This is a genomic window from Providencia sp. (genome assembly GCF_052096715.1).
Lineage (GTDB): Bacteria > Pseudomonadota > Gammaproteobacteria > Enterobacterales > Enterobacteriaceae > Providencia.
In genome coordinates, this window is the sequence record NZ_JBQDNB010000023.1 from 1 (window position 1) to 57,671 (window position 57,671).

Sequence of the window (57,671 nt, forward strand, 5' to 3'; positions counted from 1 at the left end):
AAAGTATGTGACCCGAGTAACCGAGTGAAGCCAACAACGCCACAGCTCGAAATATGAAGAATATTATTGGGAATGGCGTTTCGCTTCAATAACATCTGGCAACTGATTCAGCTTAGTAAGAACCCGCGCCAATACCTGTAAATTATGGATTTCAATCGTCATATCGATAGTTGCTAGCTGCTGTTTTACATCACTGCGGCTGCTTACTCCCAATACATTCACTTTTTCATTAGCTAAAATAGTCGTGATATCACGCAATAACCCACTGCGGTCATTTGCGACGACCCTGACAACTAGAGAATAGCCACTTGAATAGTTCTCCCCCCAGACAGCGTCTATAACACGTTCAGGAGCATGACTTTGTAAGTCAGCTAATTGTTCACAATTAATACTATGAATAGAAATTCCACGCCCTTTCGTGATAAATCCTGCGATTTCATCACCGGGTATTGGTTGGCAGCAGCGAGCGATATGGTGCATCAAGTTACCGACACCCTCGACGACGACACGGCCGCTATCATGAGAAGGTGCACGTGGTACCGTTGATTTGCTTTCCAAGGTTTTCATTGCTGCACGGTCAGCTTCTTCAGCAGTCGTTTTATTAAACTTACCTTGTAAGAAATTCACCAGTTGATTAATACGAATATCACCGCCGCCAATACCTGCTAACACTTCATCCAATGAATGAACGTTATAACGAGCTATCAGCAATTTCTCTGCATCTTTAATGCTAATTTCAAGCTGTGCTAATTCCCCATCTAAAATCTGGCGTCCTGCGAGGATGTTTTTATCTTTGTCTTGCTTACGGAACCAATTTTGAATTTTTGCTCGCCCACGACTGGTCGTGACATATCCAAGATTAGGATTAAGCCAATCACGACTAGGATTAGGATGTTTTTGGGTAATAATTTCTATCTGGTCACCCATCTGCAATTGATAGCTAAATGGAACAATACGCCCACCTATTTTTGCACCAATACAACGGTGTCCAACATCACTATGAATATGGTAAGCAAAATCTAGTGGCGTTGAGCCTGTTGGCAAATCAACCACATCACCTTTTGGCGTAAAGACATACACTCTATCATCAAATACTTGGCTGCGAACTTCATCCAACATTTCGCCAGAATCTGACATTTCTTCCTGCCACGCAATTAACTTACGCAACCATGCAATACGGTGTTCATAGCCACTATCTTTTCCAAGACCGGTTGCACCTTCTTTATATTTCCAGTGCGCCGCGACGCCCAGCTCTGCATCTTCATGCATCTGCCTAGTGCGTATTTGTATTTCAAGGGTTTTACCATTAGGGCCAAGAACCACGGTATGAATAGATTGATAACCATTTGGCTTTGGATTTGCGACATAATCATCAAATTCATCAGGAAGATGACGAAAATGAGTATGCACAATCCCTAAAGCGGCGTAGCAATCCTGTAGACGCTCAACCACAATACGCACGGCTCTAACATCGAATAATTCATCAAATGCCAATGCCTTTTTCTTCATTTTTCGCCAAATACTGTAAATATGCTTAGGACGGCCATAAATATCAGCCTGAATCTGCTCTTTAAGCATATATTTACGCAATGTACTGACAAAATTATCGATGTAATCTTCGCGGTCTATACGGCGTTCATGCAACAATTTAGCGATTTTTTTGTATTCATCAGGATGTAGATAACGGAAACAGAAATCTTCTAACTCCCATTTTAATTGGCCAATACCCAAACGATTTGCTAATGGTGCATAAATATTAGAACACTCTTTCGCTGCCAGTACGCGCTCTTCTTCGCTAGCATCTTTAACTTCACGTAAATGGGCAATTCGCTCAGCTAATTTGATAACAACGCAACGAAAATCTTCCACCATCGACAACAACATACGACGGATGTTATCAACTTGAACGGAGCTAGTTTCACTCGATTGAGTCGCTTTAAGTTGGCGAATGGCGTCCATCTCCAGTACGCCTTTCACTAACTCATAAATGGATGACCCAAACTCATCAATAACGGCTTGATCATCTAGTTTTTTTTCATCAACTAAAGGAAATAGTAAGGCCGCTTGCAGACTTCCGATATCCATACTCAATGTGGATAAAATTTCGGTCATCTCGATGCCGCGCCATAGCAATAGAGGGCCTATTTCTTGTCCTGATAATTTATCATGACAATACTGCCAGGTATGGATGAGCTTTTCTTCTGATTGTTTATTATTTAATCCCAGACCGCTAACCCACTTTTCTGGGGCGAACTCACCTGCTGGGGTAAGATGTGCACTTCTTACTGCAACCATATTTTTTCCCTACCTGTTAACCCTCTGGGCTAAGAATAAATAGCGCCATTGACTCCAGATGGCTGGTGTGCGGAAACATGTCCAACATCCGCAAATGTAGCAACCGATACCCTGCCTCAAGCAATTGCTTGCTGTCTCTGGCTAATGTTGTTGGGTTACAAGAAACATAGACAATTTTTTCTGGCATCAGTTTAATTAAATGTTCCATTACGCCAGCAGCGCCTGCTCTGGCGGGATCAAGCAATACTTTATTAAACCCTTCGACAGCCCAAGGTTGCGTATGAATTTGTGCTTCCAAGTTTTCATTATAGAACGCTGTATTATAAATAGAATTGCGCTTAGCGTTATTTGTTGCTTGTTCGACTAAATTTTCAACACCTTCAACGCCAACGACAAATTTAGCCAAGCGAGCCATCGGCAACGTAAAGTTACCCATTCCACAAAAAAGGTCTAATATTCTATCGTCACATTTTATATCTAACCACTCTATCGCTTGCTTCACCATATGCTGATTTATTTCAGCATTGACTTGGATAAAGTTAAGGGGATTAAACTGTAATACCTCGCCTGCGACTTGATATTCAGGTATCAACGTTGATGGTGTCAGCGACTGTAGTTTATCTTCATCACCCGCGAGCCAAATTGACACGTTATTCTGTTGTTCAAAATCCGCTAATAATTTTCTATCTGATATCTTAAAGGGAGCCAAATGTCTGATAAGTACTATTTTACTATTATCAGCATTAATGAGCTCTACATGCCCTAATTTAGGTGCAATGCTAAGTTGATTTAGACATTCAGATAAAGGTTGAATGAGCGCATCAAGCGCAGGATGTAAAACTGGGCAAGTTTTTATATCAACTAAGGTATTCGATTGTGTTTGACGGAATCCCATCACCAAATGTTTATTTTTTAGTTGATATTGTAATCCAAGACGAGCTCTGCGGCGGTAACCATATGCTTCACCACTGATAACAGGGATTGCTTCTAGGTTACTTCCTGTTTCTCTTGCCATTAAATGCTGTAGCGCTTTGGCTTTGCTTTCTCGCTGTAATGAGATATCTACATGTTGCTGCTGACAACCACCACACTGGTTAAAATAACGGCAGTGAGGTTTAACTCTTTGCAAACTATGATTAAAACGTTTGATAACTTTTGCTTTAGCAAAATGACGTTTATCCTCGGTCAGTTCTACTTGAGCTTCTTCTCCAGGCAATAGTCCTGTTACAAAGATAGCTTTGCCTTCAACGCGGGCAACACCTTGCCCCGCGGCATCAAGACTATCAGCAATTACCGTTAATTGACGGCGCTGGGTGGTACGGCGATTCGGCGAGTAAAATTGGGCCATAATAGTCACTACGAGGTAATAAGTTGCAAAAAATAATATTATATTTTCTCAATTCTAAATTACAGCTAATTTATGCTGTCGCATTCGAATTAAGAATACAGCTGATCATAATAGCAGCTTTTTAAGCAAAATTATTTACCACTGATAAGTTTTTCTCGCTTAATGCTCTTTCAAAAATCAATTATGTCTAATTACTCACCATAAATTTACGATATTCTTCATAGGCATAGTGATCTGTCATGCCGCTAATATAATCTTGAATTAATCTTGCTCGATAATAAAATTCTAGGATGGATTTATCTGATTCATTCGTTGCCGACACTTTTTCTAAAGCTTCAGCATAGGATAAACGATGTTTGTTTGACAATTTATGAAATAAACGTGTTTCAATAAAAAAATGTTTATGGAAATTATGTTCTACCAGCGAAGAAAATTCCGCTCTATCCATCATTAATAACGGGCTATAAACATCTAATAAGCCACTAATAATGCGATAACCTTGTAACTCCAGCTCTTCAACTTCATGATGGTTAAATACGTGTTTAAAAGCGACCGTTTTCAATACTTTTAATAACCGATGCTCAGGGCTTTTATCTTCCAATAATGCGCTATTAAAACGCCCATGATAAATTTCAGGGAGGTTTTGAATAAAACGCTGCGCACTGTAATAAGCTAATTTTCCTGTAATATTGACACGTAGATACATAAAAAATTGATCTTGCTGAATGCGCCTAGTATGGTTTTCACTAATATTATTATAAGCCCGCATGATGGTTTGCTCGAACAAATCACCTTGTTTGACCTCCCCCCACTCGGCTTTCAAATGATCAATTAACTGCTCTACAGTAAAAATACCTTTCTCAGCAGCATCATCCAAATCAGCGATACAATAAGAAATATCGTCAGCCGCTTCCATAATATAGGTCAAAGGAAAACGGCAATATCTCTCCATATCTAATTTTTTAGTCAGTTCACTCACAAAATCAGCTTCAGACCAGTAATAACCTGGCTTTTTCATCAAATAATCAAATTCGGCAGGGATAGGCTCAAGATCGTAGGCGCCTCGGGTATATTTCAAAATAGAACCAACCTGAGCATAGGTTAAATTCAATTTCAATAGTCGATGAGCCATTCTCAGCCCTTGTGCATTTCCCTCAAATGAACAGAGATCTTGCTTTAATTGCCTACGAAACAAATCTTGTTTTTTGTTTCCGGTTAATTGAAGCGCTTTGATTCGACAAGGGTCTGGTGTTTCTTCGGTAAAAATATAACTTGGTGCAAGTAAGGCGCTAAACCAACGTTGAATTGCCGCTTCGCCAAAATGTCCAAAAGGGGGATTACCAATATCATGCATCAGACATGACATTTCTACGAGGCTTTCAAAGGCATCACAACGTTCAGTTAATCCATACTCTTCGAGTAATTTTTTCTTTTTTAAATCACTCAGTACAGTTTTACTAATGTACCGCCCTACTTGCTGAACCTCCAATGAATGGGTCAGTCGACTGCGCACAGCGGCATTTTGTTCTAGAGGAAAAACTTGGGTTTTTTGTTGTAAACGACGAATAGCAGCAGAATTAATAATTCGTCCGCGATCACTTTCAAATAAACGATTTACAGCGTCTTCATCATCAGCAGAAACTTTTTGACTGATAGCACTTTTATAGTTGCGCTGAAAACTCAGTTTTTTTAAAAAGTTAATATCGTCCACATCTGCCCCTTATCTTTTTATTTATTAGTCTTCAAGCATTGGAAAAACAGCCCAAAATTTACGTTTCAATGTTACACTTTGTGTATCTTTTTAATATATATTCGCAAGCTCAATTCGTAGTAAAAATCTACAATACAAAGCATCGCGGATATTTTATCTCGTTCGTGTTATAGCACGATGGCGAACATTTACCCTAAATAATTTAAATTGCTGCCAAGCAAGGTAGATAGGGAAAGGAGAAATAATGAAAATCGGTATAATCGGTGCAATGGAGCAAGAAATAGCTATTCTTCGCTCTCAAATTGAAGATTGTCAAACACTCAGCCGTGCAGGTTGTGAAATTTATACGGGTAAAATTAATGGTGCAGATATTGCTTTACTAAAATCAGGTATTGGTAAAGTTGCAGCCGCGATTGGAACGACACTATTAATAGAACATTTTCAACCCGATGTAATTATTAATACGGGCTCTGCCGGCGGATTAGACTCACGTTTAAATGTAGGAGATATCGTTGTCTCGACTGAAGTACGCTACCACGATGCTGATGTCACCGCTTTTGGTTATGAACCTGGCCAAATGGCACAATGTCCTCCTGCCTTTGTTGCTGACCAAAAACTCATTGAAGTTGCTGAAAAATGTATTTCACAACTGTCGATGAATGCAGTTCGTGGTTTAGTCTGTAGTGGTGATGCTTTCATCAATGGCGCAGAACCTTTAGCTCGCATCAAAGCCACTTTCCCACAAGTTGCAGCCGTTGAAATGGAAGCGACTGCTATCGGGCAAGTTTGCTATCAGTTTGCCGTACCTTTTGTCGTCGTTCGCGCAATTTCTGATGTTGCAGATAAAGAATCCCATACAAGTTTCGATGAATTTCTTCCTGTTGCTGCACGTCAGTCATCATTAATGATTAATGCCATACTGGCTGAACTCGCTTAATATATTCAGTATTAGCTTAATAGACTTAGTGAATAGATAGCTAAGTCTATTAATTCAATATCATAATTAAACAAGATGATAGCGATGAAAAAAATCAACTTTATCCTACCAGCAGTAACTGCCTTATTATTTGTATTTTTGATATCACCCGCACTTTGTGCGCCAAAACAACGCGTTATTAGCCTATCACCCGCGAATACTGAGCTAGCCTATGCCGCAGGCCTCGGTGATAGCTTAATCGCCGTTAGCGCTTATTCAGATTACCCAGAACAAGCTAAACAATTAGAACAAGTTTCTGATTGGCAAGGTTTAAACGTCGAACGCATTATTACACTCAAGCCTGATTTACTGCTAGCTTGGCGAGGTGGTAACCCACAGCGGCCACTGGATCAGCTCGCCGCATTAGGTATTCCTATTGTCTATTTAGATCCACAAAGTATTGATCACGTGATTCTCGCTATCGATGAATTAGCACAATACAGCCCTAATCCTGAGCTAGCACAACAAAATATCACGAAAATGAAAGCTAATTTAGCTCAACTAAAACAGCAAAATACATCCAATAAGCAAGCTAAACGCGTGTTTATTCAGCTAGGAACACAACCACTTTTTAGTGCAGGCGATCACACCATTCAAAATGATGTCGTGACGTTTTGTGGCGGTGAAAATATTTTTGCAAATAGTGCAGTACAGTGGCCACAAGTAAGCAGAGAGCAAGTACTCACTCGTAAACCTGATGTGATTGTCATGACTGGAAATAAAACACAAGAAGATGCTGTCAAAGCATTTTGGCATTCACAATTAGATATACCGATTATTCGTTTAAATGAAGATTGGTTTCATCGCGCAGGACCACGCATTATCAATGCCACACAAGCATTATGTGAACAACTGAATCACCAAAAATAAATATTATTAGTTAGTTGATGTGTTGATGTGTCGAAAAATTATCTAAATATAGCTTATTTTATAGTAGGTTATAATCCAAAATAGTCCGAGTTGTGGCTAGGCGACAAGCGAGGATATCTTGGGGAGCGTACATAAGTACGTGACCCGAATATCCGAGAGAAGCCAACAACGCCACAGCTCGAAATGTGCCAAATTAAACGCTAAAGGAAGAACCGCATCCACAAGTCGATTTAGCATTTGGATTTGTGATAATAAAGCGCGAACCTTCTAAACCCTCGGTATAATCGACACTTCCGCCGACCAAATATTGTAGGCTCATCGGGTCAACAACAAGTGCCACACCTTGTTTTTCTATAGTCATATCACCGTCGTTAATTTGATCGTCGAAAGTGAAACCATATTGGAAACCACTGCAACCGCCACCGGTGATATAAACACGTAGGCGCAGATTCGGGTTGTTTTCATCAGACACAAGATCTTTAACTTTAATTGCTGCCGCGTCAGTAAACTGCAATGGTAAAGCTGCATCATTACTCATTTCTTACTCCAGACCGGTGACCGGTAAATACATGTGTAAGCTATATTCATTATACATCAAACCACAGCATTGTTGATTACACTTAACTGCGGCTGAATGTTTTAAAGCAGATAACCTACTCAGATCAATTAACCTAATTATCCTTCACATGATTAAATCGTTCAAGTGTTGTTATCGAATTCGCACATTCTACATAACTTGGGTTCAGTATTTGGTTTAATTGGTTCAGTGCTTTAGAATATGGAAAATATTTTTGTTTAGCTTTTTTAGGAGCCCTGCAATGCGCCATTCTGTCGAATTATATGAAGAAGCACAACGCTCTATCCCTGGTGGTGTTAACTCTCCAGTGCGCGCTTTTAACGGTGTTGGTGGTACCCCGGTATTTGTTGATCGCGCTGATGGCGCCTATATTTATGATGTCGATGGTAAAGCCTACGTCGATTACGTGGGTTCTTGGGGACCTATGGTGCTTGGTCATAACCATCCGGCTATACGCGATGCAGTGATTAAAGCTGTCCATAAAGGCTTGAGCTTTGGCGCACCCACAGCTGCCGAAGTCGAAATGGCTGAATTAGTCTGTAACTTAGTTCCCTCAATGGACATGGTTCGCATGGTGAACTCAGGTACAGAAGCCACCATGAGTGCTATCCGTCTTGCTCGCGGCTATACAGGGCGCGACAAAATTATCAAGTTTGAAGGCTGTTATCACGGTCATGCAGATTGCTTATTAGTAAAAGCGGGTTCTGGCGCACTGACGATGGGTGAACCAAACTCTCCAGGTGTTCCTGAGGATTTCGTTAAACATACATTAACCTGCACCTATAACGACCTTTCTACTGTTCGTCAGGCTTTTGAAAATTATCCAGAAGAAATCGCTTGTGTCATTGTAGAACCTGTCGCTGGTAATATGAACTGTGTACCACCAAATGCAGAGTTTTTACCCGGCCTTCGTGCCTTATGTGATGAATTCAATGCACTCTTAATCATTGATGAAGTTATGACGGGTTTCCGTGTCGCATTAGGCGGTGCACAGGACTATTACGATGTTCAACCTGATCTTACCTGCTTAGGTAAAATCATTGGTGGTGGAATGCCTGTTGGCGCATTTGGTGGTCGTCTTGACGTTATGGAAAAACTGGCACCTATTGGCCCGGTTTATCAAGCTGGTACATTATCAGGTAACCCTGTCGCGATGGCCGCAGGCCTTGCGTGCTTGAAGGAAGTATCTCAAGTTGGTGTTCATTCACGCCTCACCGAATTAACTGAAAAACTAGCTCGCGGGCTAATTCGCGTATCACAAGAGCAAGGCATTCCAATGGTGATCAACCATGTGGGTGGTATGTTTGGAATTTTCTTCACCGATGCAAAAAGCGTAACTTGCTATCAAGACGTGATGAAATGCGATGTTGAGCGCTTTAAAAAGTTCTTCCACTCAATGTTAGAACAAGGCATTTATTTAGCACCATCCGCATTTGAAGCTGGTTTTATGTCAATTGCTCACAGTGATGCAGATATTGAAAAAACCATTAAAGCCGCAGAAGTCGCGTTAGCAAAAATCAAAGCCGAATAGTTTTTTGCCCTTAAATGAAATAGGCGCTATCAAACTCATGATAGCGCCTATTTTTTTATTTAAAAATTCCAGTTGCAGCTAGCCAACATACCTAATGCTACAACTTAAAATATGTCAAAAACTACTGGCTAGGCGTGTCACCAAACATATCTTTAACCCAATCTGGCGCATCCTCTTCCTTCGGTTTTTCATTTGAACCATTCAAATCCCAAACAGGATCTTGCGCTGTAGATGTTTGGCACAAGCTTTGAGGATCATCAGTCCAAACCGGTAATATTCTACCACCACCTAAATCTGAGCAGCTAAATTGCCCGTCCATCATGACACGCATATCCACAATACCTTCTGGCGCTCGATTGAACAGAGCCAAAGGTGCTTGGTTATCAAGGTAGCGCTGATAAACTTTCAATGCGCCTGTGGAACCCGTCAGTTGAGTCGGCGCATTGTTGTCTCGCCCAACCCAAACAATAGCAACCTCTTTACCGTCAATTCCGGCATACCAGCTATCGCGTAAATCGTTGGTGGTTCCGGTTTTACCCGCTAAATTGTATTTACTGTATTTGGTTAATAAAACACGCCCTGTACCTTGCTGAACCACTTGTTGCATACCATATAACGCAAGATATGCGGCTTGTGATGGAACTGCACGCTCCGCAGAAGGGTAGCTTTGGTAGATTTCCTTACCATCACCATCGATAACAGAACGCAGTGCTGATAATTTAGCACGGTTGCCGTCGCCACCAATCGTTTGATAAACCTGCGCCACTTCAGCAGGAGTTAAATTTATGGCGCCTAACAGCATTGCAGGTACTTTTTCCATCGCTGCCGATGGTGCGCCTAGACGCACAAACGTATTCACTATCTGATCAAGGCCGATATCTAGCCCTAAATTTACGGTTGGAATATTTTGTGATTTAGCCAAAGCATCCACCAGCATCATTCGGCCATTAAAGTTACGGCTATAGTTTCTTGGGCTCCACGTTTGATTTCCCACTTTTACTGTCAATGGTTCATCTTTGAGCCAAGTATTTAAACGATAGCGATCTGGTTCACTCAATGCCGCTAAATAAACAGGCGGTTTTGCTAACGATCCAATACTGCGACGCGCATTTAGTGCACGATTAAATCCAGAAAATTGAGGTTGAGATCCCCCTACCATGGCTCTCACTTCGCCATTGATACGATCAACAACAACCATTGCACCTTCAAGATCATCTAATTTCCGAGTTTTACGTAAATCAGCAACACCCGCCTCTACTGCATTTTCTGCGGCAGTTTGTGCGACAGGATCAAGAGTCGTGAAAATTTTCGCCCCTGAGAGCTCTTTAATTTGATCGCCTAACTTTTCATTTAGCTCTAAGCGTACCATTTGCATAAATGCAGGCTGAGAAGCAACAAGCCCTTCTCTCGATTTAACCCCTAATGGCCTCGCACTGAGCAATTCATACATGTCTTTATCGATAACATTACGTGTTTCAAGTATTTTCAACACAATATTACGACGTTTAATCGCATTTTGAGGTTTAGTCCAAGGATTATAAGTTGATGCACCTTGAACCATACCTACTAATAAAGCTTGTTGGTCAAAACTTAATTCGTTAATCGGACGACCAAAGTAATACAAACTCGCTAAAGGGAAACCGCGAATTTCGTCATTACCATTTTGCCCTAAAAATACTTCGTTAAGATAAAGCTCAAGAATACGTTCTTTGCTGTAATTATAATCCAACAACACAGCCATATAGGCTTCAGTCGCTTTACGTTTCAAGGTACGCTCATTGGTTAAAAATAGGTTTTTAACCAACTGCTGAGTTAAGGTACTTCCCCCTTGAACAGAGCGCCCTGCGGTCAAGTTTGCCACGACTGCACGACCGATAGAATATAAGCTAACACCATCATGCTCATAAAAATTTCTATCTTCAGTTTCAAGCAGAACTTTAACCAATGACTCCGGGAAATCAGCTAATGGCAAAACCAAACGTTGCTCATTATTCGCTGATTGCATCATCGTAATCAGTTTAGGATCTAAGCGGAAAAAGCCAAATGAGCGGCCATTTTCCATGTTCTCAATTTTACTGAGAGCATCATTTTCAAACACTAAGCGCGCCAGTATTTGCCCTTCTTTTTGGTCAGGGAAATTAAACGGGCGGCGTAAGATTTCAATACTATTTCCACGCACTACAAATTCGCCAGAGGTGGTTATTTTACTGACTTTTCGATATTGCATACCTTCAAGCAAGCGTGCCATCTCAGCCTGGCTATAATCCATGCCTGGTTCAAGGTTCACCATGCGCCCATAAACGGCAGCGGGGAGATCCCACACTTTGCCATCAAGGCGTTCTTTAATTTGTTGATTCAAATAAAAACCATAAGCCGCCAGTAAAACAGCAGCGACGACCATTAGTTTGACTAATAGCCAAAACCAACGCCATTTGCTTTTCACTTTACGTGGTTTTTTATTGTTTGAACCTTTTTTAGCCATTTGCTCTTCTTCATCTTCATCATCGAGATATTGCTCATCAATATCATCATCGTCTTCGAATAAATCTTCATCATCATAATCATCACGATTTCTACGACCGCGTGATGCGGATGTTTTTTTCTCAGCAGACTTTTTTTTGCGTCTACCGATTGGTTCATAATCTTTACCGGACATGGTTACTCCATATCACTTATTGCTTAACGACTAATAGGCAGCTCTAGGCACATAGTGATGAATTTTGGCTCATAATGTAAGAGGTTTCACTGGGGAAAGCTCTTAATTACATTTCCTTACTCAATGACAACCTATTGCGACCTTTCATTTATGGGCTGCTATTAGAGCATAAAAAAAGGCTATTTCGCACCCATCATTGCTTTTTTTGTTTGTCTTGTTGGCTCTGTGTTGACCGGATCATCAGGCCACAAATGTTTTGGATAACGGCCTTTCATCTCTTTTTGCACTTCTTTATAACTACCTAGCCAAAAAGCGCCCAGATCTTGCGTAATTTGTAATGGCCGCATTGCAGGTGACAATAATGATAATGTCACCACCACTTTACCTTCGGCTACAGTTGGATTTTTGGCTTGTCCATACATCTCTTGCATCCGAATCTCAATGACAGGTGGCTTTTCAAGTGAATAGTAAATACTTACATTTCGTTGAGATGGCGCATGGTAATGAGTCGGAAAGGTACTATCAAGCCATTGCTTTTGCTGCCAATCTAATCGATTTAACAATAATTGCGTTAAATTAATATCCTGTAATTTCTGCTTGTTTGTCACCCCATTAAGATAAGGTTCCAGCCACTCTTCAAGTGTCGCCAGCAGCGTTTCATCATCAACGGCGGGTAGGTTTAAATCAGGAAAATAATGTTTCGCTAATTGACTGCGAATACGTAATTGCAAATCAGATTCTTGCCAATTAAGCTGTGCTAAACCGTTTTGTCTTACCCAATGAATTAATGCCTTTTTAATTTCAGCTTTATCCGGATTATGTAATCGTTCTGATTTAATCACCAATTGACCACATTGAAGTCGCTTCCACGCTATTAATGAGCCTCTTTGTTCATCCCATTCAACTGTTTCCTGCTGAGAAAACAAGCGTGGGCAATCACGTTGTAGCTTTTCAATTTCAATAGGATAAGCCAATGTAATACGCGCGTCAGCAGATGATTCCGGCAGCCAAACAGCCGCGACTATTACCCATGGTTTACCAATTAATGCATCCATTTCATTAAAAGAAGCACCTAAACCACTTGCGAGTTGATAGCGAGCATGATTATCTCGTGCTTTAGCGATACGGTCTGGATAACCCGCAGCAAGCAATGTTGGTAACCACTCACTTATCAGAGTAAAGTCTCTGCCAACAATCGCTGTCACTTTTTGCCCACTTAATATCGATGCTCTTTTGCACCAATTTTCAGTAGGCCTTTCTAAGTAAGTCCTAATATCACTCTCAGTAGCACGCGGTGGCTCTTCAATTATTGCCACTAATAAGCAGGCAAGTTTAATCACTTCTTTATTATTGCTTTTTTGTGCTTCATATAGCATCGCAGCAGTGCGACTAGCACTGCCAGACTCAGCCATTTTTTGCCCCATCAAAGCAAGTTTACCTTGTTTATCCGTTGCACCGAGTTTAAACAGTAAATCCTTTGCCGCTGAAATTGCAGTATCAGGAGGAGTATCTAGCCAACGTAATTGAGCGGTATCTGAGCAGCCCCATTGCAATAAAGATAGCCACAAGTCACTCAAATCACTTTGATTAATTTCCGCTTCACTAAACTGCGCCGCTCTTTGGGCTTGTTCTTGACTAAAAAGATGCCAACAAACGCCCGCTTCTAATCGGCCTGCACGTCCTGCTCTTTGAGTCATTGACGCTTGGCTAATGCGCTGTTTGACTAACTTTGTCAATCCTGTTCGAGGATTAAACTGCCCAACACGTTCCAATCCGCTATCAACCACCAATCTAATTCCTTCAATGGTTAGACTCGTTTCCGCTATATTGGTTGCTAAAACGACCTTTCGCTTACCTTGAGGTGCAATTTGAATGGCTTGTTGCTGAGCTTGAATAGAAAGTGCGCCATACATCGGACACAAAAGTATGTCCTCACTAACCATAAGCGCTAGTTCTGTTCGTGTTTTTTCAATTTCACCTGCGCCTGGTAAAAAAAGTAATAATGAGCCTTTTTCTTTTTGTAATAGTTTCCAGACAGCACTCGCAACTTCTTTATGAAATAATTTATTGGAATTGATTGGGTGAAATTGTCGATCAACTGAAAACATACGCCCTTGAGAGGTAATAATAGGTGCATCTGGAAATAGTTCAGTTAATCCCTGATTATCTAACGTCGCAGACATTAATAGAATTTTAATATCTTCCCTAATAGCTTGCTGTGAATCTAATAACAAGGCCAACCCAAGATCTGCCTGTAAATTACGTTCATGGAATTCATCTAAAATAACCAATCCCACACCTTCAAGCATCGGGTCATTTTGTAGTTGTCGCGTTAATACTCCCTCAGTAACCACTTCAAGACGAGTATGTTGGCTGACCTTTGTTTCAGAGCGCATACGCAACCCAATAGTATTACCGATTTCCTCACCAAGTTGCTCAGCTAAACGAGCAGCAACCGTTCGCGCGGCAATTCGACGAGGTTCTAACATAATTATTCGCCCTTGAATAACACCACTATTCAAAATGATCAACGGCAATACAGTCGATTTACCTGCACCCGTTGGTGCATGCAATAACACTTGAGGGGAATTTTTTAAGGCCGTGAGTAAGTCATCACTCACATCTAATATCGGTAACACTTAGGTTATGACTCCATGGGATTTAACTTTTGCTATCAGACACTGTAGCATTAGCGCCACTATTCGCGTTAGTAAACGTTTTGGAAGTCTACTTTGGAGCTGATATGGAATTTATTCCCCCATTAAAACCTGCCACCTTAATTAAGCGCTATAAACGTTTCTTAGCCGATGTCACGACGCCTGACGGTGAAGTAATGACAATTCACTGCGCTAATACGGGTGCGATGACAGGTTGTGCCACTCCGGGTGATACTGTGTGGTATTCAACATCTGATAACATCAAACGCAAATATCCCTATAGTTGGGAAATCACACAAACTGCCGACAATCATCTCATTTGCGTAAACACGCTAAAAGCGAATCAAATCATTGCAGAAGCACTCGCCGCAAAAAACATTCCAGAATTATCTGAATACAGCGAAATTAAACCAGAAATTAAATATGGGTCAGAAAATAGTCGCATTGATTTTTTTCTGTCTAAAAAAGACCTACCTGATTGTTTTATTGAGGTAAAATCAGTTACCCTGCTCGAGCGTAATCAAGGTTATTTTCCGGATGCCGTCACACTACGAGGACAAAAGCATTTACGCGAGCTAACACTCATTGCCAAAGAAGGAAAAAGAGCCATACTATTGTTTGTTGCTTTGCATAGTGGAATCCACGTAGCATCTGCGGCAGCGCATATTGATAAAAAATATGCGTTACTTTTAGAGGAAGCCATTAACAATGGCGTTGAAGTTATTTGTTATCAAGCAGATATATCCGTTCAACAAATAAAATTGGGAAAGAAATTAAGCTTTACGTCTGATAAATAATACCTATTTAACAGATATTTGTACGAGGAAGCTGAGTTCTGGGGGCTAAAAGGGAATAAACGCGCGCGCCTTCACAGCATTACAAAACTCATTGCAGGAACGATTGCCAAAAGGGCTCTCTTCTGCTATTTATAGCGACCTTATTTTTCCCCCCTTGGGGTTTTTGTAAAATTTGCGTGTGTAGGAGAAGCATTATGCAAGAAGGGCAAAAACGTAAGACATCGTCCTTAAGCATTCTCGCCATTGCAGGGGTTGAACCCTATCAGCAGAAAGCTGGCGAAGAGTACATGAACGACGCCCAATTGGCGCATTTTAAGCTCATTCTCGAAGCATGGCGCAATCAACTCAGAGATGAAGTGGACCGGACAGTTACTCATATGCAAGATGAGGCAGCTAACTTTCCAGACCCTGTTGATAGAGCCGCTCAAGAAGAAGAATTCAGCCTTGAATTACGTAACCGGGATCGTGAACGTAAACTGATTAAGAAGATCGAAAAAACGCTGAAAAAAGTTGAAGATGACGACTTTGGTTTTTGCGAATCATGTGGAGTAGAAATTGGTATCCGCCGTTTGGAAGCCCGCCCTACCGCTGATTTGTGCATCGACTGTAAAACATTAGCTGAAATTCGCGAAAAGCAAATGGCTGGCTAATTGCTAAATGGAGTCCTAAACGGCGCATTTGTCATGCGCCGTTATAAGGAATTTTCACCTCTAAAATCCCCTTCCTCTGCGCTTTGATTTTATCTTTTCATGAGTCAATAAAAATTTAATTTCACTAAATGGATGCTTTAATCTAATACATTTAGCATTGATCCTAAGCCAAGATAGAAATAAACTCTCTCATAAAATTATCTTGCGATATGCGCTGATTACTTTGCATAATGTTAAGTTCATTGTATTGCGAGAACAGCTCAGGCAAAGGGTTTCTACTATTATTGAGAACGGTAAATTGAGTGCAATTTTAGCCCTCTACCGATAAAGCTATTGATATAAAAAATGATTAGATAGCACTTTTATTCGTTTAACCATTCTCAAAGAAACCTCAGTAAGCTATGATTAGCCGCTTATTTTGTTTAATGAATATTCGTAACGACATCGAGGTGTACTATTTTTAACCGAGTAGCAAATTTCTGCCGTAATATATTGTCGCGTAATGGCAATGCATCCCGCAATGATAATGTCGAGCAAGATCCACGCGCAGCCGGTGAAAAACCAGTCACTCATTCTGCCCCAGTGGAAGTATTGCCCGTGGCGCAGAAAACTAAACAAATGAAAAAAACGGTTCGTCAATCCAAGCGTGCCGACGTACAGGCAGAGAAACAATCCACAATGACAACCGGAAACGAAGAACATATCACTATAATTCCACGTTCTGAACATAACATTTCACGTAACGATATCAGTGATAATGCACTCAAAGTGCTCTACCGCTTAAATAAAAGCGGCTATGACGCCTATTTAGTGGGTGGCGGTGTCCGTGATTTACTTTTAGGCCAAAAACCAAAAGATTTCGACATCACAACAAATGCCACCCCAGAACAAATTCGCAAGCTATTTCGTAATTGCCGCCTTGTAGGCCGCCGATTCCGTCTTGCCCATATTATGTTCGGCCCAGAAATTATTGAGGTTGCCACATTCCGTGGTCACCATGACCAAAATTTGTCAGACGATAAAAATATGTCTTCGCAAGCACAAAACGGTATGTTGCTGCGCGATAATATTTTTGGTTCTATCGAAGACGATGCAATCCGTCGCGACTTTACGGTCAATAGCCTTTACTACAACATTGATGATTTTTCATTGCGTGACTATGTCAATGGTATGAAAGATCTTAAAGACGGGATTATTCGTCTTATTGGCGATCCTGAAACACGCTATCGTGAAGATCCAGTCAGAATGCTAAGAGCGGTTCGCTTTGCCTGTAAGCTTAATATGACGATTGAGCCAAATACCGCAGCGCCTATCCACCACTTAGCACCGTTACTCAAGGAAATACCATCGGCAAGGCTATTTGAAGAATCATTAAAACTGTTACAAGCAGGTCATGGCTACGCCACTTATAAAATGCTACAAAAATATAATTTGTTGGAGCAATTATTCCCAGTACTGACTAGCCGATTCAGCGAAAATAATGACTCGCCAATGGAAAAAATCATTGAGCAAGTATTAAAAAATACAGATTTCAGACTAAAAAATGATAAGCGCGTCAACCCTGCTTTTTTATTTGCAGTCATGTTATGGTATCCCGTCACTGAACATGCAGAGAAGCTATCCCAAGAAGGTGGACTTGCATACTATGATGCATTCGCTCTTGCGATGAATGATATTCTTGATGAACAGTGCCGTTCAATCGCCATACCAAAACGTATTACGACTACGATGCGTGATATTTGGCTATTGCAATTGCGCTTACCTCGCCGACAAGGTCGCCGTGCAAATAAATTAATGGAGCACCCTAAATTCCGTGCTGCTTTTGATTTACTCGAGCTAAGAGCAAGTGCAGAGCGCCGAAATGAGCTACAAGAGCTCACGCAATGGTGGGCAGAGTTCCAAGAAGCCAATAATTTAAAACAGCGTGAAATGATTTCCGAATTAGGCAATGCGCCAACACGTCGACGCCACCGTCCTAATCGTTCATCGCTACCAGGGGCTCGCAAACCAAACAAGCCACAATAGAGAGATAGTGTCATGGAGCAAGTTTATATTGCTATTGGAAGTAACCTAGGTGAGCCGTTAACGCAAGCACAGCAAGCTATCCAGGCATTAAATGCGCTCCCAAGCAGCCGTATTGCTGCCATATCGTCTTTCTATCGCACAAAGCCACTTGGACCACAAGATCAGCCTGATTATCTCAATCTGGCGGTCTTGCTTGAAACCGACCTTGAGCCTGAAATATTGCTCGACTATACGCAAAAAATTGAGCTCGACCTTGGGCGAGTGCGTAAAGCTGAACGTTGGGGTCCTAGAACCCTCGATCTTGATATCATGCTTTTTGGTAACTGTGTTATTAATACCTCACGGTTGACTGTACCCCATTACGGGCTAAAGGAGCGTGAATTTATGCTGTATCCGCTCAGTGAAATTTCCCCTAACCTTGTTTTTCCTGATGGCGAATTGCTCTCAGAAAGGCTTACACACATCCCTCGCAATGGCCTGATGCTTTGGGACATTACCCCCTAAAGTGTCCAACCTTAAATAAGCCATTATCAATAGCGAGATCATTTCCGGAGGTTATTATAATGAAACCAATTTCTCTGGCTGATTTGGGTCAGTTTAAAAAAGACAAACACAAATTCGCAACTATCACCGCCTATGATGCAAGTTTTGCTCAACTATTTTATGAGCAAGGTATTCAAGTCATGTTAGTTGGTGACTCCCTCGGCATGACTATTCAAGGTGAGTCCAGTACGCTGCCAGTCACCGTTGAGCAGATTGCCTACCACACTCGTTGCGTCCGTAAAGGGGCACCCGATGCCTTTATCATTTCCGACATGCCTTTCATGAGCTATGCCACCCCTGAACAAGCTTGCCATAATGCCGCTATTTTGATGCAGGCAGGCGCTAACATGGTGAAAATTGAAGGTGGTAGTTGGCTATGTGAAACCGTTAAAATGCTCGGTGAACGTTCAGTCCCCGTTTGTGGGCACCTTGGATTAACCCCACAAGCTGTCAATGTGCTAGGGGGTTATAAAGTACAAGGTAGAGATGAAGTCACAGCAAACCAATTAGTCAAAGATGCCATTGCATTAGAAAATGCAGGTATGCAGCTATTAGTGCTTGAGTGCGTACCAAGCTCACTCGCAGCGCATGTCTCCGAAGAGCTATTGTTACCAGTTATTGGTATCGGTGCTGGTGCACAAACTGATGGCCAAATTCTAGTGATGCAAGATGCACTGGGTATTACCGCTCGCCCACCCAAATTTGCTAAAAACTTTCTCGCTCCAGCAGGCAATATACATGATGCTATTCATATGTATATTCGCGAAGTTGAAGAAGGTATTTACCCTGATGAGTCTCACTCGTTTTCGTAACTCATTCTATTAATTATGACTGTAGACTATAAGGATTGTATTTATGCTTATCGTTGAAACGGCACTGATACTGCGCCGTGAAATCCGTCGCTGGAAACTAGATGGCAAACGTATCGCGCTCGTCCCCACTATGGGAAATTTGCATGACGGGCACTTGGCGATAATTGATCAAGCAAAGCAACAGGCTGATATTGTGATTGTCAGTATTTTTGTCAATCCAATGCAATTTGATAAACAATCTGATTTAGCGAATTACCCGCGAACATTGCAAGAAGATTGTGAGAAACTAAAACGTCGGGGGATTCATTTAGTTTTTGCACCATCACCTCAAGAATTCTATCCTAACGGGATGGAAAAACAGACTTTCGTTGAAGTTCCTGAACTCTCAACCATGCTCGAAGGCGCTAGCCGCCCAGGTCATTTTAGAGGTGTTGCCACCGTTATCACCAAATTGTTTAATTTAGTGCAACCTGACATTGCGTTATTTGGCGAGAAGGATTATCAGCAACTACAGCTTATTCGTAAATTAGTTAATGATTTATCTTTTGATACACAAATTATTTCAGTACCAACAGTCAGAGCCAAAAATGGCCTTGCACTGAGCTCTCGCAATAATAATTTGTCTGCCGAAGAATTTAAAATAGCTCCTCAGTTATATCGTATCATGACAGAAGCTGGTCAAAAATTAGTCACATCACCCAGTGCTTCCGAGTCTATTATCGCAGAAATAGCAGAAGACTTGCGTGCCGCTGGCTTTACTCCTGATGAGCTATTCATTCGTGATGCAGATACATTGGCTGAATTAAGTAATTCAAGTAAACGTGCCGTTATCTTAATGGCAGCATGGCTAGGTCAAACCCGTCTCATTGACAATTTACAAGTTGACCTACAAAGCGATATTGCATAGAAAGTAATACAGTTAACATAACTTTATAATAACAAGCACAGCAAATACAACACCAACAGCGTTGTGGTTCGAATGAAATTAGATGTATTTGAGTTACTAACTATACTTATATGTTTTAGTCTTTAGTTTATTCAAACTCATTCGAATTACAGCTAGGCGGCAAGCAAATGAGAACCTAGGAGCATACATAAGTATGTGACTAGGGCGAATGCGTGAAGCCAACAACGCTGTGGTTCGAATGAGGAAGAATAAAATGTTAAGAAGAATGCTACAGGGCAAACTCCACCGCGTCACCGTCACACAGGCAGACCTTCACTACGAAGGATCTTGTGCCATCGATCAAAACTTCATGGATGCCGCGGGTATTTTAGAATATGAAGCGATTGATATTTATAACGTTGATAATGGCGAACGCTTTTCAACTTATGCAATATCGGGTGAAAGAGGCTCTAAAATTATTTCGGTTAATGGTGCAGCTGCACGTCGCGCCGCAGTCGGTGATAAGCTCATTATTTGTTCATATGTGAATATGGAAGATGAGGATGCTCGCCACCATCAGCCTAAAGTGGCTTATTTTGATGCCAATAATACGATGAGCCGAATTGCTAAAGCAGTTCCAGTACAGGTAGCTTAAAGCTAAAATATTCCCATATTGATACCTTGATATAATCGACACTGTATTAAGGTATCTATCAAATAATGAATACTTAGTTATAAGAAATATCAATGCCTAAATTACCATTTGCGGGTCCTGGGGTTACAACAGCCGCAGTCTGCTTATAACGAGATTTAAATAACACTTTAATTGGTCCTGCTGGCCTACCGGCTTTAGTCACTGACCTCTCACGATAAAATGGTAAAGCATGCCAGTCAATGCTGATGCCATCATTAGCCACCGTTTCAATACCTAGCCCTTTAGCACTATTATTCGAATCTAATCGTAATACTGTATTATTATCAGGATCATTGTCCCCAGTCAGGTATACAGAAATGATAGTATTGGCGTCACAATCAAAATTAAGCTCCCATTGTACATCTTTAGTCGTTGAGCCTATCTTTTGACCAAAACCATTCGCACCAATTGTATGATCACCCAAATTAACATTTTGTGTTTGAGACGATTTTATGGAGCAAGTACCAGCAGCCACTTTTCCTGTAACATTAAATACAGCATCATAGCTCACTGCGGGTGTAGAAAAAATTAGAGCAGCAATAGGAAACAAATATTTATAACCTTTGATTATTTTTCTCATTATCATTCCTTAATTATTTTGTACAAGAAATGTGATAGATGCATTTGCTTTTCCCGCAGTTGCATTATCAGCTAATGATTTATAACGCGCCCTCAATTTGATACTATTCGAGCCAACAACAGTTGCTCTACTACCTAATAGCGTACTAACTTCGTTCACATTCTTAGCTTCCCATTGTTTACGCTCTGTAGAATAAGCCTCAATTTGAATGCCCATTCCCGTCGCTTTACCTTCAACGTTATCTAGCGCAAATGACTTATTATCAGATGCAGGAACTCCTCGTAATGAACCTGAAACTTGGTTATTTACTGAGTTACAAACAAATTGCAATTCAAACTCCACCCAATCAGTTGTATCACCCACAGGAAAATTACTACCTCCCCCTTTTAATAACCAAAGACCTAAATCAACATTTAAATTATTAGTCTCAATGCTACATGTCGTACCTCGAATAGAACCGGTAAAATTGACCTTTATATCAGCAGCAGAGACCCATGTTGAAAAAGATAATATGAGTAGCATTAACAAGTTAAATATATATTTCATTATTAAATTACTCATTTTATTTATACACTAGGGTAACAGTGACCTGTGCATTACCATCGGAAGCTTTCACATTGTCAGATAATTTTACATACCTAAAATCAAAAGTTTTCGTCACAACTTGGCTCGCATTGGCTGTATTAATTAATGAATAAAGATGATCACTCGACAATGACCTATCACCACCTAACCGCAATGGGGTTGTTTTACCCGCTTCGAATACTTGTACTGCGAAACCAGGCTTTTCACCTTCATTCTCTAAGTAAATAATATTCGTACTTACATTACTTGGGTGAAAATTATCGGCTATAGTATAAAAAATAGACATTTGACTTGGGCAATCAATAGTGACGGATTGTTGAGCATAGCCAAAAGTATCTCCCACTTTTAAAGCCTGCACTTTTGCTAATTCATGAACACCTAAATTAACCGATTGACGAGCACTCTTGATTTCACAAGTACTCGCTTCCCATGTCACCATCGCAGGTGCAGGTTGAATCTCACCATCCCCCTGTAAATTACCACTACATTGCACTTTTAAAGGATCAAAACGAGCAAATGCATTTTCCTTGCCTTCAATTTTGCCTTGCACTGTTTTTACATACATCATTTTAGTTTCAAGGAATAATTTCGACGTTCCATCAACTGCATTAATTGGGCTATTACTATCCGCTAAAGGATACCAACGACTGGTTCCTTTTTGACGTACACCAACCACATAACCAATACCTTCAATACCCGTGCTAAAAATTGGGTAATTATCAGCACCATCGTTAATCGATAAACCGGTTGTTTTGCTATTTATCAATGGTTGAAATTTAAGATCACTAGGCTCATTTGCTATACACACTGCATTACCAGATTCAAGATCAAACTGTTTCCAACCATTACCTAGAATTGCTTTTTGAGGAAGCTTATGAGTTGCATTATTAATATCTAAATTCCCTAAATTAACACGATAAGATCCACTACTTAACGCATTAAATGAAAACAAAGTGATACCAATAGAAGTCATAATTTGTTTTATATTCATATTAAAAGCTCATTTAAGTGTTTAACGGCAATTGACAGGCAGGATAGGCAAATGCTGCTTCAACTGCTCCGCCGTTAATTGATATTCTGCTGTGCATTGGTCTTGAGCATCGTTACCCCATTTAATCTTTAAACGCCCTTTTTCAGGCATCCCACTAAGGTAAACATCCCCATTTTCATCAGCAATACCAGAACTTATATCCTGCCCATCAGTTTGATCCAATTGAGCTATGGCACCAAAGGGAACGGGTTTACCATTGTGATTCGCATTAAAGAGTAAGCGATAACCAACATGCGTTTGATAGTTAACTAATATAGCGGCACCTTTTGTTGGAATAACAGTCACTGTATTGGTCTTTAATTCAACATTGTCAGGCAATGAGTCCACATCAAGTGAAATTTCATTTTTAGTATAAGCACTTAAATAAGGTACGATGGCATAACCACGCCCATCGGTAGCCACCCCAGTGCGGTTAGAGATATTCACATTTTCTGCGCCGGGTGCTCTAATGATGCCAAAAGAGTCATAGATAGGCTGCGACAATGTCACACCATAAGGATGAGCGACCACTGCGCCCGTTAAGCCGTAATTAGCACGTTGTGAATATCGATCATAACCATAACCTACGTTAGCAATACCGAAGCTACCTCGATAAGATGCAGCAGCGTTTCCACTCGCTTTAGTTTCTTTATTGCCGTATGACTGTTGAATGGAATAACTTAAATTCTGACGCTCAAGTAAGCTGCCACTGATCCCAACCATCGCATCTGTATTGCCATTATTATCGGTGGTCATATTGCTATTTAATGACGTGTAGCCACCAAATGTATTATCAAGTGGAATTGTTATTGAAAATGAAAAATGATTATCAGCTTTATGTTGGTATGCGTTATCAGAATAACTGTAATTTAAATTATAAGTGATCCCGCCATAACTATTATTATAACCTGCGCTCATTGAACGTTCTTTTCCTGAGCGATTCCAATAATCTTGCTGATAAGAGGAAAAATAGATACTGCCATATTCATTAAGCGATTGACTCAATGTGACTTGGAAGCGGTTTTTTTTGTTATCTCGATATAATTCAGAATTGTTGCTATTAGCTTCAGTAAAGCTGTAATAACCCTGAGTGGAGTAGCGATAATTTGCTAGTGTAACTGACGTTCCCGTTGTCATCATATTTTTAGAATACTGAAAACGATATGATTGACCACTGTCTGTACTCTCTCGACCTTTTAAGTTTTGTGTACTAGCTTGAGTTACATCAGTTGATAATGCACCAAAATTACCTAAGTTAATGCCAAGACCTGCGGCATAGGATTGATAATCTTTCGAAAGTAATGTTCCTGCATAACCTGTAATACCTTTAGGTAAGCCATAAATAAATGTGCTTTGCATAAAATCGGGTTCATTAGCATTTGAATTCGATTTATATTTCCCGCCGGTAAGAGAATATTTTAATTGTCCTTCACGTTGCATAATGGCAATTGATGAGAATGGCACAATAAACGAACGCTCGGAACCATCGGCTTCTTTAATTATAACGGTCAAATCACCACTGGTTCCGGTTGAGTAAAGATCGTCAATTTCAAAAGCGCCAGGGGCTACATAGGATTGATAAATCGTATAATTATTTTGCTTAACAGTTACTTCTGCATTGCTTTGAGCTATCCCCCTAATAATAGGTGCAAACCCTCTCATCGAGTTTGGTAACATAGACTCATCACTTTGCAGTTGGATACCACGAAATTGGAAGCCATCAAAAACTTCCCCTGGTGTTGTGGTATCACCGACAATTAACTGAGACTTTAAGAAATTAATCCCACGCTCTAGGCTGGTTTCAATATTATTCCATTCTCTTTGCCCTGAATTATCACTGTAAGTCGAATAATTTTTGAGCCTCCACGGACCTATGTTTAGTCCGCTACGTAAATTAAAATAATGGGAATTGCTATCTGCAGAACTATTACGGTTCCAGTTATTTGAACCACTATAATAATAATTTAACACTAATGCTGGAACGCCATTTTCCCATTGGCTAGAAGGTATTGCGCCTGCGACTTGTTTATCCATCGCTATTTGAGGAATAGAAATAATAAGTTTTTGCTGGTTGAGTTCTAAAATCGTTTTTGCATCCGGAATATAATTACTAATAACACCGATACTTTGCTCAGCCGTAAGAGAGGAAAAAGTAGCAATTGACTTAACATTAACGCCCCAAGATTCTAATTCGGCTTTAGTCAAAATAGGTATTAATTGTTTGCTCGTTTCACTATCAACAAATGTCACTTCTCTCGAATCAACAAATACCCCATTAATAATGATATCGACGTGATATTTTCCTGCAAGTTGCCCACCTGCGGTTGAAAAATGATCGAGATTTTGTAAATCAGCAACATTTGTCCCATCGACTGCACTGAGTGAATTAGGACTAAAATAATCCTCGGCAATGGCACAATTGATACTAGCGCTGACAACAATTATTGCCGTAATAGCCTGACAAATTCTTTTTACTTGAAAGTTTAATTGCACATTATGCGAATATGAAAGATATTCATTACAATGTTCACGTAAGTTTTTTGGTTTTGTAATACGGCGCATAATGAATAATCTTCCAATTATTATTTTAATTTTTGTGTTTTAGCTTGCGTGATTGTTCCGTGATCATTAACAGCACTCCAAGTCACTTGGTTTGCTTGCATACCAGAAATACTCCATGACGCTTCACCCATTGGAGGAACCATTCCTGGATTTTCAATCTCTTTATTGCCGACTTTCAATTCACCAAATGAAACATAGTAAGGTGTCGGATTTTTCGCTTTTAAAGTATTACCTGTTTTTTCAAAACTCAGTTTTTCATATGCATTAAATGCATCTGAACTTGGTAAAGTTATAGGTCGATAAATCAATTTTATTTTGTTATTAATCGAAATTGTTAAGCTATTCGTTGAATTTTTATCTGATGGTGGAATCGATTTCACATTCAACCAATAAACCGACTCTTTATCTGTAGGCAGTCTTGGGTCTGTTAATACAATACGAACCGCATTAGCTGACTCAGGCTCAATTCGAAAAAGGGGTGGGGTCACAGAAAAAGGTGGTTTAGTTTTGTCCGTGTTATCGAAATTATCAATCCACGATTGAACCAAAAAAGGTGTTTTATCATCATTTCTGACCGAAATAGAGGCTTCTTTTTTATCTCCTTCATAAATCACACGAGTTCCACCCAATACTACGCTTGCGTTAGCATTTACTGCTGCTGTGCTCAAAAGAATTAAAGCAATAAGTGATTTTTTCACACTATTCCCCTATAGGAAAAAAGAGGGAACACGTAAAGTCCCCTAATAATATAATTACTGAGTATATTTAATAGTTACGGTTACATCAGCGTTAGCGGTTCCAGGAGTAACTGCATCAGCGGTCGTTACATAACGAGCAAAATATTCTTTTTCACCTTTATTACCTTTACTTAAGTCAATAGAACCAGCTGGAGAGTTTGGTTGATAATAAGTAGAACCGACATTATCAGAAGAGAGTCCAATACCAACCCCTGTAGCCTTATCTACGTTATATAGTTCTGGGTTGTCTGAATTAGCAGTACCACTAAAAGTAACAATGGCTTGATTTAAGGTTGCAGGGCAGCCACTAAGACCAATTAAAAATGGTATTGCATCTGTTTTCTCGCCAACTTTATCAAAGCTGTTTGACATCCAAGTACCTAACTGAATAGTGCCTTCATTTTTATTTGCATTATTAACTTCAACCATACAAGTTGAATCAATAAATTGACCTTTAAAATGAATTGTCCCATTAGCATCTGCAGATGCCGCATTTGCCATACCTGAAAATGCAGTAGCCATAATTGATGTAATTAATAATGTTTTTTTAAAATTAATATTTAACCCTTTATATGTCAGTAAATATTATTTAATTATCAACGTACGCAATATTACTGATGTAAATTTAAATATTATTGCTCTACGTTTTAACTCATCAAAAGTATATTAGCGTTTCTTAACTAAATCCATAATACGTGTAATTAATATTAATTTAATATAAGTTAATATATTTAATGTCAAAATATAGCAAATTAGTGGTATTTAAAGAATAAACAACTTAAAAATATGTTATAATTGAAATTAAAAACCAAATACCACCTTAGTGGTAGTGTTACAGTTTGTATTTTAAACTGTAACCTCATATTTCGAATGAAATACAAATTCATCACTACTGTCATTACGCTGCAATTTATTAATAAAAAAACAAATATAATTAACACTTCATTAATAATGTTAGATTTTAATATCGATAACGGAGGAATTATGGGCGTTAAAAACTGGCTAGATATAATTCTCTAATTGTTCTATAAAAATGAAAAAAATTGAGCGCTAAAAAAATAAGACTAATCTTAAGTAATTTTTATGTTAGTGCATAAAATTAAACTTTTAAAAAAATATTTATATAAGAGAAAAAAAGTCACCTATTAGAACTATTTTCTTTTCATTAAATTAGTTTAAGCAAATAAGCAACAACCTGCATTTTGGCTCACTAGAATCATAAAAATAGGTATTGTTACTTATTTAATTAATAAAAAACCGCACTTTAATTGATTTTTTATTAATCTTTAAAGTGCGGTTTTTAAGCGCCTAATAATAAATGGTTTAAGACAATTAATGACCTTAATAATTAACTACGTAATCCTCTACCTTGCTCAATAAGATACCAAGTTAGAATATAAAAGATGACTAAGAAAATCATTAAAACACCCAATGTTACCATGACAGAAACATCGGCAATACCTAAGAAGCCATATCTAAAACCACTGATCATATACACGATAGGATTAAGCTTAGATATCGCCTGCCAAACTGGAGGTAATAAAGTTAATGAATAAAAAACACCGCCAAGATAGGTGAGAGGCGTTAAAACAAAAGTCGGTACGATACTGATATCATCAAAGCTTTTCGCAAAAATTGCATTCAATAATCCAGCGAGTGAAAATACAATTGCAGTAAGCAACAACGTAATTATGACCATCGACCATGAATGAACGTGTAATGGAATAAAGAACAGCGAAATTAAAGTCACTAAAAAGCCAACTAAAACACCACGTGCCACACCACCGCCAACAAAACCAGCAATAATGACATGAGTTGGCACAGGGGCTACCAGTAATTCTTCAATATTCTTCTGAAACTTAGCACCAAAAAATGAAGAACAGACATTAGAGTAAGAATTAGTAATCACCGCCATCATAATCAGACCGGGGACAATAAACTGCATATAATCCACCCCACCCATTTCACCAATTCGAGAACCAATCAAGTTACCGAATATCACAAAATAGAGCGACATCGTAATCACCGGTGGTAACAATGTTTGTACCCATATCCGACCAAAACGAGTAACTTCCTTTATCCAAATCGTTTTTAATGCAACCCAATATAATGAAATCATTGTGCATCCTCCTTATGGGCGGCATCACTTTCTTTTCCCACTAAATTGACAAATAATTCTTCTAAACGATTCGCCTTATTACGCATACTCAAAATTTGAATGCCTTGTTCGCTTAATTGACTAAATACCCCATTAAGTCCCTGCTCTCTTTTCACATCAACTTCTAGAGTCGATGTATCAATTAACCGAGCGTCATATCCTGCTAATTTAGGTATCGGACTTTTAGGTGTTAGGTCAAAAATAAATGTTTCTGACTCTAGTTGACTTAATAACTGCTTCATACTGGTATTTTCCACCAGCTCACCGTGTTGAATAATACCAATATTCCGACACAGCATTTCAGCTTCTTCTAAATAGTGGGTTGTCAAAATAATGGTTGTTCCTTGTGCATTTAGCTCTTTCAGAAAGCTCCACATAGAACGACGTAGCTCAATATCAACACCCGCTGTCGGTTCATCTAAGATCAATAATCGAGGTTGATGCATTAATGCCCGAGCAATCATCAAACGACGCTTCATACCACCAGATAAGTTACGCGCCCGTTCATCTCGCTTTTCCCATAAATCTAATTGGGTTAAATATTGTTTCGCACGCTGTAAAGCGATATCACGCTTAACGCCATAATAACCTGCTTGATTGAGTACAATCTGTAATACCGTTTCAAAAGGATTAAAATTAAATTCTTGTGGAACGAGACCAAGTTGCTGCTTAGCCTGCACAACTTGCTTTGAAAGATCATAGCCAAACACTTTGACTGAACCACTAGTTTTATTGACCAGTGAGCTAATAATCCCTATTGTGGTTGACTTACCTGCGCCATTAGGTCCGAGCAATGCATAAAAGTCACCATCTTCAACGTTCAAATCGATTCCTCGCAAAGCCTTCACGCCACCCGAATAGGTTTTGGTCAGTTGCGATAACTCAAGGGCATACGTCATATGTAAAAAACACCTTTATTCTTGTGATGGTTTAAGGGCAATATGGGCCTATGATGCCACTTTTTTCTATTCTATGTTATGCAGAAAAGTGATAATAAACCCAAAATAATTTGAGATACAGATAGGTAGCAAGGGAAAATAGCCCAAGAACTGCAGTAATAATGTCATTTGAAGTATGATGAATATAAGGTTATAAAAGATAATTCAACATGTTACTTATTTAGGGTTGTCTTGTCTAAATGAGTGGTTCATCATAATGAAATTGAATTAATATAACTAACTATTAATAAATCAATATACTCTAAATCAGTCAAGGTGCAGCTAAATGGCAAGTAAATGAGTCGCTAGGCGCTAACTAACATTGGTAACTAGAACGAATGAACACAGTCAACACCAATGCAAGTTGATGTATGACGAGTTAAATATTGTATAAATTTTTATCGCAAAGTAACACAACCAGGCTATAAGTCATGATGAAAAAAATCGAAGAGCTATTTGCAAATAATGAAGCATGGTCAGCCTCTGTAAAAGAGGAAAATCCTGAGTTCTTTAAAGAATTATCAAAAGCTCAAAAACCTAGATTCCTATGGATCGGCTGTTCAGATAGCCGTGTACCTGCTGAAAAATTAATTAATGCTGCGCCAGGTGATCTATTCGTACACCGTAACGTTGCCAATCTTGTCATCCATACCGACCTTAACTGTTTATCCGTTATTCAATATGCGGTAGATGTTTTAGAGGTCGAACACATTATCATCTGTGGCCATTATGGATGCGGTGGTATTGAAGCGGCTGTTGATAATACTGAGTTAGGATTGATTAACAACTGGTTATTGCATATCCGTGATATATGGTACCGACATAGCTCAATGCTAGGTGAATTAAAGCCTTGCGAACGCCTCGACCGTTTATGCGAATTGAACGTTGTTGAACAAGTTTATAACTTAGGCCACTCAACTATTATGCAGTCAGCATGGAAACGTGGGCAAAAAGTGATGATCCACGGGTGGGTCTACGGTATTAACAACGGTCGTTTGCATGATTTGCATACCACTGCTGATAGCCGTGAAAAACTTGAGCTGTGTTATCGTGAAGCAATAGCGAAACTCACGCCAAAAATATAGCAATCGAATATCAATAAAAAGGACAGCCTTAGCTGTCCTTTCTTTTATAGCACGTATAGCATGAGAGATTGATTACTCGTCAAGTAGAGTCACATGCCCAATATAAGGTAAATGGCGGTACTGTTGAGCATAATCAATGCCATATCCCACGACAAATTTATCTTCAATAGAATAACCAATCCATTCGACTGGTACATCAACTTCACGACGTGAAGGTTTATCAAGCAACGTACAAATCGCAACAGATTTCGGGCCACGTAATTCAAATATTTCACGTACTTTATTTAAGGTGTTACCCGAATCGATAATATCCTCAACAATCAGAACATGTTTACCCCGAATATCTTCATCTAAATCTTTAACGATTTTCACATCACGGCTGGATGTCATTGCATTACCGTAGCTTGATACCGTCATGAAATCGACTTCATGAGCTACACTGATTTTACGGCATAAATCAGCCATAAAAATAAATGAGCCTTTTAATAAGCCAACGAGTACTAATTCGCCCTCTATTTTTTGGTAGTGAGCACTAATTTCATTCGCTAATTCATTAATTCGCTGAGCGATCTCTTCTTCAGAGATCATTACTTCAAGGGTATGTTTCATCTTTAATTACGCATCTATGGGAATGGAAAGCACGTAATTTTAGCATAAAGCTCTCTAAGACGCGATATCTTCACAGACAACCTAAATTTAAGTTAAGGATGATAATGATTTTAAATTATACCTATAAAAACAAAAGGGCTAGAATCTAACAATCCTAACCCATGAGATATTTAGCTTAATTTAATTAATATTAGCTAACCGTGAAACCCATCATCATCCCAGTATCTTCATGCTCTAATAAATGACAATGCGCCATATAAGGATGCTGCGGTGTTGCTGGATGCTTAAATTCTACCAACACTTCACTCACTTGCCCTTCCACTCTTACAATATCTTTCCAGCCTTGGCGATGTGGCTCTACCCCTTTGCCATTTTCTTTCAAAATTCTAAAACGTGTACCATGCACATGGAATGGATGTAACATCATGTCACCGCGACCTGAAATGACCCAAATCTCTTGTTTATTCATCGGTGCATTAAACGCAGGATGTGTCATCGAGAAAACTTGTCCGTTAATGGTATTCGCGTTATGAATATCTAATTCACCAGTCCCCGTACCACAATGACCACCACCATTTCCCATCCCATTCATTGGCATGTTATTCATCTTGCCCTGAGACGCATTACCGTCACCCATACTACCGTGATTCATATTGCCGTGATTCATATTTCCCTGCCCCATGGAATTATTATTTCCATCAGACATCATATTTTCCATCATTGTGCCGCCCATGTTACCCATAGCTTGGTCACCATATTTTTCACGTAACATCATCATGCCTTGCATATCTAAGCGCATATCCATCATTAAATGGAAGCGGCGACGAGTCAGCCCTGTAAGTGATGGAATCGCGGGCAACGCGGCCAAGACAGGTGGTAATTTACCTTCACTAGCACTGATCGTCGTTTCAATATGAAGGACAGGCAGAGGCTGGTCGAATGGTGCAATCGTCATGCCCATTTGACCAACAGGTAAGGTCACTAAATCAAATGAACGACCATCAGAGGCATCAATCAAAACTTCAAAACGCTCACCCGTTAAAATAGGTAATTCGGTTAATGGAATAGGCTCTGCGAGTAGGCCTCCATCACTTGCCACCACATACATTTTACGGCCATCACTGGTTGAGATATTTAAGCTTCGTGCATTGCATCCATTCAACAACCGAAGGCGTATCCAACCTTTTGGAGCAATGTGCTTAGGAAGAACCACACCATTAGTCAGCATCAGTGAACCAAACCAGCCCACAGCAGCACTCATCACATCCAACTGATAATCTATCTGGCCGTCATCATTCAAACGTTTATCTTGTAAAATCACAGGAACGTCATCAACGCCCCATGAACTTGGTAAGCCATGTTTAGTGCTATCTTGGTCTTTAATCAATACCAGTCCAGCTAACCCCATCGCAACTTGGTAGCCTGTTTGTCCGTGTGTATGAGGATGGAACCAGCACGTTGATTCAGGTTGTGCGACGGTAAAATTTACTTTTCTGCTCGCGCCTGGACGAATAATCGCTTGTGGACCACCATCTTGCTCACCTGATATTTCTAATCCATGCCAATGCACTGTTGTTTCTTCAGGCAGTTGATTTACAATATTAATATTAACACTTTGTCCGTTTTTCAAACTAATTGCCGGACCAAGTAAATCACCGTTATATCCCCACGTTGTCGTTTTTTTACCGGGAACAAACACAGAAGTCCCTTGCTTAATTGCAATTTGGATATTACCTTGAGCATCTGGCTCTAACAATGCAGGAATAGCAAGAGTTGGATAGTTTTCAGCCGCTACCGCGATACGGCTCCAAATAGGTAGCGCACTTGCAGCGTAAGTAATAGCGCTTAATTTAAGAAAATCGCGACGTAACATTGATAACCTTCCTTTATTTATCAAAATAAAAAATCTGTGAGAACAAAATAGGATGGCAAATAGCCAATTACCTTTTCCGGCGAAAACGTGCTTTAATAGTGGGGATGATAAAGCTTCCCCCTACAGGAAGGTCAACATACCCACTCAATAAATATGGGTTTATTACATTGATTTAAGAAAAATATAGTTGACTAACAATTCTATTCTCATGCTAACGTAACTTTACAAACAAATCCGATAGAATACTGAATGCGCAAATTTATAGTAATGTCATGCTTAATGACTCTGTTAGGGATAACCCAATCTGCCAGAGCTCTTTCTACAAACGAAGCTGAAGATCTTGCCGATCTCACAGCCGTTTTTATTTATTTAAAATATGACTGTGGATATACACAAATACCCGATAGGGAAATTGAACGAGCTATCGTTTATCTTGCAAAGAGCAATAAATGGGATCTCAGTGATTATAACTCCACAAAAATGACAGAAATGAACAAAGAAAGTTATGCTGATCTAAAAGGTATTCCTTTAGATAAAGACTTTAAATGTCAATCATTAGCTCGGGACTCATTGGGATTATTTGCTTACGTCAAATAAGTTAAATCATCACCTATTGGGAACAACAGTTAACTTAAAGTAAAGAAACATGTTAATTGCCACACATGTTTCTTTTCAGTTTAGGGCCTCTTCGCTCTTTTTTCCTGCCAAAATAACACCAAAGATGGAATACTTTGAATTATCACCATTCTGATAATGTGATTCGACATGACAAATCCAGCATCGAGATTCATCGTAATTGCAGCGAATGTCATCGCTTCCATACTGCCCGGTGCCCAGGCTAACAGCAAAACTGAGATATCGTAACCGGTTAACCATGATGCAAACACAGTAACAAGAAAAGTTAAAAAAATATTAATAACAACAACTTGAGCAGAAGAGTAAATATTTTTAATTAATGATGACAATGGGAAAACAATAAAATGATTACCAATGTTCATACCGATTAATACCATACTAAGTTCTGTTAGCATTAATGGAAAATGAAGCGGCACATCCAGCCAACCTTGTATTAAAGTTGCCGTGGCTAATGAAGTCAGCATAAAAGGTGCAGGAACTCTTAAACGCTGTAATATCAATCCAGAAATAACACCTACTGCAACAATGACTAGCAACCAAAAAGTAGATTCTAATGAAAGCTGGGGTAATTGAAAAATAGGTTGAGGGTCATTATTGCTACCCACAACAATACCAGCTAAAAATATTAAGATAATTAAGCGAATGGTATGGGAAATAACAATTTTCTGTGGCGGGGTATGCGTATGGTCAGTCAGCGCTAAAATGGCAGCCATTGCACCAGGAACTGATCCTAACATTGCTTCTTGTTTAGTCCATCCTACTTTGCGGTAAAACCAAAAAAAACTGAATGAAAATTGCACGGCTAAACAGACAACTAACATAACTAATAAAAGTAATAAATTATCGACTTCTTTTAACGAAACCTGATTGAACATCAAACCTACAGATGTCCCTAACGCGACTTGAACAAAGGTGATGGTATGCTTAGGAATAGGAAAAGAGAAACCAAATCGATGAAAAATAATAATGGCAATAATGGGACCAAACATTAATGCGAGTGGTATTCCAAAATAGGTTAGTAGCCCACCAATAAATGAGCAAATCACTATCCCGCCTAACATTTTTATGAATTTCATCATCAAAAACTAACCATTAAGACCCCATGTTATAGCCTTAATTTATATCACAATATAATGCCACCAACGTTTAGTTTTCACCTATTTGTCACCTAAGTGATTATTCACTGAAATTTCAATTTTTGACCGATATTCATTTTGTATTTTGCTAATTTAGAAGCATAAATCAGTGATGATAAAATCAGTTAACTGAAGCTCGGATTTACTTATTTCTGTTATCAGCGTCGGCTTGATTAATAACGGCTTTTGCCATCCACTGCGCAATTTCTGTGACTTGCTGATTATCTAACATCCAAATATCTTTTAGCACTAAGAATATTTCCGAGCCATAAATAACCGAAAAAGCTTTGATAACTTTATCAATCGTTTCTTGCGGATATTCACCTTTCATCGGCGTTGTCACCATTGAAAGAATATCTTTTCGATTTCCTCGCTGAAGGCGTTTAACTTTCGGGACATCTACATTTTGCAATGATGAGCGGTCAGAAGCCCATTGCTGTAGTGAGACTTGTAATGCCGCTCTTAGTACTCCTTCATGCTCAAACATTCGAGGAAAAGCATAACGCAACAACTCGTCAATACGTTCACTGGTTTTTTCACTTTGCGGTCGCCATGTTAAAATAGGTCCCAAACTGGCATTCACGGTAGCAGTAATTAAGTCGCTCTGTGTGGGAAAGTAGCGATAGGCTGTTGCACGAGAAACGCCGGCTTCAAATGCAAGCTCAGAAACAGAAGGCATTGCACCCTTTTCAAATAAATCTAAAGCCGTCGTTACCAATAAAATATAGGTTCGTTTACGCGTACCTTTATATTCTGAAATATTTTGAGTTTGCGGCATTTATTCATCCTTAAAATACTGTCTCTGAGAATAAGTTTAATCAACTTCATAAAAAAAAGAACTCGAGTTGACATGCACTTTTAATCTATTAGATTTTCTAACATCTCTCAATTTTAATTTAGCTTTAAACTAATTACTCAATATCATAGGTGGATCATGCTAATTAAGCTACAAATTATAGATATTAATATTTAATGATAGTGATAATAACCCATATTAAATATTATTTTTTAATTTTTATCAATAAGATACAATCATTAACACATTTTACTTATCTTAAATTTAAAAACGAGATAATAATCTCATTTTACAAACCTAAAAAATGATACTATAGTCTCATTAAGATGAAAAATTAAACTCCCGACCCAATCTGAAAGGATTTTCCATGAAAAAGCACCAGGGATTTATTTACATAGCTACTACGTTAGATACTAAAAGTGCCGAAATTTTTTATGTTAGTGAAATAATAAAAAATGCAGGGCTTTCTGTACGAACAGTCGATTTAACAACGCAACCAACTCAATTAGAAAAAAATGCGGATGTTAGTGCTGATACTATTGCGAACTATCATCCTCTTGGTGCTAAAGCTGTTTTTTGTGGCGATAGAGGTAAAGCTATAGAAGCTATGGCGCAAGCATTTAGTCTTTATCTTGCTGCACAAACCGATGTTGCTGCTATATTAGGCCTTGGCGGCTCAGGCGGCACAGCATTAATTACCCCAGCGATGCAAATATTACCTGTCGGTATACCTAAACTAATGGTTTCCACCATGGCCTCTGGCGATATTTCAGGCTATATCGGTGCCAGCGATATCTCAATGATGTATTCAGTAACCGATGTCTCTGGGTTAAACATTATTTCCCGTAAAGTATTAAAAAATGCAGCCAATCAAATTGCAGGGGCAGTTTGGTTTAATCAAGATGATGAAGATACCACCACCTTAAAACCGGCTATTGCATTAACTATGTTTGGTGTCACCACATCTTGCGTGCAACAACTTACTGCTAAGCTAGAAGATGAGTTTGATTGTTTAGTTTTTCATGCTACTGGCAGTGGCGGGAAGGCAATGGAAAAACTCATTGATAGCAATCTATTGCATTCCGTTTTAGACATCACCACTACGGAAGTTTGTGATTTTCTATTTGGTGGCGTACTTGCCTGTGATGAAGACCGTTTTGGTGCAATTGCTCGTACTCAAACCCCTTGTGTCCTTTCCTGTGGTGCTTTAGATATGGTCAATTTTGGACGACCGGCCACGGTGCCCGAACAATATCGTGAAAGGCAATTTTATCACCACAATTCGCAAGTTACCCTCATGAGAACTACCCCAGAAGAAAATCAACAAATGGGTCGTTGGATTGCACAAAAACTTAACCGTTGTGATGGCGAAATTCGCTTTATCATCCCAACCGCAGGATTCTCAGCCTTAGATATTGAAGGCGCACCATTTTGGGACCCACTCGCTGACCAAGCATTTATTGATGCACTGACCGAAAATCTAATTACAACAGCAAAAAGACAGTTAATTTTGAGTCCTTATCATGTTAATTCCGCTGAATTTTGTGAACAAGTGATTCAATTACATCAGGATATATTGAACAAATAATACAGAGGTCTATTCATGAAACATAACCGCGAAAGTTTACTGAAAAAATTCAGAGATATGATAGCCCGTGGCGAACCGATTATCGGTGGTGGTGCGGGAACTGGGTTATCAGCTAAATGCGAAGAAGCTGGCGGTATTGATTTAATCGTTATCTATAACTCAGGCCGCTATCGCATGGCTGGTCGTGGCTCACTCGCTGGCCTTCTTGCCTATGGCAACGCCAATGAAATCGTTATGGACATGGCAAAAGAAGTGCTACCGGTCGTTAAACAAACCCCTGTGCTTGCAGGTGTCAACGGTACGGACCCATTTTGTCAGTTTGATAAATTCCTTGATGATATCAAAGCGACAGGCTTCGCTGGTGTGCAAAACTTCCCAACGGTCGGTTTAATAGACGGTAACTTCAGAGCAAATTTAGAAGAAACAGGAATGGGTTACGCACTTGAAGTCGATATGATCCGTATGGCTCACGAAAAAGATTTATTAACCACACCTTATGTCTTTAGCAGTGAAGATGCTATCGCAATGACCAAAGCCGGTGCGGATATCATTGTGCCTCATATGGGGTTAACAACAGGTGGTAATATTGGTGCAGAAACGGCACTGACACTTAAAGATTGTGTGGCCCTAGTTAATGATTGGGCGAAAGCGGCTAAATCGGTTCGCGATGATGTGATTGTACTTTGTCATGGTGGTCCTATTGCTACACCAGAAGATGCTCAATATATCTTAGCTAATTGCCCAGATTGTCATGGTTTTTATGGTGCAAGCTCGATGGAACGTCTACCAACTGAAATTGCCCTCACAGAAACAACACAAAAATTCAAATCAATTACTCGCTAGTATTTTTATTTTCCATTTTGTTTTGCCAACACCAGGCGCCTACTTCGGTAGGCGTTTTTTTATTGCTTATAGATTATTTATTCATAATAAAAGCTGTTATTAAAAATGATAACGCAAAGCAAAATCATACTTAAGCGCTAACCTTACTAGCCTGTTTTTTACGGTATCGATAAGTAAAATACTTAACAATAATAGGCATAACTACTGGCATAGAAAAGTACATAACACCAAAAGCAAATGCAACATGGGGGTTTTCAGGAAATTCTCCACCTGAGGTCATAGCTGTATAATAGTCAATGGAAGATAAGTAACTAGGCGTTAGACCACCATAAGGCACCATAAAAGATAGGATCAGAGCGGCGAAAATACAAAACATAAAGTTGAGCGCCATTAATGCGGAATAGCCCATATTTTCTTGTCGTTCTTGCGGACTACGGCTACTCAAGCCAAATATCATTCGATTTATCACTGTAGCACTGTAAAGATAAAGAATAATTGGCGCATCACCAAGTACCGAAGTGTTTATTGCAAGGGCAAATACTCCATAAAATAGAGCAAAACCCACCAAGGCAATTTTATTTTGAATTACCGCCATAAAAACGCCAGAGTGCACGAGAATAAACTCAAAAATAAGAATAATTGTCAGATTATAAATAATCTCTGCATTATAGTATTCAGGGTAAAACCATACTGAGAGAATAAACCCAACATAGAATAACGAGAAACTATAGTTAACCATAGTTAACCATTTTCGATAATGCGCGAATAACATTAAATGATTGTTTGCTTTCAGTCAGACTTTTTGTCGAACTGCTCTTAGAAAAAAAACCGCTCTCGCTTTGCTTATCATTGCTACGATTATTTCTATTCGTTTTTCTTTCACTCCTTGATTTTTTATTCATCATTTTATCCTCAAAAATAATCGTGCCAATCATTAAGCTTGGTAGACTACTCAATCAGGTGAAAAATAAATAGTGGCTATAATCTGAATGTTGGAATAATAAGAGGATTAAAACAGAGAACGTAAATGAGTAGAAATGGCATGAATCATCTCAATCGTTATTCATGCCACATAAGTAAATAAATAGGTAAATAAATAAGTAAATAGTTAAACCAATTTAGCGATTAAACTATCTAAATCACCTTGTAGAAAATTAACCGGTGGGATTTCAATAACCGTATAAGCGCCTGCGGCTTGTTTCATTGTTGCTCTAGCAGCAGAAACCATAAATTGGGACGTTAATGCAGGGTTATTGATACGCATTGTATATTCAAATAATTGATTATGCGTCGCACCTGAAACTCCTTTATGGGTCATATGTACCCCATGACCTACATCTTTAAGCGCATCAATGCTATCAACTTGACGGATATGCGTTTCATCTGATGAGAAATAGCTATCCGCTTTGATTGCACGAGCCACATCGTCAAAATTAGCCCCAGAGACCAATTCAATATACACCATGCGACGATGCACACCGGTTCCCAGCGGAATAGTCACTGACAGCGCATCTTTTACACCCTCGACTGCCTTAGCTGCAACGCTATGCCCCATACTCATACCTGGACCAAAATTGGTAAAAGTCACGCCTTTCGGTGCCATCGCTAACATTAATGTACGCATGATGGAATCAGAACCAGGATCCCAACCAGCGGAAATAATTGCGGTACTGTTATAAGCTTTTGCGACTTTATCAAGGCTATGTTTTAAATCTACAATGCCTGAATGCACATCAAAACTATCCACGGTATTAATACCGAGGCTTAAAATTTTTGCAGCCAAAGGCTCAATTGCACGAGTTGGTGAGCACAATAATGCAACATCCACTTTTCCCAGTTTTTCAATATCATCTACAATTTTGTAAGCAGAAAGTTCAGCAGGAACATCTTGCGTATTACGGCGCACTATCCCCACTAATTCAAAATCTTCAGCGGCTTGAACAGCTTCGAGTGCATAACGGCCAATATTGCCGTATCCCACTATTGCTGCTTTAATTTTAGTCATTTGTGTTCCTTAATTTAACGTCTTCTGATGTTGTTCGCACGTATTAACGCTATACCTTGAATCTTTCAGGCCTCAGCAAATATATCTCATCGCAATAATACATAAATATGTAGTAAGAGTGAATAATTAACAGTCAATAGCGTTATAATAAACACTATAATTCGAATTGTTATGAATATATTGAATCTAACAGAATCGTTGAAACTAAACAAAAGTATTCACTTTATAAAAATAGGACATGCCAAACGCTATTATACCTCAGCAAATCCATGTAGAATTATCGTCCAATTTATTTTCCCTTAATTCTAATTATATAAAGGTTCTTGATGCATCAGTCTGATGTCACTGAGAGATCGCTATTTTCTCTTAGTTGGCCAATTTTTATTGATATTTTTCTTCATTTGGCCACTTTACTTATTAATACCTACATGGTGAGCCATGTATCAACAGCCTACCTCGCTGCAATGGGGGTGGGAAATCAGGTATTTGATCTTTTTATCACTATTTTCACTTTCATCAGCGTCGGGTGCAGTGTTGTTATTGCTCAATATTTAGGCGCTGGACGTCGTGATAAAGCAGGTCAAGCCATACATATTTCGATTGCGTTTAACTTCATACTTGGTTTTTCAAGTGCGTTAATTGCCCTCTTTTTTGGCTATAAAATCCTTAGCATCATGAATACACCATCACATTTAATGGATGATGGTTATGCATATTTGCACATTTTAGGCATTTGCTTAATTCCTGAAGCAATTTCAATCATATTAGCAGCATGTTTACGCGTATACGGTAAATCGCAGCCTGCAATGTGGGTGACTTTGATAGCCAATATCATTACCGTATTTGGTAACATGATTGTGCTATATGGCTTCTTCGGTTTACCGCAATACGGATTAGAAGGTGTTGCATGGTCAACTGTTGTTGGACGTGTCATCGCGGTTATTTTACTTTTCTGCCTATTATTTTATGGACTGAGAATTAAATTTTCCCCGCTACAATTAGTACGTTGGTCTAGCAGTATGTTAGGTAAAATTCTGCATATTGGATTACCTTCAGCGGGAGAAAACTTGGTGTGGATACTACATTTTATGACCGCATCCGCATTCATCGGCTTGATGGGAGAAACCGCACTTGCGGCTCAAACCCTATACTTCCAGCTTTCTCTTTTTATTATGCTGTTCGGTATATCTATCAGTATTGGTAATGAAATTATGGTTGGGCATCTCGTTGGAGCAAAACGCTTTGAAGATGCTTACCGTCGTGGCATAAAAAGCTTAAAAATGGGCTTTTATGTCACTATCGGTGTCGTTATTATTTTCTGGCTACTGCGCGATCCTATCATTACCAATCTGACTGAAGATCAGGGAATTATTACGCTCTTGCTACCACTGTTCCTACTTTCAGTGTTCTTAGAACCAGGTAGAACACTGAATATTGTCATGGTTAACGCACTCAGAGCATCTGGTGATGCACGCTTCCCATTATGTACGGCTATTATCTTTATGTGGGGCGTCGCGATCCCATTGGGTTATTTCCTTGGTATTAAAATGGAAATGGGGCTACTCGGTATCTGGATTGGCTTCTTTGCAGATGAATGGCTACGTGGTTTAACCAATGCTTGGCGTTGGCGCTCGCGTCGTTGGCAAAGCAAACGACTCGATTTAGATAGCTAGGGATAAAGATCAACAGCCCTTAGCATCCCTATCCTGCCTAATGTCTTAGGCAGGATTTTTTGTGATACACATCAAACTTAAAATTTTTTCGCCTTTGTAACTTAAATAAGAGATTATTTTTCTCTAAAACCCCCTCAACACCTTAAACATAGTGAAACTTTTCTCCCACTTTTTTATTAAAATAATTCCATCAAAAAGATTCCGTTGGGAAAACTCACTATGCACACACAATCTCAGCCATTACTGTGGCAATATTTTATTAACGCAGTCAAGCAAGAGGTTAAACCTGCTTTAGGCTGTACCGAGCCAATTTCATTGGCACTAGCGGCAGCGAAAGCGGCTTCGTACGTTAATGGCGAAGTGATCCGTGTATGTGCCTTTGTTTCCCCAAACCTGATGAAAAATGGTATGGGTGTCACCGTACCGGGAACTGGCATGGTCGGATTACCTATCGCTGCCGTTCTTGGCGCTATTGGTGGTGATGCAGATGCAGGTCTTGAAGTGCTAAAATCAGCCACTCCCGATGCGATTGAACGCAGTAAGGCCATGCTTGCGGCAGGTTTAGTGACTGTCGATATTAAAAAACCCTGTGATGATGTAATTTATTCCGAAGCCACCGTTTATACCGAAACGGAATCCGCAACAGTGATGATTGCGCGTACTCATACGCACATTGTCAAAATTATCCATAACGATAATATTATCTTTGATATCACTCAAGGTGAGCAACAAAGTAGCTCTCCTGTTGACTGTGCTGCCGATATTCCATTACCTATAGTTACCGCTAAAGCGGTCTATAATTTCGCAACTCAAGCCCCCCTTGAAGATATTTGTTTCATTTTAGAAGCCGCGCATCTTAATGATGCATTATCTCAAGAAGGCTTGCGCAATGTTTACGGCTTACATATTGGTAGAACGCTACAGACTCAGCGCGATCGCGGTTTATTATCAAAAGACTTAATGTCAGAAATTATGATCCGTACCTCTGCCGCATCAGATGCACGTATGGGCGGTGCAATTCTTCCTGCGATGAGCAATTCAGGTTCAGGTAATCAAGGTATTGCTGCAACCATGCCTGTCGTCGTCACGGCTGACTACCTTCAATCAACAGAAGAACAGCTCGCACGTGCATTAATGCTATCCCACCTAATGGCTATTTATATTCACAATCAACTACCTGCATTATCAGCTTTATGCGCGGCAACCACCGCCGCAATGGGTGCCGCCGCAGGAATTGCGTGGTTATTAGAATCGCGTTATGAAGTAGTTGCGATGGCTATTAGTAGCATGATTGGGGATGTCAGTGGCATGATTTGTGATGGGGCGTCAAACAGTTGTGCGATGAAAGTCTCTACAGGCGCGAGCTCAGCATACAAAGCCGTACTAATGGCAATGGATAATAGCTGTGTTAGAGGCTCTGATGGTATTGTTTCTGATGACGTTGACCAATCTATTGCAAATTTATGCGCATTAGCCGCAGGGTCGATGAAGCATACTGATGTGCAAATCATCGAAATTATGGCAGCGAAAGCGCGCTAACTGTTCTTATAACTCGTCAGCTTCGTCCATTCGGGTCATATACTTATATAGATGACCCGATATCCTAGCTTATCACCTTGTTACCACTGAATTACCCTTAGCAACTTATATTATTTGAGTTCAAGCTGTGCAAATTTTTCGCGGATAATCTCTTCAGGAAGCTTAATCCCAATAAACACCAATACACTGTGGCGTTTTTCATCATCAAGCCAATCTTTATCCCAATCTGCGCTATATAGGCGCTGAACGCCTTGAAATAATAAACGCTTAGGTTCATCTTTGATGGATAAAATACCTTTATAACGTAATAAATTATCAGCGAAACTTAACAATAAATCTTCCATTACTTGAGATATCGCCATCAACTCAACAGGGTAATCAAATTCAACCACTATCGACTCCACCTCATTTTGCTGTTTTGGTGCAAAACGAAAAGTCGGTTGTTTAACAATTAACTGTGAATCTAACAAAAACCCTTCAATATCCAACAATAACTTTAAATCTATATCACCATGAATAACTGGATAAATCGGTGCTCGTGCGTTAATTCGTTGTATACGCTCAATTAGTGCCTCTTTTTGAGCAGTATTGTTAGGCTCGATATCTGTTTTGGTGAGTAGAATTCTATCGGCATAACCAATTTGGGCCTGTGCTATTGCAAAATCATTTAACTGTTTATCTGCATGAACCGCATCTACAAGCGTAATGATGCCATCCAATAAAAATCGTTCGCACAAGACTTCATGAGAGAAAAAAGTTTGCGTAATCGGACCGGGATCTGCCATCCCCGTGCATTCAATCACCAATCGGTCAAAATCAAGTTTGCCGCTATCTAGTCCATCTAATAGGTCTAATAATGCATTTTCTAATTCACTTGAACGACTACAACAAATACAGCCATTACTTAATGTGGTGATTTGAGTGGCTCTATCGCCTATTAATGCATTATCAATAGGAACTTCACCAAATTCATTTTCAATAACTGCGATTTTATGCCCATGATCAGCATGAAGAATATGACTCAGTAGTGTTGTTTTACCTGCACCTAAAAAACCGCTTAGTATCGTGACATTGATTGGTTTCATTATTATCCTCATTTCTTCATCAATTTATCGGTTAACTTCGATCATTAACATTAATCATTACTATTGATCATTAACAACAGCGAAATCCACCCTTTCCACTACCACCATAACGCGCATCTTGTCTCTCACGGAAAAATTCTTTATAAGTCATGACCGGTTTATCGGGATGGTTATCTTTCATATGTTGTACGTAAGTATCATAATCAGGAATACCAATTAGCATACGTGCCGCTTGCCCAAGGTATTTTCCTGTTTTACCTAAACTTCCAAACATCGCCTTCTCCAATACAAATGCCCTACATCATGTTATCGCACAATGTAGGGCACCATTTTAGACTTTAAAGATTAATGTGAAGATGAAACTTTCACTCCCTCTTTAGGCACCGGTACATAAGGTGTTTCCATATCGGTGCGATTTGGGTTTTTATTCGCCTTCATTGCAACACGGATACCAAAGAAAATAATTCCGTATACCACAACTAAGAATAGAATACTTAAACCCGCATTCGTATAGTTATTAATAATAATGTGGTTCATATTCGTCACGTCTTGTGCTGTTAAATCAGCACCACCAGCGGCGATTTTATCTTTATATGATTTCGCTAAATAAAGGAAACCTTCCAACTGAGGATTATCACTGAATAATTTCAGACCCAGCGCCCAAGTGGTACAGATTAATAACCATACAGCTGGTAAAACAGTAACCAAAATGTATTTGCTGCGTTTCATCTTAATCAAGACAACGGTACTTAAGACTAAAGCTACTGCAGCTAACATTTGGTTCGAGATACCAAACAGCGGCCATAGGCTCTTAACGCCACCTAGTGGGTCAACAACGCCTTGATACAATAAGTAACCCCAGAGTCCAACACAACCCGCGGTACCGATAATCCCCGCAACTAATGAGTCAGTTTTCTTCAAGAATGGAACGAAGTTACCAAGTAAATCTTGCAACATAAAGCGACCTGAACGCGTTCCCGCATCTAGTGCAGTTAAGATAAACAGCGCTTCAAACAAAATACCGAAGTGATACCAAAAGCCCATATTAGCGGCAGGCATTATTTCGTGGAATACAAATGCAATTCCCACAGCCAGTGTTGGCGCACCACCCGCACGGTTCAAGACAGAAGGTTCACCAATGTCTTTCGCGGTTTGCATAATTTGCTCAGGAGAGATAACAAAACCCCACGAGCTAACCGTTGCGGCGGCTTGTACAGAAACATCTTTCAATTGAGCCATGATCATTGCAGCATCAGAGCCACCCAATTCATGCAAGTTAGGCATCGTAATACCTAAAGCCGCAGGAGGGGTGTTCATTGCAAAATACAAACCTGGTTCAATAATAGATGCGGCAACCAATGCCATGATAGCAACGAAAGATTCCATTAACATCGCACCATAGCCGATGTAACGTGCATCTTTTTCATTCGCTAACAATTTAGGTGTCGTACCCGATGCTATCAATGCGTGGAAACCTGATACCGCCCCGCAAGCAATAGTAATAAATAAGAATGGGAACAACGTACCTTTCCAGACAGGGCCTGTACCATCAACGAATTGTGTCACGGCTGGCATTTTCAGTTCTGGATTTAGGATCACAATACCAATCGCCAATCCAACAATAACACCGATTTTTAGGAAGGTTGCAAGGTAATCACGTGGAGCCAAAATCAGCCAAACAGGTAATAATGCTGAAACAAAGGCATAACCCACAAGCGTATAGGTAATCGTGGTGTCTTTAAATGTCAGCGCTGGGCCCCAGTACGGGTCGTGTGCAATAACACCACCGAACCAAATTGATGCCACTAATAATACAATACCAATGACGGATATCTCAGCCACGCGTCCCGGCCGGATAAAGCGCATATACACTCCCATAAAGAGTGCGATTGGGACTGTAGAACAAACTGTAAATACACCCCAAGGGCTTTCTGCTAGCGCTTTAACCACTATCAGGGCCAATACAGCCAGAATAATGATCATGATAAGGAAACAACCAAACAAAGCCAAAGTCCCTGGGATAGGCCCTAGCTCTTCCTTAATAATTTCCCCTAGCGATGCCCCATTACGGCGTGATGAAATAAACAGCACCATAAAATCTTGTACCGCACCGGCAACGACAACACCGGCAAGTAGCCATAATGTTCCGGGAAGATAACCAACCTGTGCCGCTAATACTGGCCCGACTAATGGGCCAGCACCTGCAATCGCAGCAAAGTGGTGACCAAATAAAACATTTTTATTTGTCGGTACATAGTTTAAACCGTCATTATTAATGACCGCAGGTGTTGCCCGAGTTTCATCGAGCTTCATCACTTTAGTCGCTATATATAAGCTATAGTAGCGATATGCAATTAGATAAACTGACACCGATGCGACCACTATCCATAGCGCACTGATGTTCTCACCACGTCTGAGAGCAACAACGCCCAAACAAACTGCACCAATTATCCCAAGGATCATCCAAGGAACGTGCTTTAAAATACCATTCTTGTTCATAGAACACCTTTCTGAGGTAGAACGAACATGCCATTAATCCCTGATTTACCATTAGTTAAAAACACATTGAATCTGCTTTTATTACTTTGAATGAATAACTAATGACTTTATTATTGGCAGCGGTTGACTTGTAGTAAGTAAAAAAATGAACTCTGCCATAGTGTATATGGTAAGAAATAACTCACCCTAAAAGGCGAAAGTTGGACTAAGCGGTGGCATAAAGAATTAAGCGGTTAGATTTTTGACGCGAATGGTTTTGAGCGTGACATGAGCGGATGAAAAACGTGATGTAGATAACAATAATAACAGCATTTCAATAAGTTAAACAATTACACTAATCTAGTTAAAATTGTCATTATTGTTAATAAATATGGAGAAGAAAGTGAATTATTACTGTTAATTAATAAAGTGATTACTAAAACTGATAATGTAGTGGTTATTCATTGATAACTTCCCCTTTCAAAGAAATCCATTGCCAATTACCACCAACCCACCAACTGTGTTCGCCATCCGTTTCTATTTTGCACCCAACACCAACATGCGCTTTGCTGTTTTCAAAGGGATGAGCACAATCATACTGAGCTTCAATCACAATTTTGCCTGTTATTGCATCGGCATAGCCAATTTTATTGTTCTTAATAATGCGATACACCCCATCCTTAGCTGCATCTGGCCAATTATCAAAATAATAAATTTGATACATTTCATCGCCATTAATATCGACGATTGAAAATTTTTCATTAGGAATATCAAGTAGGCAATATAAGTAAGGCGATTTAGGCTCGAAACAGTGACTTTGCTTACCTTCAACCCAATTTTCAAATTGCTTTTCAAGATTATCGCTAAGCGCACTACTCGACATAAAAATTAATGACACCGCGCAGATTAAAAATCGGATCATTTATCACCCTTTAGCTTTATCATTTTGCTGTATTTATTCACTCTGAAAAATCATCGATATAATATTAAATAACAAAAGATAAAATACCAAATGAAATAAATAAGCCCATCGTTATTTTAATGGGCTCACTTAATCAATTAATAATTGAAAATTAACCTATCACTTTTACTGTATTTGCCGATAATTTTGCCATATCTAAAGCTTTTTCGATTGTATCACCAATAGCAAGTGCCACGCCTAATCGACGCGTTCCGGCAATTTCCGGTTTACCAAATAGTCGTAATTGAACATCATTTGATAATGCCTCACCAATACCTGAAAAAACCACGTCACAACTATGTAACTCAGGTAAAATAACGGCTGAAGCGCTTGGACCATATTGGCGAATATTACCAATAGGCAAACCCAAAAAAGCCCGAACATGCAAAGCAAATTCAGATAGATTTTGAGAAATTAGCGTCACCATTCCGGTATCATGAGGGCGAGGAGAAACTTCATTAAAAATAATTTCATCGCCACAAACAAACAATTCCACCCCAAATAAACCATAGCCGCCAAGCGCAGTGACTATTTTCGCAGCCACTTCCTGTGCTTTTTTCAGGGCAATATCGTTCATTCGCTGCGGCTGCCAAGACTCACGATAATCCCCTTTTTCTTGGCGATGCCCGACAGGTGAACAAAAATGAATACCGTCAACAGCACTAATAGTAAGTAACGTAATTTCAAAATCAAAATTAACCATTTTTTCAACAATAACGCGACCTTGTCCTGCTCGACCACCTTCTTGAGAGTAATTCCAAGCTTGTTCAAGTTGTTCCAGTGAACGAATAATACTTTGCCCTTTACCTGATGAACTCATCACCGGTTTTACAATGCAAGGAAAACCAATTTCAGTTGCTGCACGGATAAAATCTGCTTTATTTTCAACGAAAAAGTATTCAGAGGTCGGTAAGCCAAGCTCTTCAGAAGCAAGACGACGGATACCTTCTCTGTTCATCGTTAAAGATACCGCCTTTGCGCAAGGCACAACTTTTTGTCCTTGTTGTTCTAACTCAACAAGGGCCTGAGTCGCGATAGCTTCAATTTCAGGTACGATAAAATCTGGTTTTTCTGCTAAAACTAACTGACGTAGCGCTTCACCATCAAGCATGTTTATCGTATAGCTTCTATGTGCAACATGCATTGCAGGTGCATTTTCATAACGATCAACCGCAATAACCTCAATCCCTAAACGTTGGCATTCAATCGCCACTTCTTTACCTAGCTCTCCTGAACCGAGAAGCATGACTTTTGTAGCAGAGGAGCAAAGAGCAGTACCTAATTGATTCATGATTGATGGCCTTTGTATGCGGACAGATGAAAATAATGAAGTAGATTATATACGCAATCGTTTGCTTCCGCTATGCAGAAACTTTTTAAAACAATAACTATCCCATGATAATCAGAGTTTGGGGGTTTCATCACGCCCTGTTACAAATGGATCTCTACGATGAAATTCACTATAGCGTTTATGTAGCAGAGCAAGAATACAACATAATAAGCCAAGCCAAATGAGAGAGAAACTAACCCCTTTCACCCAATCAAAAAGCTCATTAAATAAGAATACTGCCAATAAAAATTGAATGGTTGGTTCGATATATTGTGCAAGACCAATAACCGTCAATGTTGTTCGTTTAATTGCAGCCGTGAAGAAGATCAGTGGAATAATAGTCACGGGCGCTGCGAGCATATAAAGTAACTTGGTTTGCCAGTCGCCATTCATAACAGCGCTCGTTCCGTTTGCAGATAACCACCATGTAATGGCGAGTGCAACAGGAAATAACCAAAGTGCCTCTAGTAGTAATGAGGTAAAGACATCAAAACGAATAAACTTACGAATTAGGCCATAAATTGCAAAAGCACTTCCCATAATTAAAGCCAGAATAGGTAGTTCGCCATACTGCCAAATTTGATATCCCACTCCTGCACAAATAAAAATCACGGCCAGTTTTTCTGCAAAGATTAGCCGCTCACGTAGGAATATTACACCTAATAGAATTGAAAAAAGTGGATTGATAAAATACCCAAGGCTTGCCGCTAATACCTGCCCATGCGTCAAAGCATAAGTAAAAGCAGTCCAAGAGACAGCCATAATTGATGAGCTGAATAAGCATAAAATAATCGAACGTTTGTCAGCCCAAACTTGCTTCCATAATGATTTATTTTTGATGATCAGGCGGATAAGAAATAGGAAAGGAATTGACCATATCAGGCGTTGGGCTAAAAGTTCTAATGCCTGAGCGCCGGGAAGCAGGCGATAAAACAAAGGGGTAATCCCCCATAATATATAAGAAAAAATAGCTAAAGCTACTCCCGAACGCAGTAACATAGTTTATCCATAGTACAAATGTCAGAGTATAAATATAAACAAGTGAAATACATTCAATATCATACGCTAATATCAAGAAAATAGAACTTTCAGTCATGATAAAACATCACATATTTGCTTAATATTAGTCAATAAACAGCCTGATTAAATCAAGGTGACATATTTATATCACCTTGTTCCACTCGCGTTATAATTCCCTTTGATGCAACGGCGGCTGTTGAGCAATAAAATCAATGAGCTCTTGTTGGGTTGGCGCTGCACTAATCGCACCTTTTCGAGTTGTAGCTAATGCACCGCAAGCCGCGGCTTGAGTCACTATTGTCATAAAATAATCTTCATTATCCGAAACACCATATTGAGCAATAGCTGCGAGCAAACCCGCCATAAAAGCATCACCAGCTCCGGTAGTATCAACACTTTCAACCTGATAAGCGCTGATCGCCACTTTACTGTTTGGTGTAATCACCAAGCAACCTTTAGCACCCTGAGTCACTATTTTCAAACGCGCTGGATATTTTTTAAGTTTATCAACAGCATTGTCTAAAGAGATCTCTTTGGTTAGCCACAACAATTCATCATCTGATAATTTTAAAATATCCGCTTTATAAGCAAATTCATCAACAATACTGTGCATTTCATTAGGATCAGCCCACATTTGAGGGCGGATATTAATATCAAAACTCAATAACCCACCCGCCTGCTTCATTTTGTCTATTGCTTGTATTAAAGCCTCACGGCATACAGTATGCACTAAAGCTAATGAGCAAAAATGTAAAATATCTTTATCAAATACAGGTAAATTTTTATTTGATAAAAACTGATCCGCGGAAGGTGAAACAAGAAAAGAAAACTCACGCTCGCCGTTTTCATGCAAAGAAACTAAAACCGTACTGGTTCGATGTAACTCATCAAATTCCATCGCACTGGTATCAACATTTAAATCGAATAAGGTTTTCTGCATAAAATGCCCAAAAGCATCTTCCCCCACTCGACCAATAAAACCACTTGGCTGACCTAACTTTGCAACACCAGCAGCTACATTGACAGGAGCACCTCCTGCGCAGGCTTCATATTGCATATTTTGTAAGGGAATTAAGTCTACTACTGCATCACCTAATGACCAGACTTTCATAGATTTTCCTTTAACTGTCGTTTTAATTGTCGTTTAACTGAACCCTAATAATTTTCATTGATAATACGATAAAGCATATAAAAATTAAGACTGGTAAATTTATTTTGTTAACGTTAACATAAAGTATAAATAAAGCACGATAAGAACGCACGAATTATCTGCTAATAGTGATTTCCCTAAAGCATAATTCGAGAATCCAAATAAATTAGATAGCCCTACAGCTTAAGCCACACGGAAAACTATTAATGAAAAATCCAATTGAAAATTCAAGAAAATCATTAAATAAACAATTTTATCCTAATTATCATCTCGCCAGTTATACCGGCTGGCTCAATGATCCAAATGGATTAATTTATCATAATGGTTTATATCATGCTTTTTATCAACATCACCCTTATAGCGCTGTTTGGGGCCCCATGCACTGGGGTCACGCGACCAGTAAAGATATGGTTCATTGGCAACATCAGCCGATCGCCCTAGCCCCCGGTGATGAATACGATAAAGATGGCTGTTTTTCGGGATCATCGATAAGCCATGAAGGTAAATTATATTTATTCTATACAGGGCATATTTGGTTATCAGGAGAAGGTGACGATAGCCAAATACACCAAACTCAGTGCTTAGCGGTTAGTGACGATGGTATTCATTTCGAAAAGAAAGGCATTATTATCCCATCCCCTAAGGGCTATATGCACTTCCGAGATCCTAAAGTTTGGCATCAAGATGGAAAATGGTGGATGGTAGTCGGTGCTCGAGATACCCTTGATCAAGGACAAATTTTACTATTTAACACTACAGATTTGCTAAATTGGAATAATGACTACCAGATCTTAGCCAAAACAGACGATAAAAACGTCTATATGTGGGAATGCCCTGATTTTTTCCCATTAGGCGATCACTTTATCACCTTATTCTCACCCCAAGGAAAAAAAGCACAGGGTAATCAATACCGTAACCTGTACCAAAATGGCTACCTTGTTGGAAACTGGGCTCCAGGGCAACCTTATGAGGTAACCCATCAATTTACGGAACTCGATTTTGGCCAAGATTTTTATGCACCTCAAACTTTTTTAGCGCAAGATGGACGTCGTATTGCAATTGCATGGATGGATATGTGGGAAAGTCATATGCCATCACAAGCACATGGTTGGTCTGGTTGTTTTACCTTACCAAGAGAACTTTCTCTTAATGAACAAGGTAAAATTATTGCTAAGCCAATTGTTGAGCTCAAAACATTACGTAAAGATCCCATCCATATTCCAGCCGTCGTTATGACAAAAAATACAACGCAACTCATTGAGAAAAAAGCGACTAGCTGTGAAATAGAACTAGTTTGGGATCTACAAAATAGCCCAGCTGAAAAATTTGGCTTTTGGATTGGAAGTGGTATTCAATTTTATATCGATAACCAAAATCAGCGCTTAACATTATCTCGTCACTATCCCGAATATATTATTAGTGATAGCCGAAGCGCACCGCTTCCTCAAACAAAACAACTTAAAATACGCGCATTTATCGATAAGTCTTGTCTTGAAGTTTTTATCAATGATGGAGAGCAAACTTTTAGTAGCCGTATTTATCCGGCAGAAAATGATTGTAGTTTAAAGTTATTCGCAATAAATCAGAACGCAAAATTAGACAAAGCTACGTACTGGCCATTAAAGAAAGCAATTAAATAAATAACCGACCGCAAATAAGGGTTACAATTTGTAGCCCTTACGCGATTAAATCTTAAAAAGATTTGCGCTCGAGCAAGTCACAAGCAACATATTGTGTATCGCAATGTGACCTTTCTTCTATGATGTGTAAAGCCGCTTCTTGCCCTAATTGATAATGTGGTAACACAACCGTACTTAACGGTGGATAAAACAACTCCCCCACACCAATCATATTATCATAGCCCAATACCGCTATATCATCGGGAATACGGAGACCCTTACTCAACAATACTTGATAAGCTAAAAAAGCAATTCGATCATTACCGCAAATTACCACATCAAAATCAGGTTGACCATTTTGACAATGGGAGTCAATCAACTCAATCACATCAATATAATGTTCATCACCGGACTCTAAATGATATTGCATTAAAAATTCAAGAGGTAGATTTGCCTCTGACCAAGCGGCTTGAACGGCCTCTCGACGCGTTTTCCCCGCTAAGGTATCTTTAGGAATATAGAGACATAATGGCTTTCGATACCCTTTCTCAATTAAACGACAGACTGCTTTATATTGGCCATTAAAATCATCAGGTATATAAGTTGGAAATTGTTTATTTTGACTAACGCAGTTAGCTAATACCAAACGACTTTTATGCAACGATTCTGGAATAGTAACTTCTCTTAATCCCATTGTCGTATAAATAATACCATCTGGCCTCTGGGATAATAATTGGCGAATAGCCCGATCATAATCATCATTCGATGTAATATTAACGACAAAGCTACTCCAACCAAATTGCCTTGCGGTTTGCTCTATTGATAAAATCATTTCAACTGAAAATGGCGTTGTTGCAGTATCAAGCGCTAAAACCCCGACAGTAGAAATGCGCGAGCTTTTACCTCTGATTTTCCGAGCAGAGAAATCAGGAACATAATTAAGCGCATCAATGGCCTGTTGTACCTGTTTTAGTGTTTCTGGCTTCAACAACTCAGGACTATTGATTGCCCTTGATACTGTCATTAAAGAAACACTCGCGAGTCGCGCCACATCTTTCAAAGAGGCCATGTAAGTATATTCACTCAGTATAAAGACATAAAAATAAATTCTATCATGTTAATGATAAAAAGCACTCACTCTTAGTGCGCAAACGAATTTAGTGTGACAGCTTAATAAAACTTCATAAAATCTACTTTTCAGGCTTTTTATGATTATCGTTTTGATATATTATTACGCTATTGTATAAAATAATTTTATAAGAAACTTGCAAAATAAAATACCAGAAAACAAGTAAAAGCACCTACATTGTTACAAATCAGTAATCGTTTCTTACACTTTGACACCAACTTTAACCATTGTTTCTATTTTTATATTAAATTTAACTAGATGATACATTTAATATAAATTATGGTCAGTAATACATTAATAAAAAAAACAACGTTTAGTAGAAAATATTACTGTCTATTTTACTGGGCATTTTATTTATCTACCTATTTTATCAAATTAATATGAATATCAAATCAGTTTAACAGGAGTATGGTGATGAATTGCACCATTCATGTAATTATAGAAAATGATAATGTCTTTAAGAATAAGCTGAAATTAATGATGGAATCTTTTGATTACATCTTTAAATTTTATAATAATGAAGAAGTATATATTAGTAATTATACTTACCCTTTAGAGGAAGGAGCAAAGGAATGTATTTTATTATTTTTAAACAATGATGGAAGTCATATTAATAGATTAAATAACATCAATAATAATTTTGGTATCGTTCCTATTATTATTTTATCAGATGAGCCTTCTATTAGTCTTTGTAGAGAGAGTTTCAAATCAGGTGCCTTTGATTTTTTCCCTTTTCCATTCAAAGATATAGAAATATCGAACTCAATTAATTGTGCGGCTGAACGCTTTACACATGAACTTGAAGATTACAAAAAACACATATACTTAACCAATAAATTTGATCGACTTTCTATACGCGAACGCGAAATTATGGATATGATCCTTGATGGCAATACAAGTAAGGAAACTGCCGAGAAGCTCTCATTATCACCGAGAACTGTCGAAGTTCATCGTTCAAATATTTACACTAAATTAGGAATAAAGTCATTACCTCAACTTATTCAAGAGTATGATTATATTAATACTTATCCTAAAAATATGTAATTTATATTATGCATTACCTATTTTGCTATAGTTATTATATTCTGATGGTTTAACCTTAAATCATCAGATATTTTAAATATATAAATGTTTTTACACCTGAAAAAAATCATATATAGATAAAAACTCTAAAGAAACAACTAATAACTAGTTTATTTAGGTTTATAGGTACTGTAACTATATCGATTTATATCGATGCTTTGTCGTAAACTAAAGTCTCAATATAACTTATTTACATTAATATTTTACCTATGAAATAATCACGCTGTTTTTTACAGATTCAGCGTAAAATGAAATGCTAAATTTAACTTTTAACTTTTAACTTACTACACTAAAAAGATCCAACTTAAGTTAAACTCTTTTCTAAATTAATGTTATTTGATTTTAATCAATTTTACATTCTAAAAATTTAAGACTATATTTGATATAACTATCCAATATCTTCATTGATAATACCCCCTCTTGTTCATCTCTTTTTACTTATTAGTTTGTATATTTAATTACTATCTATAAGAAAGCCAACATCGGAATACACACATTTCTGGATGTTGGTTAGCTCATTTACGCTTTGACAATATTTTTCAAATTATTGCAGAATATCAGTAGAAGCGTACCTTTTTTCATGTAAAGTTTCCTATGGCTTCAAAAAATAATGATAACATATCGTTACTTTTTCTAAGGAGAACTAAGTGATTGGTTTAATTATTGTTTCTCATAGCAAACAGCTCGCCGAAGGATTACTTCAGTTAGCAAACCAAATGCAAAATACGCAACATTGTCAAATCAGGATTGCAGCGGGTATCGATGATGATAAACACCCAATAGGCACTGATGCAATTAAAGTGATGGAAGCAATAGAATCCTTAGCAGATGCATCTCACATCATCCTCTTAATGGATTTAGGAAGTGCAATACTCAGTGCTGAAACTGCCCTTGATCTTATTGATTCTGAGCTCGCTAAAAAAGTACGTCTTTGTTCTGCACCTTTAGTTGAAGGTACTATAGCAATGACGGCTGCAGCTTCGGGTGGCGCACCAATAGATACAATTTTATTAGAGGCAAAAAATGCCCTACAAGCAAAGCAACAGCAGTTAAATGAAGATATTAATTTAACTCCCTCAATGCCGAACCAGCTAGCTCCTACATCTAAGTATGCAATAAAAACCCAATGTATAATACAAAACCCAGCAGGCTTACATCTTCGTCCAGCCGCTAAAATTTCATCAACTCTGGGCGCTTTTAAAGCCAATATTCAACTTCGCCATGGCAACAAAATAGCCGATGCCAAGAGCATGAATCAAATTACGCTCTTACAAGCTTATCAAGGCGACAAAATTGAATTAATCGCTGAAGGTGAAGATGCACAAGCAGCAATTGACGCTTTTAATCTATTAGCAGATGAAAATTTCGGCGATGACATTAATACTATTGGCAATTCAAATTTAGTAGGAGAAGTTGTATTTCTGCCGAATGTATCAGGCTTAGCCTATCATCTACCGACTTGTATTGAGCACGAGAATAAATCACCACAAGACAATGCTACAGAAATCCAAAGAATGACGCAGGCGCTAAATCAAGTATGCACATATCTCGACACTTTAGCTGATGAGACCGCAAAAATAAGGAACAATAATATTGCAGATATCTTCCACGGTCATAGTTTATTATTGAGTGATGAAGCGCTACTTGAGGATTTAACGCAGCATATTAAGCGCAATTCTACCCATGCCGAATCTGCAATATTATCTGTTTTTAATGAAATGGCAGCTCAATACAAACAACTCTCTTCTCCTTATCTCAAAGCAAGATTTATTGATATTGAAGATTTAAAAAATCAATTATTAAAAACATTGGCTCAGCACACAGCGACGAAATACGCTTTTGCTGAACCAACCATTTTGATAAGCCAAGATCTTGGCCCAATAGAATTAATGCAACATATTCAACCCATGCTTCGTGGTATTGTATTAGCGCAAGGATCGCCATATTCACATACAGCAATTATTGCGACAAAGATGGGCATTCCTATGCTGGTTAATCTTGGTGAAAAGGTAAATAAAATCCCACCGAAAAGTAAGTTAATTCTTTCACTTGAAAAATCCACTTTATCTATTGATAAATAAGATATTATGGCTCATCCCCTATTCATTCATTATGAATAAATGAGCCTATTTATAATCTTTAATATTAATCTCATATTGCTTTAATTTGCGCCACAATGTCGTTCTACCCATATTCAAAACTTGATGCATCTGTTGAACTTTCCCATTACAAGAATTGGCAGCTTCAATAATTAAAGCTTTCTCAACTTTTTGCACATTAAGCTCTTTAAAAAAAGGGTTAACTTTAGGCTCGCATGCTAATTGTTGTAAATAAAAATGACATTTTAATTTTTCACTCACTTCTCTGCCCAACGAATGTGCTAAAGCCAGTAATATAGTGCTATTTATCTCATTC

The 57,671-nt window shown here is 38.9% G+C and carries 48 protein-coding genes (1 of these 48 running past the window's edge); 19 read left to right on the forward strand and 29 right to left on the reverse strand.

What is annotated here, in order from left to right; translation table 11 throughout:
- Positions 1-63 precede the first annotated feature (63 nt).
- The 3 genes from relA to dgt all read right to left on the reverse strand — a co-directional run bounded on the left by relA (position 64) and on the right by dgt (position 5,354).
- Positions 64-2,295, reverse strand: a complete 2,232-nt coding sequence (gene relA, locus ACTH6U_RS15695; RefSeq protein WP_294104889.1) for a GTP diphosphokinase — start codon at positions 2,293-2,295, stop codon at positions 64-66.
- 16 nt (positions 2,296-2,311) lie between these two features.
- Positions 2,312-3,643 (reverse strand): 23S rRNA (uracil(1939)-C(5))-methyltransferase RlmD, encoded by a 1,332-nt coding sequence (gene rlmD / locus ACTH6U_RS15700; protein ID WP_294104891.1) that lies wholly within the window; start codon positions 3,641-3,643, stop codon positions 2,312-2,314.
- Between the two features lie 187 nt (positions 3,644-3,830).
- A complete protein-coding gene (gene dgt / locus ACTH6U_RS15705) occupies positions 3,831-5,354 on the reverse strand; it encodes a dGTPase (RefSeq protein WP_294104893.1) in 1,524 nt (507 codons plus the stop codon).
- Between the two features lie 244 nt (positions 5,355-5,598).
- Here dgt and mtnN point away from each other — a divergent pair, with 244 nt between their 5' ends.
- Positions 5,599-6,291, forward strand: coding sequence for a 5'-methylthioadenosine/S-adenosylhomocysteine nucleosidase (gene mtnN, locus ACTH6U_RS15710; RefSeq protein ID WP_294104895.1), 693 nt, complete (start codon positions 5,599-5,601; stop codon positions 6,289-6,291).
- An 84-nt stretch (positions 6,292-6,375) separates the two neighbouring features.
- The gene (btuF, locus tag ACTH6U_RS15715) at positions 6,376-7,200 is read left to right on the forward strand and encodes a vitamin B12 ABC transporter substrate-binding protein BtuF (RefSeq protein ID WP_441832585.1); all 825 of its coding nucleotides are present in this window, start codon (positions 6,376-6,378) and stop codon (positions 7,198-7,200) included.
- Between the two features lie 193 nt (positions 7,201-7,393).
- On the opposite strand, the gene erpA is transcribed toward btuF, so the two are convergent.
- Positions 7,394-7,738, reverse strand: a complete 345-nt coding sequence (gene erpA / locus ACTH6U_RS15720) for an iron-sulfur cluster insertion protein ErpA (RefSeq protein ID WP_294104899.1) — start codon at positions 7,736-7,738, stop codon at positions 7,394-7,396.
- Between the two features lie 280 nt (positions 7,739-8,018).
- On the opposite strand from erpA, the gene hemL reads away from it, so the two are divergent.
- Positions 8,019-9,308, forward strand: coding sequence for a glutamate-1-semialdehyde 2,1-aminomutase (gene hemL, locus ACTH6U_RS15725; protein ID WP_441832586.1), 1,290 nt, complete (start codon positions 8,019-8,021; stop codon positions 9,306-9,308).
- A gap of 121 nt (positions 9,309-9,429) precedes the next feature.
- On the opposite strand, the gene mrcB is transcribed toward hemL, so the two are convergent.
- Both mrcB and hrpB read right to left on the reverse strand, forming a co-directional pair.
- The gene (mrcB, locus tag ACTH6U_RS15730) at positions 9,430-11,964 is read right to left on the reverse strand and encodes a bifunctional glycosyl transferase/transpeptidase (RefSeq protein WP_434719557.1); all 2,535 of its coding nucleotides are present in this window, start codon (positions 11,962-11,964) and stop codon (positions 9,430-9,432) included.
- A gap of 179 nt (positions 11,965-12,143) precedes the next feature.
- Positions 12,144-14,603, reverse strand: a complete 2,460-nt coding sequence (gene hrpB / locus ACTH6U_RS15735) for an ATP-dependent helicase HrpB (RefSeq protein WP_441832587.1) — start codon at positions 14,601-14,603, stop codon at positions 12,144-12,146.
- Positions 14,604-14,707: 104 nt separating this feature from the next.
- Between hrpB and sfsA the strand changes: the two genes are divergently transcribed.
- The 7 genes from sfsA (at position 14,708) to panD (ending at position 20,989) form a co-directional block, all read left to right on the forward strand.
- Entirely contained in the window at positions 14,708-15,418 is a 711-nt protein-coding gene (sfsA, locus tag ACTH6U_RS15740; protein WP_294104907.1) for a DNA/RNA nuclease SfsA, read from the forward strand.
- Between the two features lie 194 nt (positions 15,419-15,612).
- Entirely contained in the window at positions 15,613-16,068 is a 456-nt protein-coding gene (dksA, locus tag ACTH6U_RS15745) for an RNA polymerase-binding protein DksA (RefSeq protein WP_294104909.1), read from the forward strand.
- 618 nt (positions 16,069-16,686) lie between these two features.
- The gene (gene pcnB / locus ACTH6U_RS15750; RefSeq protein ID WP_294105076.1) at positions 16,687-18,093 is read left to right on the forward strand and encodes a polynucleotide adenylyltransferase PcnB; all 1,407 of its coding nucleotides are present in this window, start codon (positions 16,687-16,689) and stop codon (positions 18,091-18,093) included.
- A gap of 12 nt (positions 18,094-18,105) precedes the next feature.
- Complete coding sequence (gene folK, locus ACTH6U_RS15755) at positions 18,106-18,597, forward strand: 2-amino-4-hydroxy-6-hydroxymethyldihydropteridine diphosphokinase (RefSeq protein WP_294104911.1); 492 nt, start codon at positions 18,106-18,108, stop codon at positions 18,595-18,597.
- Between the two features lie 59 nt (positions 18,598-18,656).
- Positions 18,657-19,448 carry a 3-methyl-2-oxobutanoate hydroxymethyltransferase gene (panB, locus tag ACTH6U_RS15760; RefSeq protein ID WP_294104913.1) on the forward strand — a complete coding sequence of 264 codons (792 nt, stop codon included), beginning with the start codon at positions 18,657-18,659 and terminating at the stop codon, positions 19,446-19,448.
- 43 nt (positions 19,449-19,491) lie between these two features.
- Positions 19,492-20,355, forward strand: a complete 864-nt coding sequence (gene panC / locus ACTH6U_RS15765) for a pantoate--beta-alanine ligase (RefSeq protein WP_441832588.1) — start codon at positions 19,492-19,494, stop codon at positions 20,353-20,355.
- 253 nt (positions 20,356-20,608) lie between these two features.
- Positions 20,609-20,989 carry an aspartate 1-decarboxylase gene (panD, locus tag ACTH6U_RS15770; protein ID WP_434719561.1) on the forward strand — a complete coding sequence of 127 codons (381 nt, stop codon included), beginning with the start codon at positions 20,609-20,611 and terminating at the stop codon, positions 20,987-20,989.
- Between the two features lie 73 nt (positions 20,990-21,062).
- Here panD and ACTH6U_RS15775 read toward each other — a convergent pair whose 3' ends face one another.
- From ACTH6U_RS15775 to ACTH6U_RS15810, 8 genes are all read right to left on the reverse strand, one after another.
- Positions 21,063-21,608: a fimbrial protein gene (locus ACTH6U_RS15775; RefSeq protein WP_294104919.1), complete on the reverse strand. Its 546-nt coding sequence runs from the start codon at positions 21,606-21,608 to the stop codon at positions 21,063-21,065.
- 9 nt (positions 21,609-21,617) lie between these two features.
- Positions 21,618-22,154, reverse strand: coding sequence for a fimbrial protein (locus ACTH6U_RS15780; RefSeq protein ID WP_434719563.1), 537 nt, complete (start codon positions 22,152-22,154; stop codon positions 21,618-21,620).
- Positions 22,155-22,170: 16 nt separating this feature from the next.
- On the reverse strand, positions 22,171-23,184 hold the full coding sequence (locus ACTH6U_RS15785; protein WP_294104923.1) for a fimbrial protein: 1,014 nt from the start codon (positions 23,182-23,184) through the stop codon (positions 22,171-22,173).
- A gap of 21 nt (positions 23,185-23,205) precedes the next feature.
- Complete coding sequence (locus tag ACTH6U_RS15790; protein ID WP_441832589.1) at positions 23,206-25,785, reverse strand: fimbria/pilus outer membrane usher protein; 2,580 nt, start codon at positions 25,783-25,785, stop codon at positions 23,206-23,208.
- Positions 25,786-25,805: 20 nt separating this feature from the next.
- Positions 25,806-26,483, reverse strand: a complete 678-nt coding sequence (locus ACTH6U_RS15795) for a fimbrial biogenesis chaperone (RefSeq protein ID WP_294104926.1) — start codon at positions 26,481-26,483, stop codon at positions 25,806-25,808.
- A 54-nt stretch (positions 26,484-26,537) separates the two neighbouring features.
- The gene (locus tag ACTH6U_RS15800; RefSeq protein WP_441832590.1) at positions 26,538-27,044 is read right to left on the reverse strand and encodes a fimbrial protein; all 507 of its coding nucleotides are present in this window, start codon (positions 27,042-27,044) and stop codon (positions 26,538-26,540) included.
- 826 nt (positions 27,045-27,870) lie between these two features.
- Positions 27,871-28,641: an ABC transporter permease gene (locus tag ACTH6U_RS15805; protein ID WP_294104929.1), complete on the reverse strand. Its 771-nt coding sequence runs from the start codon at positions 28,639-28,641 to the stop codon at positions 27,871-27,873.
- Positions 28,638-29,579 (reverse strand): ABC transporter ATP-binding protein, encoded by a 942-nt coding sequence (locus ACTH6U_RS15810; protein ID WP_336429656.1) that lies wholly within the window; start codon positions 29,577-29,579, stop codon positions 28,638-28,640. Before ACTH6U_RS15810 ends, ACTH6U_RS15805 begins: the two co-directional genes overlap by 4 nt.
- A 470-nt stretch (positions 29,580-30,049) precedes the next feature.
- Here ACTH6U_RS15810 and can point away from each other — a divergent pair, with 470 nt between their 5' ends.
- Positions 30,050-30,703, forward strand: coding sequence for a carbonate dehydratase (can, locus tag ACTH6U_RS15815; protein ID WP_294104933.1), 654 nt, complete (start codon positions 30,050-30,052; stop codon positions 30,701-30,703).
- A gap of 72 nt (positions 30,704-30,775) precedes the next feature.
- Here the strand turns inward: can and hpt are convergent, their stop codons facing one another.
- Both hpt and cueO read right to left on the reverse strand, forming a co-directional pair.
- The gene (hpt, locus tag ACTH6U_RS15820; protein ID WP_441832591.1) at positions 30,776-31,312 is read right to left on the reverse strand and encodes a hypoxanthine phosphoribosyltransferase; all 537 of its coding nucleotides are present in this window, start codon (positions 31,310-31,312) and stop codon (positions 30,776-30,778) included.
- Positions 31,313-31,502: 190 nt separating this feature from the next.
- Positions 31,503-33,185, reverse strand: coding sequence for a multicopper oxidase CueO (cueO, locus tag ACTH6U_RS15825; RefSeq protein WP_441832592.1), 1,683 nt, complete (start codon positions 33,183-33,185; stop codon positions 31,503-31,505).
- A gap of 249 nt (positions 33,186-33,434) precedes the next feature.
- Between cueO and ACTH6U_RS15830 the strand changes: the two genes are divergently transcribed.
- The gene (locus tag ACTH6U_RS15830) at positions 33,435-33,782 is read left to right on the forward strand and encodes a YacC family pilotin-like protein (RefSeq protein WP_294104939.1); all 348 of its coding nucleotides are present in this window, start codon (positions 33,435-33,437) and stop codon (positions 33,780-33,782) included.
- Positions 33,783-33,862: 80 nt separating this feature from the next.
- On the opposite strand, the gene ACTH6U_RS15835 is transcribed toward ACTH6U_RS15830, so the two are convergent.
- Both ACTH6U_RS15835 and ACTH6U_RS15840 read right to left on the reverse strand, forming a co-directional pair.
- Positions 33,863-34,900 (reverse strand): AbrB family transcriptional regulator, encoded by a 1,038-nt coding sequence (locus ACTH6U_RS15835; RefSeq protein WP_294104941.1) that lies wholly within the window; start codon positions 34,898-34,900, stop codon positions 33,863-33,865.
- 199 nt (positions 34,901-35,099) lie between these two features.
- Positions 35,100-35,735: a TetR/AcrR family transcriptional regulator gene (locus tag ACTH6U_RS15840; RefSeq protein WP_294104943.1), complete on the reverse strand. Its 636-nt coding sequence runs from the start codon at positions 35,733-35,735 to the stop codon at positions 35,100-35,102.
- A 385-nt stretch (positions 35,736-36,120) separates the two neighbouring features.
- Between ACTH6U_RS15840 and ACTH6U_RS15845 the strand changes: the two genes are divergently transcribed.
- Together ACTH6U_RS15845 and ACTH6U_RS15850 are read left to right on the forward strand one after the other, a co-directional pair.
- A complete protein-coding gene (locus tag ACTH6U_RS15845) occupies positions 36,121-37,341 on the forward strand; it encodes a Tm-1-like ATP-binding domain-containing protein (protein WP_441832593.1) in 1,221 nt (406 codons plus the stop codon).
- Between the two features lie 15 nt (positions 37,342-37,356).
- Entirely contained in the window at positions 37,357-38,184 is an 828-nt protein-coding gene (locus tag ACTH6U_RS15850; RefSeq protein WP_294104947.1) for a phosphoenolpyruvate hydrolase family protein, read from the forward strand.
- Positions 38,185-38,314: 130 nt separating this feature from the next.
- Here ACTH6U_RS15850 and ACTH6U_RS15855 read toward each other — a convergent pair whose 3' ends face one another.
- Both ACTH6U_RS15855 and ACTH6U_RS15860 read right to left on the reverse strand, forming a co-directional pair.
- On the reverse strand, positions 38,315-38,923 hold the full coding sequence (locus ACTH6U_RS15855; RefSeq protein WP_441832594.1) for a hypothetical protein: 609 nt from the start codon (positions 38,921-38,923) through the stop codon (positions 38,315-38,317).
- A gap of 369 nt (positions 38,924-39,292) precedes the next feature.
- Positions 39,293-40,189: a diaminopimelate dehydrogenase gene (locus ACTH6U_RS15860; protein ID WP_441832595.1), complete on the reverse strand. Its 897-nt coding sequence runs from the start codon at positions 40,187-40,189 to the stop codon at positions 39,293-39,295.
- A 326-nt stretch (positions 40,190-40,515) separates the two neighbouring features.
- On the opposite strand from ACTH6U_RS15860, the gene ACTH6U_RS15865 reads away from it, so the two are divergent.
- Positions 40,516-41,862, forward strand: a complete 1,347-nt coding sequence (locus ACTH6U_RS15865) for an MATE family efflux transporter (RefSeq protein ID WP_294104953.1) — start codon at positions 40,516-40,518, stop codon at positions 41,860-41,862.
- A 219-nt stretch (positions 41,863-42,081) separates the two neighbouring features.
- Complete coding sequence (locus tag ACTH6U_RS15870; protein WP_294350387.1) at positions 42,082-43,401, forward strand: L-cysteine desulfidase family protein; 1,320 nt, start codon at positions 42,082-42,084, stop codon at positions 43,399-43,401.
- Between the two features lie 110 nt (positions 43,402-43,511).
- On the opposite strand, the gene yjiA is transcribed toward ACTH6U_RS15870, so the two are convergent.
- The 7 genes from yjiA to ACTH6U_RS15905 all read right to left on the reverse strand — a co-directional run bounded on the left by yjiA (position 43,512) and on the right by ACTH6U_RS15905 (position 51,386).
- Positions 43,512-44,486: a GTPase gene (yjiA, locus tag ACTH6U_RS15875; RefSeq protein ID WP_434719574.1), complete on the reverse strand. Its 975-nt coding sequence runs from the start codon at positions 44,484-44,486 to the stop codon at positions 43,512-43,514.
- A 70-nt stretch (positions 44,487-44,556) separates the two neighbouring features.
- Positions 44,557-44,760, reverse strand: coding sequence for a YbdD/YjiX family protein (locus ACTH6U_RS15880; protein WP_294104958.1), 204 nt, complete (start codon positions 44,758-44,760; stop codon positions 44,557-44,559).
- Between the two features lie 71 nt (positions 44,761-44,831).
- A complete protein-coding gene (locus ACTH6U_RS15885) occupies positions 44,832-46,985 on the reverse strand; it encodes a carbon starvation CstA family protein (RefSeq protein WP_294104960.1) in 2,154 nt (717 codons plus the stop codon).
- A 436-nt stretch (positions 46,986-47,421) separates the two neighbouring features.
- Entirely contained in the window at positions 47,422-47,886 is a 465-nt protein-coding gene (locus ACTH6U_RS15890; protein WP_441832596.1) for a WG repeat-containing protein, read from the reverse strand.
- Between the two features lie 151 nt (positions 47,887-48,037).
- On the reverse strand, positions 48,038-49,216 hold the full coding sequence (gene purT, locus ACTH6U_RS15895) for a formate-dependent phosphoribosylglycinamide formyltransferase (protein WP_441832597.1): 1,179 nt from the start codon (positions 49,214-49,216) through the stop codon (positions 48,038-48,040).
- Between the two features lie 111 nt (positions 49,217-49,327).
- The gene (gene rarD, locus ACTH6U_RS15900) at positions 49,328-50,254 is read right to left on the reverse strand and encodes an EamA family transporter RarD (protein ID WP_336429667.1); all 927 of its coding nucleotides are present in this window, start codon (positions 50,252-50,254) and stop codon (positions 49,328-49,330) included.
- Positions 50,255-50,441: 187 nt separating this feature from the next.
- Positions 50,442-51,386: an aminoimidazole riboside kinase gene (locus ACTH6U_RS15905; RefSeq protein WP_434719577.1), complete on the reverse strand. Its 945-nt coding sequence runs from the start codon at positions 51,384-51,386 to the stop codon at positions 50,442-50,444.
- A 245-nt stretch (positions 51,387-51,631) separates the two neighbouring features.
- Here ACTH6U_RS15905 and ACTH6U_RS15910 point away from each other — a divergent pair, with 245 nt between their 5' ends.
- Positions 51,632-53,065, forward strand: coding sequence for a glycoside hydrolase family 32 protein (locus ACTH6U_RS15910; RefSeq protein ID WP_434719578.1), 1,434 nt, complete (start codon positions 51,632-51,634; stop codon positions 53,063-53,065).
- A gap of 52 nt (positions 53,066-53,117) precedes the next feature.
- Here ACTH6U_RS15910 and ACTH6U_RS15915 read toward each other — a convergent pair whose 3' ends face one another.
- The gene (locus tag ACTH6U_RS15915; protein WP_441832598.1) at positions 53,118-54,113 is read right to left on the reverse strand and encodes a LacI family DNA-binding transcriptional regulator; all 996 of its coding nucleotides are present in this window, start codon (positions 54,111-54,113) and stop codon (positions 53,118-53,120) included.
- Between the two features lie 474 nt (positions 54,114-54,587).
- On the opposite strand from ACTH6U_RS15915, the gene ACTH6U_RS15920 reads away from it, so the two are divergent.
- Together ACTH6U_RS15920 and dhaM are read left to right on the forward strand one after the other, a co-directional pair.
- Positions 54,588-55,217 carry a response regulator transcription factor gene (locus ACTH6U_RS15920; RefSeq protein ID WP_294104974.1) on the forward strand — a complete coding sequence of 210 codons (630 nt, stop codon included), beginning with the start codon at positions 54,588-54,590 and terminating at the stop codon, positions 55,215-55,217.
- A 686-nt stretch (positions 55,218-55,903) separates the two neighbouring features.
- Positions 55,904-57,337 (forward strand): dihydroxyacetone kinase phosphoryl donor subunit DhaM, encoded by a 1,434-nt coding sequence (gene dhaM / locus ACTH6U_RS15925; protein WP_441832599.1) that lies wholly within the window; start codon positions 55,904-55,906, stop codon positions 57,335-57,337.
- Positions 57,338-57,382: 45 nt separating this feature from the next.
- Here the strand turns inward: dhaM and ACTH6U_RS15930 are convergent, their stop codons facing one another.
- A protein-coding gene (locus tag ACTH6U_RS15930) for a helix-turn-helix domain-containing protein (RefSeq protein WP_441832600.1) crosses the window boundary here: on the reverse strand, positions 57,383-57,671 show its 3' end. It continues 356 nt past the right edge of the window; the window shows 289 of its 645 coding nt (coding positions 357-645); its start codon lies off the right edge, out of view; its stop codon occupies positions 57,383-57,385.

Excerpts from the sequence above, each read along its gene's own strand:
- relA (WP_294104889.1), bottom strand. The coding sequence starts at position 2,295 with ATGGTTGCAGTAAGAAGTGCACATCTTACCCCAGCAGGTGAGTTCGCC.
- rlmD (WP_294104891.1), bottom strand. The coding sequence starts at position 3,643 with ATGGCCCAATTTTACTCGCCGAATCGCCGTACCACCCAGCGCCGTCAA.
- mtnN (WP_294104895.1), top strand. The coding sequence starts at position 5,599 with ATGAAAATCGGTATAATCGGTGCAATGGAGCAAGAAATAGCTATTCTT.
- btuF (WP_441832585.1), top strand. The coding sequence starts at position 6,376 with ATGAAAAAAATCAACTTTATCCTACCAGCAGTAACTGCCTTATTATTT.
- erpA (WP_294104899.1), bottom strand. The coding sequence starts at position 7,738 with ATGAGTAATGATGCAGCTTTACCATTGCAGTTTACTGACGCGGCAGCA.
- hemL (WP_441832586.1), top strand. The coding sequence starts at position 8,019 with ATGCGCCATTCTGTCGAATTATATGAAGAAGCACAACGCTCTATCCCT.
- mrcB (WP_434719557.1), bottom strand. The coding sequence starts at position 11,964 with ATGTCCGGTAAAGATTATGAACCAATCGGTAGACGCAAAAAAAAGTCT.
- sfsA (WP_294104907.1), top strand. The coding sequence starts at position 14,708 with ATGGAATTTATTCCCCCATTAAAACCTGCCACCTTAATTAAGCGCTAT.
- dksA (WP_294104909.1), top strand. The coding sequence starts at position 15,613 with ATGCAAGAAGGGCAAAAACGTAAGACATCGTCCTTAAGCATTCTCGCC.
- pcnB (WP_294105076.1), top strand. The coding sequence starts at position 16,687 with ATGAAAAAAACGGTTCGTCAATCCAAGCGTGCCGACGTACAGGCAGAG.
- folK (WP_294104911.1), top strand. The coding sequence starts at position 18,106 with ATGGAGCAAGTTTATATTGCTATTGGAAGTAACCTAGGTGAGCCGTTA.
- panB (WP_294104913.1), top strand. The coding sequence starts at position 18,657 with ATGAAACCAATTTCTCTGGCTGATTTGGGTCAGTTTAAAAAAGACAAA.
- panC (WP_441832588.1), top strand. The coding sequence starts at position 19,492 with ATGCTTATCGTTGAAACGGCACTGATACTGCGCCGTGAAATCCGTCGC.
- panD (WP_434719561.1), top strand. The coding sequence starts at position 20,609 with ATGTTAAGAAGAATGCTACAGGGCAAACTCCACCGCGTCACCGTCACA.
- ACTH6U_RS15775 (WP_294104919.1), bottom strand. The coding sequence starts at position 21,608 with ATGAGAAAAATAATCAAAGGTTATAAATATTTGTTTCCTATTGCTGCT.
- ACTH6U_RS15780 (WP_434719563.1), bottom strand. The coding sequence starts at position 22,154 with ATGAAATATATATTTAACTTGTTAATGCTACTCATATTATCTTTTTCA.
- ACTH6U_RS15785 (WP_294104923.1), bottom strand. The coding sequence starts at position 23,184 with ATGAATATAAAACAAATTATGACTTCTATTGGTATCACTTTGTTTTCA.
- ACTH6U_RS15790 (WP_441832589.1), bottom strand. The coding sequence starts at position 25,785 with ATGCGCCGTATTACAAAACCAAAAAACTTACGTGAACATTGTAATGAA.
- ACTH6U_RS15800 (WP_441832590.1), bottom strand. The coding sequence starts at position 27,044 with ATGGCTACTGCATTTTCAGGTATGGCAAATGCGGCATCTGCAGATGCT.
- ACTH6U_RS15805 (WP_294104929.1), bottom strand. The coding sequence starts at position 28,641 with ATGATTTCATTATATTGGGTTGCATTAAAAACGATTTGGATAAAGGAA.
- ACTH6U_RS15810 (WP_336429656.1), bottom strand. The coding sequence starts at position 29,579 with ATGACGTATGCCCTTGAGTTATCGCAACTGACCAAAACCTATTCGGGT.
- can (WP_294104933.1), top strand. The coding sequence starts at position 30,050 with ATGATGAAAAAAATCGAAGAGCTATTTGCAAATAATGAAGCATGGTCA.
- hpt (WP_441832591.1), bottom strand. The coding sequence starts at position 31,312 with ATGAAACATACCCTTGAAGTAATGATCTCTGAAGAAGAGATCGCTCAG.
- cueO (WP_441832592.1), bottom strand. The coding sequence starts at position 33,185 with ATGTTACGTCGCGATTTTCTTAAATTAAGCGCTATTACTTACGCTGCA.
- ACTH6U_RS15830 (WP_294104939.1), top strand. The coding sequence starts at position 33,435 with ATGCGCAAATTTATAGTAATGTCATGCTTAATGACTCTGTTAGGGATA.
- ACTH6U_RS15835 (WP_294104941.1), bottom strand. The coding sequence starts at position 34,900 with ATGATGAAATTCATAAAAATGTTAGGCGGGATAGTGATTTGCTCATTT.
- ACTH6U_RS15840 (WP_294104943.1), bottom strand. The coding sequence starts at position 35,735 with ATGCCGCAAACTCAAAATATTTCAGAATATAAAGGTACGCGTAAACGA.
- ACTH6U_RS15845 (WP_441832593.1), top strand. The coding sequence starts at position 36,121 with ATGAAAAAGCACCAGGGATTTATTTACATAGCTACTACGTTAGATACT.
- ACTH6U_RS15850 (WP_294104947.1), top strand. The coding sequence starts at position 37,357 with ATGAAACATAACCGCGAAAGTTTACTGAAAAAATTCAGAGATATGATA.
- ACTH6U_RS15855 (WP_441832594.1), bottom strand. The coding sequence starts at position 38,923 with ATGGTTAACTATAGTTTCTCGTTATTCTATGTTGGGTTTATTCTCTCA.
- ACTH6U_RS15860 (WP_441832595.1), bottom strand. The coding sequence starts at position 40,189 with ATGACTAAAATTAAAGCAGCAATAGTGGGATACGGCAATATTGGCCGT.
- ACTH6U_RS15865 (WP_294104953.1), top strand. The coding sequence starts at position 40,516 with ATGCATCAGTCTGATGTCACTGAGAGATCGCTATTTTCTCTTAGTTGG.
- ACTH6U_RS15870 (WP_294350387.1), top strand. The coding sequence starts at position 42,082 with ATGCACACACAATCTCAGCCATTACTGTGGCAATATTTTATTAACGCA.
- yjiA (WP_434719574.1), bottom strand. The coding sequence starts at position 44,486 with ATGAAACCAATCAATGTCACGATACTAAGCGGTTTTTTAGGTGCAGGT.
- ACTH6U_RS15880 (WP_294104958.1), bottom strand. The coding sequence starts at position 44,760 with ATGTTTGGAAGTTTAGGTAAAACAGGAAAATACCTTGGGCAAGCGGCA.
- ACTH6U_RS15885 (WP_294104960.1), bottom strand. The coding sequence starts at position 46,985 with ATGAACAAGAATGGTATTTTAAAGCACGTTCCTTGGATGATCCTTGGG.
- ACTH6U_RS15890 (WP_441832596.1), bottom strand. The coding sequence starts at position 47,886 with ATGATCCGATTTTTAATCTGCGCGGTGTCATTAATTTTTATGTCGAGT.
- purT (WP_441832597.1), bottom strand. The coding sequence starts at position 49,216 with ATGAATCAATTAGGTACTGCTCTTTGCTCCTCTGCTACAAAAGTCATG.
- rarD (WP_336429667.1), bottom strand. The coding sequence starts at position 50,254 with ATGTTACTGCGTTCGGGAGTAGCTTTAGCTATTTTTTCTTATATATTA.
- ACTH6U_RS15905 (WP_434719577.1), bottom strand. The coding sequence starts at position 51,386 with ATGAAAGTCTGGTCATTAGGTGATGCAGTAGTAGACTTAATTCCCTTA.
- ACTH6U_RS15910 (WP_434719578.1), top strand. The coding sequence starts at position 51,632 with ATGAAAAATCCAATTGAAAATTCAAGAAAATCATTAAATAAACAATTT.
- ACTH6U_RS15915 (WP_441832598.1), bottom strand. The coding sequence starts at position 54,113 with ATGGCCTCTTTGAAAGATGTGGCGCGACTCGCGAGTGTTTCTTTAATG.
- ACTH6U_RS15920 (WP_294104974.1), top strand. The coding sequence starts at position 54,588 with ATGAATTGCACCATTCATGTAATTATAGAAAATGATAATGTCTTTAAG.